Source organism: Dactylosporangium maewongense, from assembly GCF_039531485.1.
GTDB lineage: Bacteria > Actinomycetota > Actinomycetes > Mycobacteriales > Micromonosporaceae > Dactylosporangium > Dactylosporangium maewongense.
In genome coordinates this window covers 380,660-437,099 of sequence record NZ_BAAAQD010000004.1, presented here as the reverse complement: position 1 = coordinate 437,099, position 56,440 = coordinate 380,660, and the positions used below count along the sequence as shown (strand labels likewise).

At 72.8% G+C, this 56,440-nt stretch carries 52 protein-coding genes and 1 pseudogene (1 of these 53 only partly in view); 39 read left to right on the top strand and 14 right to left on the bottom strand.

Going from position 1 to position 56,440, the window contains the following annotated elements:
* Window positions 1–36: 36 nt before the first annotated feature.
* The 5 genes from lysX to ABD332_RS14025 all read left to right on the top strand — a co-directional run bounded on the left by lysX (window position 37) and on the right by ABD332_RS14025 (window position 6,583).
* The gene (gene lysX, locus ABD332_RS14045) at window positions 37–3,291 is read left to right on the top strand and encodes a bifunctional lysylphosphatidylglycerol synthetase/lysine--tRNA ligase LysX (RefSeq protein ID WP_344502282.1); all 3,255 of its coding nucleotides are present in this window, start codon (window positions 37–39) and stop codon (window positions 3,289–3,291) included.
* Window positions 3,292–3,353: 62 nt separating this feature from the next.
* The gene (locus ABD332_RS14040; RefSeq protein ID WP_344502281.1) at window positions 3,354–4,049 is read left to right on the top strand and encodes an IclR family transcriptional regulator; all 696 of its coding nucleotides are present in this window, start codon (window positions 3,354–3,356) and stop codon (window positions 4,047–4,049) included.
* A 34-nt stretch (window positions 4,050–4,083) separates the two neighbouring features.
* Window positions 4,084–4,566, top strand: coding sequence for a cation:proton antiporter regulatory subunit (locus ABD332_RS14035; RefSeq protein WP_344502280.1), 483 nt, complete (start codon window positions 4,084–4,086; stop codon window positions 4,564–4,566).
* A 9-nt stretch (window positions 4,567–4,575) separates the two neighbouring features.
* A complete protein-coding gene (locus ABD332_RS14030) occupies window positions 4,576–5,751 on the top strand; it encodes a cation:proton antiporter (RefSeq protein ID WP_344502279.1) in 1,176 nt (391 codons plus the stop codon).
* A 127-nt stretch (window positions 5,752–5,878) separates the two neighbouring features.
* Entirely contained in the window at window positions 5,879–6,583 is a 705-nt protein-coding gene (locus ABD332_RS14025; protein WP_344502277.1) for a hypothetical protein, read from the top strand.
* Window positions 6,584–6,640: 57 nt separating this feature from the next.
* On the opposite strand, the gene ABD332_RS14020 is transcribed toward ABD332_RS14025, so the two are convergent.
* Window positions 6,641–7,120 carry a hypothetical protein gene (locus ABD332_RS14020; RefSeq protein WP_344502276.1) on the bottom strand — a complete coding sequence of 160 codons (480 nt, stop codon included), beginning with the start codon at window positions 7,118–7,120 and terminating at the stop codon, window positions 6,641–6,643.
* Between the two features lie 470 nt (window positions 7,121–7,590).
* Between ABD332_RS14020 and ABD332_RS14015 the strand changes: the two genes are divergently transcribed.
* The 4 genes from ABD332_RS14015 to ABD332_RS14000 all read left to right on the top strand — a co-directional run bounded on the left by ABD332_RS14015 (window position 7,591) and on the right by ABD332_RS14000 (window position 11,793).
* Complete coding sequence (locus tag ABD332_RS14015) at window positions 7,591–9,090, top strand: DUF1593 domain-containing protein (RefSeq protein ID WP_344502275.1); 1,500 nt, start codon at window positions 7,591–7,593, stop codon at window positions 9,088–9,090.
* Window positions 9,091–9,217: 127 nt separating this feature from the next.
* Window positions 9,218–9,607, top strand: coding sequence for a VOC family protein (locus tag ABD332_RS14010; protein WP_344502274.1), 390 nt, complete (start codon window positions 9,218–9,220; stop codon window positions 9,605–9,607).
* Between the two features lie 63 nt (window positions 9,608–9,670).
* Window positions 9,671–10,084, top strand: coding sequence for a MarR family winged helix-turn-helix transcriptional regulator (locus ABD332_RS14005; RefSeq protein WP_344502273.1), 414 nt, complete (start codon window positions 9,671–9,673; stop codon window positions 10,082–10,084).
* Complete coding sequence (locus ABD332_RS14000; RefSeq protein ID WP_344502272.1) at window positions 10,081–11,793, top strand: MFS transporter; 1,713 nt, start codon at window positions 10,081–10,083, stop codon at window positions 11,791–11,793. The genes ABD332_RS14005 and ABD332_RS14000 overlap by 4 nt, the downstream gene beginning before the upstream one ends.
* Window positions 11,794–11,883: 90 nt before the next feature.
* Here ABD332_RS14000 and ABD332_RS13995 read toward each other — a convergent pair whose 3' ends face one another.
* Complete coding sequence (locus ABD332_RS13995; RefSeq protein ID WP_344502271.1) at window positions 11,884–12,621, bottom strand: TetR/AcrR family transcriptional regulator; 738 nt, start codon at window positions 12,619–12,621, stop codon at window positions 11,884–11,886.
* A gap of 30 nt (window positions 12,622–12,651) precedes the next feature.
* Here ABD332_RS13995 and ABD332_RS13990 point away from each other — a divergent pair, with 30 nt between their 5' ends.
* Entirely contained in the window at window positions 12,652–13,812 is a 1,161-nt protein-coding gene (locus ABD332_RS13990; RefSeq protein ID WP_344502270.1) for an FAD-dependent oxidoreductase, read from the top strand.
* A 13-nt stretch (window positions 13,813–13,825) separates the two neighbouring features.
* Here ABD332_RS13990 and ABD332_RS13985 read toward each other — a convergent pair whose 3' ends face one another.
* From ABD332_RS13985 to ABD332_RS13975, 3 genes are all read right to left on the bottom strand, one after another.
* Complete coding sequence (locus ABD332_RS13985) at window positions 13,826–15,007, bottom strand: RNA polymerase sigma factor (protein WP_344502346.1); 1,182 nt, start codon at window positions 15,005–15,007, stop codon at window positions 13,826–13,828.
* Window positions 15,008–15,079: 72 nt separating this feature from the next.
* On the bottom strand, window positions 15,080–15,412 hold the full coding sequence (locus ABD332_RS13980) for a YciI family protein (RefSeq protein ID WP_344502269.1): 333 nt from the start codon (window positions 15,410–15,412) through the stop codon (window positions 15,080–15,082).
* A 31-nt stretch (window positions 15,413–15,443) separates the two neighbouring features.
* Complete coding sequence (locus tag ABD332_RS13975) at window positions 15,444–16,700, bottom strand: APC family permease (protein ID WP_344502268.1); 1,257 nt, start codon at window positions 16,698–16,700, stop codon at window positions 15,444–15,446.
* Between the two features lie 71 nt (window positions 16,701–16,771).
* Here ABD332_RS13975 and ABD332_RS13970 point away from each other — a divergent pair, with 71 nt between their 5' ends.
* Together ABD332_RS13970 and ABD332_RS13965 are read left to right on the top strand one after the other, a co-directional pair.
* The gene (locus ABD332_RS13970) at window positions 16,772–17,722 is read left to right on the top strand and encodes a GlxA family transcriptional regulator (protein ID WP_344502267.1); all 951 of its coding nucleotides are present in this window, start codon (window positions 16,772–16,774) and stop codon (window positions 17,720–17,722) included.
* Window positions 17,723–17,735: 13 nt separating this feature from the next.
* Window positions 17,736–18,338, top strand: coding sequence for a hypothetical protein (locus tag ABD332_RS13965; protein ID WP_344502266.1), 603 nt, complete (start codon window positions 17,736–17,738; stop codon window positions 18,336–18,338).
* On the opposite strand, the gene ABD332_RS13960 is transcribed toward ABD332_RS13965, so the two are convergent.
* The 3 genes from ABD332_RS13960 to ABD332_RS13950 all read right to left on the bottom strand — a co-directional run bounded on the left by ABD332_RS13960 (window position 18,277) and on the right by ABD332_RS13950 (window position 19,571).
* Window positions 18,277–18,861, bottom strand: coding sequence for a hypothetical protein (locus ABD332_RS13960; RefSeq protein WP_344502265.1), 585 nt, complete (start codon window positions 18,859–18,861; stop codon window positions 18,277–18,279). The two genes, ABD332_RS13965 and ABD332_RS13960, sit on opposite strands and share 62 nt — an antisense overlap.
* Window positions 18,862–18,939: 78 nt before the next feature.
* Entirely contained in the window at window positions 18,940–19,131 is a 192-nt protein-coding gene (locus ABD332_RS13955) for a hypothetical protein (RefSeq protein WP_344502264.1), read from the bottom strand.
* A 95-nt stretch (window positions 19,132–19,226) separates the two neighbouring features.
* Complete coding sequence (locus ABD332_RS13950; protein WP_344502263.1) at window positions 19,227–19,571, bottom strand: nuclear transport factor 2 family protein; 345 nt, start codon at window positions 19,569–19,571, stop codon at window positions 19,227–19,229.
* 137 nt (window positions 19,572–19,708) lie between these two features.
* On the opposite strand from ABD332_RS13950, the gene ABD332_RS13945 reads away from it, so the two are divergent.
* The 6 genes from ABD332_RS13945 (at window position 19,709) to ABD332_RS13920 (ending at window position 26,438) form a co-directional block, all read left to right on the top strand.
* Window positions 19,709–20,920: an ROK family protein gene (locus ABD332_RS13945; protein WP_344502262.1), complete on the top strand. Its 1,212-nt coding sequence runs from the start codon at window positions 19,709–19,711 to the stop codon at window positions 20,918–20,920.
* A gap of 169 nt (window positions 20,921–21,089) precedes the next feature.
* Window positions 21,090–22,178, top strand: coding sequence for a sugar ABC transporter substrate-binding protein (locus ABD332_RS13940; protein ID WP_344502261.1), 1,089 nt, complete (start codon window positions 21,090–21,092; stop codon window positions 22,176–22,178).
* Entirely contained in the window at window positions 22,175–23,608 is a 1,434-nt protein-coding gene (locus ABD332_RS13935) for a sugar ABC transporter ATP-binding protein (protein WP_344502260.1), read from the top strand. Before ABD332_RS13940 ends, ABD332_RS13935 begins: the two co-directional genes overlap by 4 nt.
* Window positions 23,601–24,614, top strand: coding sequence for an ABC transporter permease (locus ABD332_RS13930; protein WP_344502259.1), 1,014 nt, complete (start codon window positions 23,601–23,603; stop codon window positions 24,612–24,614). The genes ABD332_RS13935 and ABD332_RS13930 overlap by 8 nt, the downstream gene beginning before the upstream one ends.
* A complete protein-coding gene (locus ABD332_RS13925; protein ID WP_344502257.1) occupies window positions 24,611–25,579 on the top strand; it encodes an ABC transporter permease in 969 nt (322 codons plus the stop codon). Before ABD332_RS13930 ends, ABD332_RS13925 begins: the two co-directional genes overlap by 4 nt.
* Complete coding sequence (locus tag ABD332_RS13920; RefSeq protein ID WP_344502256.1) at window positions 25,572–26,438, top strand: SMP-30/gluconolactonase/LRE family protein; 867 nt, start codon at window positions 25,572–25,574, stop codon at window positions 26,436–26,438. The genes ABD332_RS13925 and ABD332_RS13920 overlap by 8 nt, the downstream gene beginning before the upstream one ends.
* Window positions 26,439–26,537: 99 nt before the next feature.
* Here ABD332_RS13920 and ABD332_RS13915 read toward each other — a convergent pair whose 3' ends face one another.
* Both ABD332_RS13915 and ABD332_RS13910 read right to left on the bottom strand, forming a co-directional pair.
* On the bottom strand, window positions 26,538–27,401 hold the full coding sequence (locus ABD332_RS13915; RefSeq protein ID WP_344502255.1) for a SigB/SigF/SigG family RNA polymerase sigma factor: 864 nt from the start codon (window positions 27,399–27,401) through the stop codon (window positions 26,538–26,540).
* Between the two features lie 325 nt (window positions 27,402–27,726).
* Window positions 27,727–28,908, bottom strand: coding sequence for a hypothetical protein (locus ABD332_RS13910; RefSeq protein WP_344502254.1), 1,182 nt, complete (start codon window positions 28,906–28,908; stop codon window positions 27,727–27,729).
* Window positions 28,909–28,940: 32 nt separating this feature from the next.
* Here ABD332_RS13910 and ABD332_RS13905 point away from each other — a divergent pair, with 32 nt between their 5' ends.
* The 5 genes from ABD332_RS13905 (at window position 28,941) to ABD332_RS13885 (ending at window position 35,810) form a co-directional block, all read left to right on the top strand.
* The gene (locus ABD332_RS13905; RefSeq protein ID WP_344502253.1) at window positions 28,941–29,714 is read left to right on the top strand and encodes an SAM-dependent methyltransferase; all 774 of its coding nucleotides are present in this window, start codon (window positions 28,941–28,943) and stop codon (window positions 29,712–29,714) included.
* A gap of 190 nt (window positions 29,715–29,904) precedes the next feature.
* Window positions 29,905–31,515, top strand: coding sequence for a DUF4331 domain-containing protein (locus ABD332_RS13900; protein ID WP_344502252.1), 1,611 nt, complete (start codon window positions 29,905–29,907; stop codon window positions 31,513–31,515).
* Window positions 31,516–31,580: 65 nt separating this feature from the next.
* On the top strand, window positions 31,581–32,864 hold the full coding sequence (locus ABD332_RS13895; protein WP_344502251.1) for a tetratricopeptide repeat protein: 1,284 nt from the start codon (window positions 31,581–31,583) through the stop codon (window positions 32,862–32,864).
* Window positions 32,864–34,336 (top strand): HoxN/HupN/NixA family nickel/cobalt transporter, encoded by a 1,473-nt coding sequence (locus tag ABD332_RS13890; protein ID WP_344502250.1) that lies wholly within the window; start codon window positions 32,864–32,866, stop codon window positions 34,334–34,336. The genes ABD332_RS13895 and ABD332_RS13890 overlap by 1 nt, the downstream gene beginning before the upstream one ends.
* 241 nt (window positions 34,337–34,577) lie before the next feature.
* A complete protein-coding gene (locus ABD332_RS13885) occupies window positions 34,578–35,810 on the top strand; it encodes a hypothetical protein (protein WP_344502249.1) in 1,233 nt (410 codons plus the stop codon).
* Window positions 35,811–35,880: 70 nt separating this feature from the next.
* Here ABD332_RS13885 and ABD332_RS13880 read toward each other — a convergent pair whose 3' ends face one another.
* The 3 genes and pseudogenes from ABD332_RS13880 to ABD332_RS60450 all read right to left on the bottom strand — a co-directional run.
* Entirely contained in the window at window positions 35,881–36,438 is a 558-nt protein-coding gene (locus ABD332_RS13880) for a carboxymuconolactone decarboxylase family protein (protein WP_344502248.1), read from the bottom strand.
* 127 nt (window positions 36,439–36,565) lie between these two features.
* On the bottom strand, window positions 36,566–37,018 hold the full coding sequence (locus ABD332_RS13875) for a tetratricopeptide repeat protein (RefSeq protein WP_486303841.1): 453 nt from the start codon (window positions 37,016–37,018) through the stop codon (window positions 36,566–36,568).
* A 39-nt stretch (window positions 37,019–37,057) separates the two neighbouring features.
* A pseudogene (locus ABD332_RS60450) lies at window positions 37,058–37,210 on the bottom strand (tetratricopeptide repeat protein); the annotation flags it as partial.
* Window positions 37,211–37,323: 113 nt separating this feature from the next.
* Here ABD332_RS60450 and ABD332_RS13870 point away from each other — a divergent pair.
* The 11 genes from ABD332_RS13870 to ABD332_RS13820 all read left to right on the top strand — a co-directional run bounded on the left by ABD332_RS13870 (window position 37,324) and on the right by ABD332_RS13820 (window position 46,621).
* A complete protein-coding gene (locus tag ABD332_RS13870) occupies window positions 37,324–37,941 on the top strand; it encodes a hypothetical protein (RefSeq protein WP_344502247.1) in 618 nt (205 codons plus the stop codon).
* A gap of 254 nt (window positions 37,942–38,195) precedes the next feature.
* Entirely contained in the window at window positions 38,196–40,484 is a 2,289-nt protein-coding gene (locus ABD332_RS13865; RefSeq protein ID WP_344502245.1) for an ATP-dependent Clp protease ATP-binding subunit, read from the top strand.
* A 42-nt stretch (window positions 40,485–40,526) separates the two neighbouring features.
* Entirely contained in the window at window positions 40,527–41,153 is a 627-nt protein-coding gene (locus tag ABD332_RS13860; RefSeq protein ID WP_344502244.1) for a TetR family transcriptional regulator, read from the top strand.
* The gene (locus ABD332_RS13855) at window positions 41,150–41,512 is read left to right on the top strand and encodes a DoxX-like family protein (RefSeq protein WP_344502243.1); all 363 of its coding nucleotides are present in this window, start codon (window positions 41,150–41,152) and stop codon (window positions 41,510–41,512) included. The genes ABD332_RS13860 and ABD332_RS13855 overlap by 4 nt, the downstream gene beginning before the upstream one ends.
* A 58-nt stretch (window positions 41,513–41,570) precedes the next feature.
* Window positions 41,571–42,401: a methyltransferase domain-containing protein gene (locus tag ABD332_RS13850; protein ID WP_344502242.1), complete on the top strand. Its 831-nt coding sequence runs from the start codon at window positions 41,571–41,573 to the stop codon at window positions 42,399–42,401.
* Window positions 42,398–43,186, top strand: coding sequence for a DUF2071 domain-containing protein (locus ABD332_RS13845; RefSeq protein ID WP_344502241.1), 789 nt, complete (start codon window positions 42,398–42,400; stop codon window positions 43,184–43,186). The genes ABD332_RS13850 and ABD332_RS13845 overlap by 4 nt, the downstream gene beginning before the upstream one ends.
* A 5-nt stretch (window positions 43,187–43,191) precedes the next feature.
* Window positions 43,192–43,875 carry a class I SAM-dependent methyltransferase gene (locus ABD332_RS13840; protein WP_344502344.1) on the top strand — a complete coding sequence of 228 codons (684 nt, stop codon included), beginning with the start codon at window positions 43,192–43,194 and terminating at the stop codon, window positions 43,873–43,875.
* A complete protein-coding gene (locus tag ABD332_RS13835; protein WP_344502240.1) occupies window positions 43,872–44,330 on the top strand; it encodes a hypothetical protein in 459 nt (152 codons plus the stop codon). Before ABD332_RS13840 ends, ABD332_RS13835 begins: the two co-directional genes overlap by 4 nt.
* Window positions 44,331–44,377: 47 nt before the next feature.
* Window positions 44,378–45,142, top strand: a complete 765-nt coding sequence (gene pcaD / locus ABD332_RS13830) for a 3-oxoadipate enol-lactonase (RefSeq protein WP_344502239.1) — start codon at window positions 44,378–44,380, stop codon at window positions 45,140–45,142.
* The gene (locus ABD332_RS13825) at window positions 45,135–45,689 is read left to right on the top strand and encodes a hypothetical protein (protein ID WP_344502238.1); all 555 of its coding nucleotides are present in this window, start codon (window positions 45,135–45,137) and stop codon (window positions 45,687–45,689) included. Before pcaD ends, ABD332_RS13825 begins: the two co-directional genes overlap by 8 nt.
* On the top strand, window positions 45,677–46,621 hold the full coding sequence (locus ABD332_RS13820; protein WP_344502237.1) for a nucleotidyl transferase AbiEii/AbiGii toxin family protein: 945 nt from the start codon (window positions 45,677–45,679) through the stop codon (window positions 46,619–46,621). Before ABD332_RS13825 ends, ABD332_RS13820 begins: the two co-directional genes overlap by 13 nt.
* On the opposite strand, the gene glgA is transcribed toward ABD332_RS13820, so the two are convergent.
* Entirely contained in the window at window positions 46,603–47,787 is a 1,185-nt protein-coding gene (gene glgA, locus ABD332_RS13815; protein WP_344502236.1) for a glycogen synthase, read from the bottom strand. The two genes, ABD332_RS13820 and glgA, sit on opposite strands and share 19 nt — an antisense overlap.
* 61 nt (window positions 47,788–47,848) lie before the next feature.
* Here glgA and glgC point away from each other — a divergent pair, with 61 nt between their 5' ends.
* The 5 genes in view from glgC to glgB are tightly spaced (at most 52 nt apart) and all read left to right on the top strand, a layout consistent with a single transcriptional unit that may run on beyond the window.
* Window positions 47,849–49,084: a glucose-1-phosphate adenylyltransferase gene (glgC, locus tag ABD332_RS13810; protein ID WP_344502235.1), complete on the top strand. Its 1,236-nt coding sequence runs from the start codon at window positions 47,849–47,851 to the stop codon at window positions 49,082–49,084.
* Between the two features lie 52 nt (window positions 49,085–49,136).
* Window positions 49,137–51,239 carry an alpha-1,4-glucan--maltose-1-phosphate maltosyltransferase gene (locus ABD332_RS13805; RefSeq protein ID WP_344502234.1) on the top strand — a complete coding sequence of 701 codons (2,103 nt, stop codon included), beginning with the start codon at window positions 49,137–49,139 and terminating at the stop codon, window positions 51,237–51,239.
* A gap of 21 nt (window positions 51,240–51,260) precedes the next feature.
* Complete coding sequence (gene treS, locus ABD332_RS13800) at window positions 51,261–52,994, top strand: maltose alpha-D-glucosyltransferase (RefSeq protein ID WP_344502233.1); 1,734 nt, start codon at window positions 51,261–51,263, stop codon at window positions 52,992–52,994.
* 15 nt (window positions 52,995–53,009) lie between these two features.
* Window positions 53,010–54,347: a maltokinase N-terminal cap-like domain-containing protein gene (locus ABD332_RS13795; protein WP_344502232.1), complete on the top strand. Its 1,338-nt coding sequence runs from the start codon at window positions 53,010–53,012 to the stop codon at window positions 54,345–54,347.
* An 8-nt stretch (window positions 54,348–54,355) separates the two neighbouring features.
* Window positions 54,356–56,440 carry the 5' portion of a 1,4-alpha-glucan branching protein GlgB gene (glgB, locus tag ABD332_RS13790; RefSeq protein WP_344502343.1) on the top strand. 48 nt of this gene lie beyond the right edge of the window, so 2,085 of the gene's 2,133 nt are visible here — the first part of the coding sequence; its start codon is at window positions 54,356–54,358; its stop codon lies beyond the right edge, outside the window.

Below are 56,440 nucleotides of genomic sequence, written 5' to 3'. Positions count from 1 at the left end.
GGCGATATCCGAAACGTGCTCCGCCATGATGTCCCGATGAACACGCTGCGCGCGAGACTTCCCGACTGGTTCGCCGGCGGGCTGCTGGCCGTGGCCGTCCTGTGCGCCGTCGCCGCGGTCTCCGCGGCGCTCGGGTCGCGGGTCCACCCCGTGCGGGTCACCGTCGACGCGCTGCTGCTGCCGGCGCCCGCGAACCTCGGCTACGCCGCGATCCTGGCGACCCTCGCCGCCGCCGTGCACAACCGCAAGCGCGTCATCTACTGGATCCTGGCGCTGTTCCTCGGCGCGCAGCTGCTGTTCGACGTGTTCGTGCTGCTCGGCGGCGCCGAGCGCGGCGAGGAGGCCCGGGAGCTGCGGCTGCCGTGGCACGGCGCGGCAGCCGGCCTGGCCAACGCCGTCATCACCTCCGTGCTGCTGGCGCTGCTGTGGCTGGCCCGCGGCGGGTTCTCCGCCCGCGTCCAGCGGGCCAGCCTGCCGAAGGCCCTCGCCACCCTCGGCGTGCTGATCAGCGCGTTCACGCTGCTCGGCTGGGGGCTGGTCGAGCTGTTCCCGGGCTCGCTCGGGCCGGGGGCGGGGCGCCTCGCGTACAGCGGCAAGACCGTCCTCGGTGGAGCGTTCGGCTTCGACGTGGGGCTGCACGGCCGGGCCCCCGGCTGGGTCAACCTGATCCTCGGCGCGTTCGGCGCGATCGCCCTGTTCGCCGCCCTGTTCGCGCTGCTGCGCTCGCAGCGGGCCACCGCGTCGCTGGACGCCGACGAGGAGCGGCGCGTCCGGCAGCTGCTCGCCGCGCACGGCCGCCGCGACTCGCTCGGCTACTTCGCGACCCGCCGGGACAAGGAGGTCGTGTTCTCCCCCACCGGGCGCGCCGCCGTCACGTACCGGGTGGTCTTCGGCGTCTCCCTCGCCAGCGGCGACCCGCTCGGCGAGCCCGACGCGTGGCCACCGGCGATCGAGGCGTGGCTGCGGGAGGCCCGCGACTACGCGTGGACCCCGGCGGTGATGGGCGCGAGCGAGGAGGGCGCGACCGCGTACGCCCGCGCCGGGCTGCGCGTCATCCAGCTCGGCGACGAGGCGGTCCTGCACGTCCGAGACTTCGACCTCGAGGCGCCGCGGCTGCGGCAGGTCCGCCAGGCGGTGCACCGGGTCGAGCGGGCCGGTTACACGGTGCGGATCCGCCGGCACGCCGACATCGGCGCGCAGGAGATGGCGCGGATCATCGAGCTCGCCGCCCGCTGGCGCGACACGGAGACCGAGCGCGGCTTCTCGATGGCGCTCGGCCGGCTCGGCGACCCCAACGACGGCCAGTGCGTGCTCGTCGAGGCGCACAACCGCGACGGCCGGGAGGTGGCGCTGCTGTCGTTCACGCCGTGGGGCGCCGACGGCCTGTCCCTCGATCTCATGCGCCGCGACCGGGCCAGCGACAACGGCCTGGTCGAGCACATGGTGGCGACGCTGATGCGGGAAGCGCCGCGCCTCGGTGTCGAGCGGGTGTCGCTGAACTTCGCCGTGTTCCGGGCCGTGTTCGAGGAGGGGGCGCGGATCGGCGCGGGGCCGGTGCTGCGGCTGTGGCGGACGCTGCTGCTGTTCGCGTCCCGCTGGTTCCAGCTGGAGTCGTTGTACCGCTCCAACGTGAAGTACAACCCGCAGTGGCTGCCGCGGTTCCTGTGCTTCGAGGACGTCCGGGACCTCGCGAAGGTCGGCCTCGCGTCGGCGGCGGCCGAGGGGTTCCTGGTCGTGCCCAACCTGCGCACCCTGCTGCGGCGGGGCACGCCGGTCTCCAGCGAGGCGCCGCGGGCGCTGATCGAGGTCGAGCCCGCCCCCGCCGTCCAGGACCGGCGGCCGGAGCAGGTCAGGGTCCGGCTCGCCAAGCTCGAGGCGCTGCGCCGGGACGGCATCGACCCGTATCCGCCGGGGTTCGCCCGCACCCACGAGATCGCCGCGATCCGGGCGGCGCACCCAGGCCTCGCGCCCGACGTCAGCACCGGTGAGCGGGTCAGCGTCGCCGGGCGGGTGGTGCGGCTGCGCGACCAAGGCGCCCTGTGCTTCGCCACCCTGCGCGACTGGTCCGGCGACCTCCAGGTCATGATCAGCGGCGACCCGTCGTTCGCGGCCACGGTCGACCTCGGCGACCACGTCGGTGTCGGCGGCGTCGTCGGCACGACGAAACGCGGCGAGCTGTCGGTCATGGCGGACGGTTGGTGCCTGACGGCCAAGTGCCTGCGCCCCCTGCCGGACAAGCACCGCGGGCTCGCGGACCCAGAGGCGCTGGTCCGGCAGCGGCACGTCGATCTGATCGTCAACTCGACGCCCCGTGACATGGTGCGGCTGCGCTCCGCGGCCGGCTTCGCGCTGCGCGCCGCCCTGCACGCCCGCGACTTCGTCGAGGTGGAGACGCCGGTGCTGCAACGGGTGCACGGCGGCGCCAACGCCCGGCCGTTCGTGACCCACTCCAACGCCTACGACATGCCGCTCTTCCTGCGGATCGCGCCCGAGCTGTACCTCAAGCGCCTCGCCGTCGGCGGGGTCGAGCGGGTCTTCGAGATCGGCCGCAACTTCCGCAACGAGGGTGTCGACGCCACCCACAACCCCGAGTTCACGATGCTGGAGGCCTACGAGGCGTACGGCGACTACACCACGATGCGCGACCTGGCCCGCTCGCTGATCCTCGCCGCCGCCGAGGCGGGCCCCGGGTGCGTGCTCACCCGCGGCGACGAGGTCGTCGACCTGCGCGACGAGTGGCCGGTGGTGCCGGTGTACGAGGCGGTCTCCCGGGCGGCGGGCGCGACGGTCACGCCGGACGCCTCCGTCGACGATCTTCGGGCGGTCGCGGACCGGCACGGTGTCGGGTGGCAGGAGGGGTGGACCCACGGCCAGATCGTCCTCGAGCTCTACGAGCATCTGGTCGAGGGCGCCACGGTCCGGCCCACGTTCTACACGGACTTCCCCGTCGACGTGTCGCCGCTGACCCGCCAGCACCGCGACGACCCGCGGCTCGCCGAGCGCTGGGACCTGGTCGCGTTCGGGATGGAGCTCGGCACGGCGTACACCGAGCTCGTCGACCCCGTCGAGCTGCGCGCCCGGCTCACGGCCCAGTCGCTGCGGGCGGCGGCCGGCGACCCGGAGGCGATGTCGCTGGACGAGGACTTCCTGGACGCGTTCGAGTTCGCGATGCCGCCGAGCGGCGGGCTGGGCCTCGGCGTCGACCGGCTCGTCATGATGCTGACCGGCCGGACGATCCGCGAGACCTTGCCGTTCCCACTCGTGAAGAAAAGTTCAGGCCGGAATGTTTAAGTCTCGCTGCATGGGGAAATGCGGTTCTAATGCGCGTCACTGACGATAGCCCAACCCTCGACGTGCTCGAGCGTCTGTCCGCCGCCACCGACCGGGTGACCTTCGAGTCGCTCCTGCGCCAGCTCGGGCTGCCCGAGGGCGTGCTCCGGGGCCGGCTCCGCAAGCTCGTGGACCGCGGCTGGGTCGTCGCCGAGCCCGACGACAGCTACGCCATCGGCGTGGTGGCGCTGCGACCGGGCAGCGCCTATCTGCTGGCCGACCGCACCGTCCGGCTCGCGGCGCCGCTGCTGACGCAGCTGCGGGACCGGCTCGACGAGGCGGTGCGCCTGGTGCGTCTCGACCCGCCCGGCATCGTCTGCATCGCGAGCCGGGAGCCGGCGCAGGACACGGCCGGCTCCGCCGTCGGCCGGCGGATGCCCGCATACGCCTCCGCCAGCGGCAAGGCGATCCTCGCCGAGCTGCCCCGGGAGCGGGTCGTCGCGCTGCTGGATCTCGGGTTCGAGGCCCACACCAGCGAGTCCGTCGCCGACCGGGCGACGCTGTTCGAGGAGCTGGCCGAGACCAGGGCCCGCGGATGGGCCTACGAACGCGGCCAGTTCCAGCCGGGGGTCGGCTGCGTCGCGGCGGCCGTGCCCGGCACCACCGACGCGATCAGCGTGGGCGTGCCGCTCGCCCGGCTCACCGACGACCACGCCGTCGAGATCGCCGCCAATCTGGTCCGCACCACCGAAGAGCTCGGCGAGGCATTGCGTCGCTGACGCTCGCATAGATCCAATTCCGATACCATGGGGTATGAACGTCGAGCGCACCGACCTCCCCGGCATCGGCACGAGCCACGTGGTGACCACCGCCCGTGGCCGCCGGATCGGCATCGTCTCCCACCGCAGCGGGCGGCGTGACCTCGTCATCTACGACAAGGAAGACCCCGATACCAGCGTGGTCTCCGTGGCCCTGTCCGCGGAGGAGTCCAACACGGTCGCCGAGTACCTCGGCACCGCGCGGATCGTGGAGCACCTCGCCGAGCTGCAGCGGCAGGTGACCGGCCTCGTCACCGAGCAGCTGGTGCTGGCGCCGGGCTCGCCGTACGACGGCCGCACCCTCGGCGACACGCAGGCCCGCACCCGCACCGGCGCCTCGATCGTCGCCGTGCTGCGCGGCGGGACCGTGCACACGAGCCCGCGACCCGACTTCGGCCTGGTCGCCGGCGACACGATCGTCGTGGTGGGCACCGCCGCCGGCACCGAGGGCGTCGCGACGCTCCTCACGGACGGATAGGGGCCGCCCGTGCACCACGACACGATCCTCATCGAGCTCGGTGCGGTCATCCTCGCGCTGGGCCTGCTCGGCGCCCTGTCCCTGCGGTTCTCGATCTCCCCCATCCCGCTGTACCTGCTGGCCGGTCTCGCGTTCGGCGCCGGCGGCGTGCTGCCGCTGACCACCAGCACCGAGTTCATCTCCGCCGGCGCGGAGATCGGCGTCATCCTGCTGCTGTTCACGCTCGGCCTGGAGTACACCGCGCCGGAGCTCGTCGGCACCCTGCGCTCCTCCGCACCCGCCGGGCTCATCGACCTCGTGCTCAACGCCGCGCCGGGCGTCGCGGCCGCGCTCATCCTCGGCTGGGGTCCGGTCGCCGCGGTCGCGATGGGCGGCATCACGTACGTGACGTCCTCCGGCATCACCGCGAAGATCCTGTCCGACCTCGGCTGGCTCGGCAACCGCGAGACCCCGGTCGTGCTGTCGCTGCTGGTCTTCGAGGACCTGATGATGGCGCTGTACCTGCCGATCCTGACCGCGCTGCTGGCCGGCGTCGGCCTGCTCGGCGGCACCGCGACCCTCGCCATCGCCGCCGCCACGATCAGCGCCATCCTCCTCGTCGCGCTGCGCTTCGGGCACATCGTGGAGCGGTTCGTCGCCTCCGACAGCGACGAGGTGCTGCTGCTCAAGGTGCTCGGCCTGACCGTGCTCGTCGCGGGCGTGGCCGAGCTGCTGCAGGTGTCCGCGGCCGTCGGGGCGTTCCTCGTCGGCATCGCGCTGTCCGGGCCCCTGGCGCACACCGCGCGGGAGCTGCTGACGCCGCTGCGGGACCTGTTCGCGGCCGTGTTCTTCGTCTTCTTCGGCCTGCAGACCGACCCGCGGGCGCTGCCGCCGGTGCTCGGCGTCGCGGCGCTGCTCGCGCTCGCCGGGATCGTGTCGAAGATGGCGACCGGGTGGATCGCGGCCCGGCGGGCCGGGGTGGCGATCACCGGCCGGATCCGGGCCGGCGCCGCGCTGCTGCCGCACGGCGAGTTCAACATCGTCATCGCGGGGCTCGCGGTCGCGGCCGGCACCAACGCGAAGCTCGGGCCGCTCGCCGCCGCGTACGTGCTCATCCTGGCGATCCTGGGGCCGCTCGCGGCCCGCGCGGCGGAGCCCCTCGCACGGCTCTACCTGCGCAAGCGCAAGCGGCCGGCGACCACGTAACGGCTCGACAAGTCTGCCCGAAATACGGAATTTCCCTTAACTGTCCGCCTTTGCCCAGGTCAGCGTGTTTGGCTCTGCGGCGGAGGTTGCCACGGCAACGCGGCCGTGGCGGACAGGGGGAATCACCATGCTCAAGCACACCAAGCTGCTGCCCGCGGTCGGCGCCGCCGCACTGCTCGCGACGCTCGTCGGCGCGCCGCCGGCGTCGGCCGCGGGCGCCGGCGGCCCCGGCGGGTTCGGCAACGCCACCACCACGTCGAAGAAGGCGCCGTCGGCCGCCTGCAAGGAGCTGACGACCGACGGCGGCTTCGAGGCGCCGAAGGTCAAGGGCGCGGACTGGATGCTGTTCGACGAGGACGACGTGCCGGGCTGGCGCACCGACGACCCGCAGGGCCAGATCGAGATCTGGAAGAGCGGCATGGACGGCGTGCCGGCCCGCTTCGGCAGCCAGTTCGCCGAGCTCAACGCGACCGGCTCCGGCAACTCGATCTACCAGGACATCAAGACCAAGCCCAACTCGAAGATCTACTGGTCCTTCTGGATCCGGGCCCGGGACACCTCCGACGCCAAGGACGTCGACGCCACCCAGATCCACTTCGGCCGCACGCCGAAGAGCGACAACGGCAACGTCAACGGGGTCGGCTCGACCTTCGCGTACATGAACACCGCGACCGACGTCTCGTGGCGGCGGCTGTCCGGCTGGTACCAGACGGGCTCCAACCAGACGATGACCCGGGTGACGCTCACGGCCGTCGAGAGTGCCTCGACCGACGAGGGCTACGGCAACCTGGTCGACGGTCTCACCATCGTCGACAACAAGAAGTGCATCTAGTCCGGCCGAACGGTCGTGGATCGCTGCTCCGGCCGGCGGTCCACGACCCGGCGCGGGTCAGCTGCGCGCCTCCCACGTGATCTTCACGACCGCGACGGCGCCCATGGCCGAGTTCGGGGTGTCGGTGGCCATCCGGTAGTTGAACCGGAAGACCGTCGTGCCGGCGACGTTCGCCGCCGGGGTCCAGCCGGAGGACACGCTCGTGGTGCCGGCCGCGCTGTAGGTGCTCTTCGCGGTGAAGTCCGACAGCATGCGCCCGGCGGTGACCACGGTGTCGGCCGTGTTGCCGAAGATCGTCGTGCCGGTCAGGCCGGTGCAGGACGCGCCCGAGCCGAAGATGCCGGTGCCGGCCGCCTTCTCGACGCTCCAGTTGATGTACGGCATCGTGCCGCCACCACCACCGCCCGGCGTGTCGGTGGCGTCCCCGCTCGCGACGTAGAGCTGCACCGGCGCCGACGGGGTCACGGTGCCGGTCCACGACACGGTGATGCACGCGGATCCGCCGGCCCCGGGGACCAGGCCGGAGACGTTGAACATCGCGGCGTTGCTGTCGGCGCCGACCCGCCGGACCCGGCCGTCCAGGCGGCGTTGACGCTGGGCGTGCCGCCCGCGCAGGCCGTGGCGAGCGTCAGTGCCGTCGGCGCCGCGAGCGAGCCGACCGCCAGGCGGTTGCCGGGGTTGGCGGCGGCGCCGCTGAACGCCGCGTCGGCCACGCTCCACGTGCCCAGCGGGGCGGCGGCCAGCACGGCGGCGGCCGCGGCGCAGCCCGCCGACCGCCGACGCCCCCGAGCCACCATGTACCCAACGTCGGCAGCCGCGGGCCCGGCATGAGGCGCCCGGCCGCGAGCGGGCCCGAGGTCTTGACTCTCAAGTTACGGCGCAGTTACGGTGCTGTTCGATATAAATGCGAGTCTGAATATATATTCAGGCGAGATCGCTCCCCTACTGGCAGCCCCCAGCACGACGGGGGCCGATGGCGGCTGCCCGACTCCGGAAGGAACGTGCCAATGCGAGCGCGAACGCTCCGCAGGTGCCTGGTCGCCGCGGCCCTGGCAGTGACCCTGCCGCTCACGGCCGCGACCGCCGCCCTGGCCGCCGACGAGGACGGCGACTCCCAGGGCCAGCAGTCCCAGGGCGCATCGGTCACCAAGCCGCGCATCATCGTCTCGCAGGACGGCGAGGTGGACGACATGGACTCGTTCATCCGCTTCCTGTACTACTCGAACGAGTTCGACATCCAGGGCATCGTCTACTCGAGCTCGCAGTACCACTACGCCGGCGACGGCGCGGGCGTGCAGCCGTTCCGCTGGACCGGCACCGAGTGGCTCAACCACTACATCGACCTGTACGAGCAGATCTACCCGAACCTGCGCAAGCACGCGGACGGCTACCCGAGCCCCGCGAAGCTCCGCTCGCTGTACAAGATCGGAAACATCGACAACGTCAGCGAGATGGACAAGGTCACCGAGGGTTCCGAGTTGATCCGGAAGGTGATCCTCGACGACCAGCCCGGCCCGCTGTACATCCAGTCGTGGGGCGGCCTGAACACCACCGCGCGGGCGCTGAAGTCCATCCAGGAGCAGTACCAGAACGACCGCCGGTGGCCGGAGATCCAGCGCAGGATCAGCCAGAAGGTCGTGATCTACAACATCCTGAACCAGGACTCGACCCTCAACGGCTACATCAAGCCCAACTGGCCCGACATGAAGATCGTCGACAACCAGAGCCAGTTCTGGAGCTTCGCCTACCTCTGGACGCGCCAGGTGCCGGCCGCCAACCAGTACGCGCTCAGGGCGCCGTACATGGAGCAGAACTTCCTGACCGGGCACGGCGCGCTGCTGGAGCAGTACCGCACCTACCGCGACGGCAAGCCGACCCCCGGCGACGACCAGAACAACCGCTGGCGGCCGGAGCAGAACCTCACCTACGGCGTGCACGACTTCATCTCCGAGGGCGACTCCCCGTCGTTCATGTACCTGCTCGACTTCAACGGGCTGCGCTCGTCGGAGAACCCGACCTACGGCGGCTGGGGCGGCCGGTTCGCCACGAACGCCACCGGCTGGATCGACACCACCGACGTCAACCCGAACACCGGCGCGAACGACCGGGCGTACCCGCAGACCCGGTGGGTCGCCGACCTGCAGAACGACTTCGCGGCGCGGGCCGACTGGGGCGTCACCGCGAAGTACGGCGACGCGAACCACAACCCGGCGGCCTCCGTCCGCGAAGGCCTGGACCTGCGGGCGAAGGCCGGCAAGACGCTGACCCTGCACGGCCGCGGCTCGGACCCGGACGGCGACAGCCTGACCTACCGCTGGTGGGAGTACACCGACGCCGACACCTACGCCGGCACGGTCGCGCTCTCCGGCGCGGACACGGCGACCACGTCGTTCACCGTCCCCGCCGACGCCAAGCCGGGTGACACCATCCACCTCGTCCTCGAGGTCACCGACAACGGCGCCCCCGCGCTCAAGCACTACCAGCGGGTCATCGTCACGGTGAAGTAGGCGGAACAGGTTTCAGGTTCAGGGCCTTTCAGGGCCGGCCCAGTCGCTGGGTCGGCCCTGTCGGCTTTGCGGGGGAACATTGGGGTAACAGTCGGAAGACATCACGCTGGAATCGGGAGGCGTCACAATGTCCGTCCAGCTCAATCACACGATTGTCGCGGCCCGCGACAAGGAGACATCGGCCGGTTTCCTGGCGGCGATGCTGGGGGTGCCGGTGGGCCGGCGCTTCGGCCCGTTCGTCCCGGTCGAGGTGAGCAACGGCGTCACCCTGGACTTCGCCGACACCGGCGACCGGCCGGTCACCGCTCAGCACTACGCGTTCCTCGTGTCGGAGCCCGAGTTCGACGCCATCTTCGGCCGCATCAAGCAGGCCGGGGTGGCCTACTACGCCGATCCGCACCACGATCAGCCGCAGGAGATCAACCACCGCGACGGCGGGCGGGGCGTGTACTTCGACGATCCCAGCGGACACAACATGGAGATCCTCACGCGCCCGTACGGCAGCGGATCCGCCTGATGCTCCATTTCCTGTGACCTGATACATAACGTGCTTTTATAAGTGCGTGATACAAATTGGAGCATGGTCCTTGTTGACTCCGCGCGGCTGACGACTGCCGTCGAGCGGCTCTTCAGCCTGCTCCGGCAGGGCAACCCGCCCAACGACATCAGCCTGACCGCCGCGTCCACGCTGCGCCGGCTGGAGCGGGAGGGGCCGCGCCGGCTCACCGAGCTCGCCGCCGCGGAGGGCGTCACGCAGCCCGCGATGACGCAGCTCGCCCAGCGCCTCGAGCGTGACGGCCTCGCCGAGCGCACGCCCGACCCCACCGACGGCCGGGTCGTGCTCGTGCGGGTCACCCTGGCCGGCCGCGACCTGCTCGCCCGCCGCCGGGAGGTGCGCGCCGCGCACCTGCAGGACCTGCTGTCCTCGCTGTCCGCAGACGACCAGGCGCTGCTCGCGGCCGCGCTGCCGGCGCTGGAAAGGCTCGCACCGTGACCTCGACGCTTCCCGGCCTCCGCGGCGCCCTGGTCGGCGGGACCGACCACCCGCACTACAAGTGGGTCGCGCTGTCCAACACCACCCTCGGCATGCTGATCGCCACGATCAACTCCTCGATCGTGCTCATCTCGCTGCCCGCCATCTTCAACGGCATCCACCTCGACCCGCTCAGCCCCGGCAACGTCAGCTACCTGCTGTGGATGCTCATGGGCTACATGCTCGTCAGCGCCGTCCTCGTGGTGACCCTCGGCCGCCTCGGCGACATGTACGGCCGCGTCCGCATCTACAACGCCGGCTTCGCACTGTTCACGATCACCTCGATCGCGCTGTCCCTCGACCCGTTCGACGGCGGCGGCGGCGCCCTGTGGCTGATCGGCTGGCGCGTCCTGCAGGCCGTCGGCGGCTCGATGCTCATGGCCAACTCCGCCGCGATCCTCACCGACGCCTTCCCGGCCGCCCAGCGCGGCATGGCCCTCGGCGTCAACATCGTCGCCGGCATCGCCGGCTCCTTCATCGGCCTGGTCCTCGGCGGCCTCCTCGCCGAGTGGAACTGGCGCGCCATCTTCTGGGTCAACGTCCCCATCGGCGTGATCGGCACCATCTGGGCGTACCGCTCGCTGCACGACACCGGCCTGCGCCGGCCCGGCCGCATCGACTGGTGGGGCAACCTCACCTTCGCCGTCGGCCTCACCGCCCTGCTCGCCGGCATCACGTACGGCATCCAGCCCTACGGCGGCCACAGTCAGGGCTGGACCAACCCGTGGGTGCTCGCCGGTCTCATCGGCGGCGTCGCCGTGCTCGGCCTCTTCGCCTGGATCGAGACCCGCGTCGACTCGCCGATGTTCCCCCTCGGCCTGTTCCGCAACCGGGCGTTCGCCTCCGGCAACATCGCCGGCCTGCTCGCCTCCATCGCCCGCGGCGGCCTGCAGTTCATGCTGATCATCTGGCTGCAGGGCATCTGGCTGCCCCTGCACGGCTACCGCTACGAGGAGACCCCGCTCTGGGCCGGCATCTACCTGCTGCCGCTCACCGTCGGTTTCCTCGCCGCCGGCCCCATCGCCGGCCACCTCTCCGACAAGTACGGCCCGCGCCTCTTCGCCGCCTGCGGCCTGCTCGTCATGGCCCTCTCGTTCGGCGGCCTGCTCATCCTGCCGACCGACTTCAGCTACTGGGCCTTCGCCTTCCTCGTCTTCCTCAACGGCCTCGGCGGCGGCCTCTTCGCCGCCCCCAACACCAGCCTCGTCATGTCCAGCGTCCCCGCCCACCTCCGCGGCGCCGCGTCAGGCATGCGGGCCACGTTCCAGAACGCCGGCATGGTCCTGTCCATCGGCGTCTTCTTCTCCCTGATGGTCGCCGGCCTCTCCAGCTCCCTCCCCTCGACCCTCGACACCGGCCTCACCGCCCAGGGCGTGCCGGCCTCCGCCGCGCACACCATCGCCAACCTCCCGCCGGTCGGCACCCTCTTCGCCGCCTTCCTGGGCTACAACCCGATCGCCGCCCTGCTCGGCCCGCAGCTGCTGGCCCAGCTCCCGGCCGCGAACGCCACCACCCTCACCGGCCGCGAGTTCTTCCCCCACCTGGTCTCCGGCCCCTTCCACGACGGCCTGGTCGTCGTCTTCTGGCTGGCCATCGCCATGTCGGTCGTCGGCGCCCTCGCCTCACTCATCAAGGCCCCCCGGTGGCCGGAGAACGCGGTCGCTGAGTAACGCCACGGACCCAGCGGCCCCAGGAAACGGGCCGGTGCCTCTGTGGGGAGGCGCCGGCCCGTCTGGCTGTGGCGACTGAGGTGTGACAGGTCAGGTGCGGGGGTGGCCGGTGATGCCGTCGAGGATGGTGGTCAGGGTGTGGTGGAAGGTCTCGCCGGCGTCGAGGTGGGCGCCGTCGTGGACGAGGCGGGCGACGGTGGGGTAGCGGCCCGTTTCGAGCATGCGGGTCAGGTAGGGGCCGAGGGCGGCCTGCCAGGCGGACACGTCGGTCCCGGTGGAGCGGGCGGTGCGGCGCTCGGTGATCTCGCGGCGGAGCGATCCGACGACGAAGGCGTTGAGGGCGCCCAGGGCCCGCTGGAGGTCGTCGACGCCGTGCAGGCCGGGGGCCTGGCTGAGCGCCGCCGCGGTCGACTCGCCCACGGCGAGCGCGTGCGGGCCCAGGTGTGGCCGCGCGCCGAGCAGGTCGGCGAACCACTCGTGCTCCAGGGCAGCGGCGCGGGTCCGGTGGACGATGGCCAGCACCGTGGCCCGCCACCCTGACTCCTGAGCGGAGTCCTGGCCGGGCTCGGCGATCCGGGCGTAGACGGCGTCGACCATCAGGTCGAGCAGCTCGGATCGGTTGATCACGTAGTCGTACAGCCGCATCGGGCCGACGCCGAGCTCTTTGGCGATCTTGCGCACCGACAGCCCCTCGAGGCCGTCCGCGTCGGCGAGCCGGATCGCCGTGGCGGCGATCTTCGCGCGGCTCAGCGGCACCGGCGCCGCCCGCGGCTGGGGCTCGGGCCGTTCCCAGACTGGCAGCGGTGCGCTACCGTACGGCGTATCCATAATGTACAGCGTACGGTAAGGGAGACGACGATGCGAATCGCGATCGCCGGTGGTGGCCTCGGCGGGCTGACGCTGGCCCGGATCCTGCACCGGCACGGCATCGGCGCGGTGGTGTACGAGCGCGAGGCGGGCAGGTCCGCGCGGTCCCAGGGCGGGTCGCTCGACCTGCACCCGGAGTCCGGGCAGCGGGCCCTGGCCGACGCGGGCCTCGCCGGCAGGTTCCGGTCCACGGCGCGGCCGGAGGGCGAGGAGCACCGCATCCTCGACCCGGCAGGACGCGTGCTCGTGCACCACACGCCACGGCCCGGCTCGTTCGACGGACGCCCGGAGATCGACCGCGCCGCGCTGCGCGACCTGCTGCTCGACTCGGTCCCCGGCGACGCGGTGGCCTGGCGGCACCGGCTCGTCGCCGCGACACCCAGACCCGGCGGAGGGTTCGAGCTGGCGTTCGACGGCGGCGACCGCGCCGGCTGCGACCTCCTCGTCGGCGCGGACGGCGCGCGCTCGGCCGTCCGGTCGCTGCTGACCGACGCGCCCCTGTCCTGCGTGGCCGTCCTGGTCGAGCTGAGCATCCGCGACGCCGACCGGCGCCACCCCGACCTCGCCGAGCTGGTCGGCCCCGGAAACCTCTGGTGCATCGGCGTCAGCCAGATCCTGGCGGCGCAGCGCCTCGGCGACGGCAGCATCCGGGTCGGGATCTCCCTACCCGCCGACGATCTGCCCGCTGAGGATCTGCCCGCTGAGGATCTGGGCGCGGACGATCGCCTGCACACCTACCGCGGCAAGCCCGCCCTGCTGGAGCTGTTCGACGGCTGGGACCCCGCCCTCACCGCACTCATCGAGGCCGGCGACGGCCCGACGATGCGCAGGATCGAGGCGATGCCCACCGGCACCCGCTGGGCCCACCGGCCGGGCGTCACCCTGATCGGCGACGCCGCGCACCTCATGCCGCCGGTCGGTGAGGGCGCCAACCAGGCGATGCTCGACGCGGCCGACCTCGCCGCCGCGCTCGCCGCCGGTCCCGCCGATCCCGACGCGGCGATCCGGACGTACGAGGAGGCGATGTTCACCCGGATCCACCCGATCGCCGAGATGTCCGCACGGGTCCAGGCGATGATGCTGTCCCCCACCGCGGCCGACGACATCGTCCGCTTCTTCACGCGGCCCGCCGAGCCCGCCGCCGCGGGCTGACGAACACCCGGCGTCACTCGGGGAGGGAGGCGAGCCGGGATTCGAGGAAGGCGCGCTCGACCTCGTTGTCGCACAGGGCGATGGCGGCGCGGTAGGCGTCCGCGGCGTCCGGCAGGCGGTGCAGGCGGCGCAGCAGGTCGGCGCGGGTCGACGGCAGGTAGTGGTACGACGCCAGGCGCGGGTCCGCGGCCAGCTCGTCGACCAGGGCCAGGGCGGCCGAGGGGCCGTCGGACATGGCGACGACGACCGCGCGGTTCAGGGCGACGACAGGGGACGGCCAGGCGCGCAGGAGCAGGTCGTACAGGCCGCGCAGCTGCCGCCAGTCGGTGGCGGCGTAGGTGGGGGCCTCGGTGTGGACGGCGGCGATGGCGGCCTGCAGGGCGAAGCGGCCCGGGCGGCCGCCGCGCAGCGCGGCGCGGACGAGGTCGAGGCCGGCGGTGATCTGGGGGCGGTCCCAGCGGGCGCGGTCCTGCTCCTCCAGCAGCAGCAGGCGGCCGTCGGGGGCGGTCCGGGTGGCGCGGCGGGCGTCGTGCAGGAGCATGAGGGCGAGCAGGGCGCGGGCCTCGCGCTCGTCGGGCATGAGGGCGCACAGGGTGCGGGCCAGGTCGAGGGCGCGGTCGACGAGATCGGCGCGGACCAGCCCGGGGCCGGTCGGGGCGGCGTGGCCGGTGGTGAAGACCAGGTGCACGACGGTCAGGACGGCGTCGAGCCGGTCCGGGAGCTGTTCGAGGGGCGGCACGCGGTACGGGATGGCCGCCGCGGCGATCTTCTTCTTGGCGCGGGTGACCCGGGCCGCCATGGTCGGCTCGCTGACGAGGAATGCGTGGGCGATCTCGTCGGTGGTCAGGCCGCAGACGAGGCGGAGCGTGAGGGCGAGCTGGGCCTCCCGGGCCAGCGCCGGGTGGCAGCACGTGAACACCAGGCGCAGGCGGTCGTCGGGGATCTCCTCCCCGGCGTCGTCCCCGGGGTCGTCCCCGGCGTCGGGGACCACCAGGAGCGGCAGCTTCGAGCGCAGCGTCGCGGCACGCTTGTGGGCGTTGAGGGCGCGGCGCTGCGCGGCGACGGTCAGCCAGGCGCCGGGGTTGGCCGGCACGCCCTGGCGCAGCCAGGCGTCCATGGCGGACACGTACGCGTCCTGGACGCACTCCTCGGCGAGGTCGAGGTCGCGCGCGACGCGCACCGTCGCGGCGAGCACCCTGGCCCACTCGCGACGGTGCGCGTCGGCGACCGCCTGCCTGACAGCGGCGGACTCCACGAACGGCGCGGCCTACTCGAAGACCATCACCGGGCGGACCTCGACGCCGCCGAAGCGGGCCGGGCACAGCTTGGCGATCTCCAGCGCCTCGTCGAGGTCCTTCGCCTCGATCACGTAGTAGCCGCCGAGGACCTCCTTGGTCTCGACGAACGGGCCGTCGGTGACGACGTCGCCGCGGATCGAGGTGGCCGTCGCGACCGCCTGGAGGGCGTTGCCGCCGACCAGCCGCTCGCCGACCTGCTCCGAGAAGCGGTTGTGGGCGTCCATGACCACCTGGTACACGGACTTGTCGGCGCTCTCGTAGTCCGCCTCGTTCTCGTAGATGAGGATCAGGTACTGGGCCATCGTGGCTGCTCCTTCAAGGGAATGCGTCCTCTTACACTCCTACGTCAATCGGCACCGGACCCGAATCGACAGGCCGGGCGAAAAATTTGTACGCGAGTGCGCAGCCGGCCACGGCGAGGGTGCCCAGGACGTACCAGCCGCTGAGTGCGAGCAGTCCGAACGACGCGGCGCAGGAGACCGCCGCGCACCACCACACGGGCGTGCGGCGCGGCAGGAGGCGCAGCGCGGCAGCGGTGCCCAGCACGTACACGAGGACGAACGCACCGCTGGTGAGCAGGACCAGCGGGCGGGTGCCGGTGCCGGTCGCCGTCACGAGCAGCAGCGACGCGCCGCCCAGCGCCGCGACGACGGCGAGGCTGCGCCGGGGCACCTCGCCGGCGCCGCTGCCCCGCCCGAACCACGCGGGCAGCGCCCGGTCGCGGCCGAGCGCGGCACCGAGCTTCGCCGCGCCGGCGTAGTAGGCGTTCATCGTGCCGAGCGTCAGCAGCACCGCGGCGCCGGCGGTGAGCGCCTTGACCTGCCCGCCGACGCCGCGGGCGAGCAGCTCGGCGAGGGGTGCGTCGCCGGGCGCGGGGCCCAGCACCAGGATGCTGGCGGCAGCGATGCCGAAGTACAGCACGCCGACGACGACCAGGGCGATCGCCGTGGCCCGGGGCAGGTCGCGGGCGGGGCGCCGGAAGTCGCCGGCGAGGGACGTGACCGCCTCCCACCCGGCGAACCCCCAGACCAGCAGGGCCGCCGCCGACCCGACCGCCCACCAGCCGTGCGGGGCGAACGGCCGCAGGTTGCCGGGGTCGGCGTGCGGCAGCGCGGTCACGGTCGCCGTCAGCAGCAGCGTGACGAGCAGCAGCGCCAGCCCGAGCTGCAGCCGGCCGGACACCCGCACGCCCCCGAGGTTGCCGGCCGTCACCACGAGCATGAGCGCGGCGGCCGTCAGCAGCTCCGTGCGGGTGCCGCCGCCGAGCGCCGCGGCCACGTACGCCCCGGCGAACAGCGCCGCGGCCGGCGCGCCGACCGGCACGGCGAGGTAGAAGCACCAGCCGACGACCGCCGCGGCGCGGTCGCCGAACGCCTTGCCCGCATACGTGGCGACGCCGCCCGAGTCGGGGAACCTCGCACCGAGCGCCGCGAACGTCGCCGCGAGGGGCACCGACAGGGCGATCAGGGCGGCCCACGCGACGAGCGACGCCGGTCCGGCGGTCTGCGCGGCGAGGGCGGGCAGCGCGATGACCCCGGTGCCGAGGACCGCGCCGATGGACAGGGCCGCCCCTTGGGGCACGTTCAACATGCCTGCTATTCGACATCCCCCGCGGATCAAGAGCGAGTGGCAGGAATGCCATGTTGGGTAAGATTCCAGCCATGCGTCATCTCGTCGGCGTCGCGGTCACCGAGGACATGCCGGTCTTCGAGCTGGCCGTGCCGTGCGAGGTGTTCGGCATCGACCGGTCCGACCTGGCGGACCCCTGGTATGAGCTGCGCTTCGCCGCCGCCGCGCCGGGCGTCGTCCAGGCCCGTTCCGGGCTGTCCGTGACCGCGCCCTACGACCTCGGCACGCTGGCCGACGTGGACACGCTGATCATCCCGGCGTTCGCCCGGGCCAGGCAGGTGGAGCCCCCGCCGGCGCTGGTCGAGGTGGTGCGGGAGGCGCACCGGCGCGGGAGGCGGATCGTCGCGATCTGCACCGGCGCGTATGTGCTCGCCGCCGCCGGCCTCCTCGACGGCCGCCGCGCCACGACCCACTGGATGAACGCCTTCGACTTCGCCCAGCGCCACCCCGCCGTCACGTTCGACCCCGACGTTCTCTACACGTCCGACGGCACGATCTTCACCTCGGCCGGCACCGGCGCCGCGATCGACCTCTGCCTGCACCTGGTCCGCCTCGACCACGGCGCCGCGGTCGCCAACGAGGTCGCCCGCCGCATGGTCGTCCCGCCGCACCGCGACGGCGGGCAGTCGCAGTTCGCCCACCCGCCGCCGCGCCCCCGCACCCCCGACGCGCTCGGCGTCGCCCTCGACTGGGCCAGGGCCCGCCTCGACCAGCCCCTGACCGTCGCCGACCTGGCCCGCGAGGCCCGCCTGAGCCCCCGCACGTTCGCCCGCCGCTTCCGCGAGTCGGTCGGCACCAGCCCGCTGCAGTGGCTGCTGCGTCAGCGGGTACGACTGGCGCAGGAGCTCCTGGAGACCACCGACGACTCGATCGAGCGCATCGCCCACCGGACGGGCCTCGGCACCCCCGCCAACCTGCGCGCCCACTTCGCCCGCCAGACCAGCGTCACCCCCACCACCTACCGTCAGGTCTTCCACCGCTGATCCGGAGTGTTCCGTGACCGTCGACGAGTTCATCCGCGTCTTCGCCGCACAGCGCCCGAATCTGGACTGGGTCCAGGCGGTGCAGCAGTTGCTGCCGGCGCTGGACCGGGAGCAGGTGACCGCGTTGCTGGCGGCGCTCCCCCGGGCCGGTCGCCGGACCCACGTGGAGCTGGTGCGCCTCCTGGCGCCGCACCTGGACCGCGCGCAGGTCGCCGAGGTGGCCACGATCATCGCGACGACCAAGGGCGCCGGGTCGCGGCTGGCGGCCCTCGGCTGCGTCGCCGACCGGCTGCCCGACGCGCAGCGCGACGACGCCGTGGCCGGCGATCGCGCTCGCCGGCCTGGCGGCGGCCGTGCCGCCGCCGGCGAGGGACCACGTGTCGCGCCTGGCGTTGACGACCGCTCAGGCGGTGGGCGACCGGAGCCGCCGGCTCCGCGCCCTGACGGCGGTGGGCGCCGCGATCACCGGGATCCGGCTGGACCCACCGACCATCCGGCCCGTGTCACCGAGCTGGACCCTGGCGTCGACGAGCTGACCCGGCGGGAACGCGCCGTCAGGCCGGGCGGAGGGCGGCGAAGACGTCGGGCCAGTTCGCCGGCAGGTTGTCCCAGATGAAGCGCTGGTAGCGGGTCATGAGGCCGGCTGCGGCGGCGCGCACCTCCGCGTCGTCGGAGCGGGTCGCCGCCACGCACCGGTCGAGGCAGTCCCATTCCTCCCGGTCGCGCTCCGGTACGCCGATCGTGGCCAGCGCCGCCTGGACGGCATCGTCCTCGAAGAAGCCGTCGTCCCACGCGGTCGCCGCGCCCAGCAGGTACATCAGCTGCGTGCTGGGCGTCAGCCGCTGCGCCGCGAGCGTCCCGCTGTCATAGGTGCGGTCCCCGTCCTCGCCCACGATGCCGGACTCCCCGACGGACAGGTCGACCAGGTCCCGCCAGTAGGCGACGTCGTGCGCCCCGTCCCGCTGCAGCATGTGCCGGCTCGCGAACTCCGCCATCAGCGCCGGGTCGTCGACCAGCGGCGAGACCGCGGTGTCCATGCTGTAGTCGAACCCGAAGAACCACCGGCGGCCGTCGACCACCATCGACTCGATGCCGCCGACCTGCCCTTCGCGGTCCGCGATCGGCGTGATGTCTCCCATGACGGGCGAGCGTAGTACGGCGGGCGGGCCCGACCGGCAGGCCGGAAGGTCCTGCCGGTCAGCGTCCGGGCCGAAGGGTCAGCAGGGGATCAGCTCGCCGCGGCGGGCCCGGACCCGGGTGCCGTCCACCAGCGTGATCTCGACCCGGCCGTTGGCGTCGGTGTCACCGAACGCGTAGATCTCCTTGCCGTCGTGCGGGGCCAGCTCGGCGTGGTGCACGCCGTTCCGGTCCGGCCGCAGGACCCACTTCAATTCCGGCGATTTACCCATTTCGCCCACCCCCTTCGTCCGAGGCTAACGGGCGAGACGGGCGCCCGGTGCGGACCGGCCGGGCGTGGTACCCGTGCGAGTGAGCCGGGGCGCGTTCATCGCAGACCGCCGGGCCAGGCGAGGTATTCGCGGAAGCCCGTCACGCGCCCGTCGTGCAGTTCGAAGATCAGGCACAGGCGCTGGGCAAAGGGTTCGCCGCGCATGGTGCCGGCGACGCGGACCTCGAAGGCGACGCCGGACTCCCCCGCCAGGACCGCCTGGACGACCAGATCCGCGCGGACCGAGGCGGCCAGCCAGTCGAAGAAGCGGACGGCGTCCTCGGCGCCGTGCCGCACACCGGCGAAACCCTCGACCGGGACGTGGAACGTCACGGCGGGATCGAGCATGCCGATGAGCCGGGACCAGTCCCCGGTCGCGGCGCCGGTGATCCAGTGATTCATCGCCGTCATTGCGGGGTGCATTTCCATCGCCACTCCAGGAAAATCAATTCTGCGTGATTCAGGCAGAATGAAGGTCGGGGAAGCGCTCTACCGTCTGCTCTATTGACTGGACCATGGTGAATGCGAATACTCAAGTCATGTCGCCGCTCGACTCGGGATCCGCACAACGCAGCGCGAACCGCAGCCGCGTGATCCACGCGCTGCGGCAGCACGGTGCGATGAGCCGGGCCGCCCTCGCCGAGATAGGGCTGTCCCGGTCGACGGTCGCCAGCGTCGTCGGGGAGCTCATCGAGGCCGGCGCGGTGGTCGAGGTCGGCGGCGCCAACGGCCCCCATCCGAACGGCAACGGCAACGGCAGCAGGAGCAAGGCGGGCCGGCCGCCCACCCTGATCGGGCTCAAGGGCGGCCTCGGCGTCGCGGTGGGCGTCGAGATCGGCAACGGGATCGTGCGGATCGCGATCTGTGACGTGGCACAGGCGATGCTGCGGCACAAGACGGTCCAGGTCGACGAGCAGACCTCGCCGCAGGACACCCTGCTGCTGGTCGACCGGCTGATCGACGAGCTGCTGGAGCAGACCGGGTTCCGGCGCGACGAGGTGATCGGCGTCGGCATCGCCATGCCTGGGCCGATCCAGCGGCGGACCGGGCTGACCGGCCGCGCGTGCACGCTCAAGCCGTGGGTGGGCCTCGACCCGCGGCTGCTCGCCGAGCACGTGCTCGGGCTGCCGGTGCACGCGGGCAACGACGCCAACCTCGCCGCCCTGGCCGAGATGACCTGGGGCGCCGCGCGGGGGCTGCGGGACTACGCGTACATCTACACCGCCACCGGCATCGGCGCGGGGTTCGTCATGGACGGACGCCTCTACGTCGGCGCCAACGGCACGGCCGGGGAGATCGGCCACACCACCATCAACGAGGACGGCCTGGTGTGCGCGTGCGGCGGCCGGGGGTGCCTGAACACCCTGGCCAACCCGGACGCCATCACCGACCAGCTGTGGCAGAGCCACGGCCGGCGGCCGTCGATCGGCGAGGTGATCAGCCTCGCGCACCAGGGTGACGCCGGGTGCCGCCGCGTCCTCGCCGACGCGGGCCGGCACATCGGGGTCGCGATGGCCAACATGTACAACCTGCTCGACCCCGAGCTGATCGTCCTCGGGGGCAGCCTCGCGCCGGCCGGTGACATCCTCATCGAGCCGCTGCGCCAGTCGATGATGCGCCGCGCGATCCACGCCGGGGAGGCCGTCCCCGACGTCGTCGCGGGTGAGATCGGGATCGACGTGGTCGTCGTCGTGGGTGCGGCCGCCGCCGTGCTCCGCGACGCCAACAGGTTCCCGCTGCCAGTCCGCTGACCAGCCGGCCGGCCTTCCCAACCCGTCGGCCGGCCGGCGCGCCAAGCACCGGAATAGAAGAAACGGCCAGAGCGAAACAGCTCTGGCCGCCCTCGCCGCACGCCAATGCAGCAAACAACAACCGGCCGCGGATTGCCGTCCAGAGCCGATCGTCGAAGGTGGAGCAACCATGATTCTACCGCGTTCCGTTACGGCCCTTTTAGCGCTCACACTGCTGTTTCCGGTCGCCGCCGCCTGCAGTACCGGCGAGAACAGCCCCAAGGAGAGCAAGGGGAAAATCAAGATCGCGCTGTCGAACTCGTTCATCGGCAACGGCTGGCGCGTCGAGATGGAGAACGTGTTCAAGGCGGCCTGCGCGATGCCGCCGTACAAGGACCAGGTCGACTGCAGCGTGTTCAACGCCGGCAACGACGTCGCCACGCAGACCCGCCAGATCTCGAACCTGATCGCCCAGGGCGTGGACGGCATCGTCATCAACGCGGCGTCGACCAGCGGCCTCAACGGGGTCGTCCAGCAGGCCTGTGACCGCGGCATCGTCGTCGTGTCGTTCGACAACACCGTCGACGCCAAGTGCGGCCTGACGGTCAACACCGACCAGGTCAAGTTCGGCGAGCAGCTCGCCCAGTTCGTCGTGGACCAGCTCAAGGGCCAGGGCAACGTCGTCATGGTCACCGGCGTGGCCGGCACCGGCGCCGACAACGACCGCAACGCCGGCGCCAAGAAGGTCTTCGACGCCAACCCGGGCATCAAGGTCGTCGCCACGTACAGCGGGATGTGGGACTCCGCGACGGCCCAGCGGCAGACCGCGGCGCAGCTGCCGAGCCTGCCGAAGGTCGACGGCGTGTGGGTGTCCGGCGGCACCGACGGGGTGATCAAGGCGTTCATCGAGGCGAACCGGCCCGTGCCGGTGACCGGCGGCGAGGCGGAGAACGGCTTCCGCAAGTACCTGGCCGGGGTGTCGACGCCGAAGGTGAACGGCATGTCCATCGGGCAGCCGCCGTTCCTGTCGGTGATCTCGCTCGAGCTGGCCCGCGCCGTGATCAAGGGCGAGCACCCGAAGACCAGCGTGACGATCCCGTTCCCGATGGTGACGTCGGAGACGGTGAAGGTCGGCGAGACCGTGTTCCCGGACCTGCCGGACAGCTTCTTCGCCGACTTCACCGACTCGGGGCCGGACGCGACCGTGGTGCTGTGCCAGGAGGCCGCGACCGACGGCACGCCGTGCCCGGGCAAGACGCTCGCGGTGAAGCTCGGATGACGGACCAGACCGCCGTGCACGCCGAAGGGGTCGACCGCTCCTTCGGCGGGGTACGGGCCCTGCGGGACGCGTCCTTCTCGGCGCGCCCCGGCGAGATCCACGCCCTGGCCGGCGAGAACGGCGCCGGCAAGAGCACGATGATCAAGGTGCTCTGCGGCCTGGTGCGGCCCGACAAGGGGACCGTGCGCGTCACCGGGCGGCTCGCGACCGCCTTCCAGGAGCTCTCGCTGCTGCCGGACCTCACCGTCGCGGAGAACCTCCTGCTGCACGACCCGCCCCGCGGAAGGTTCGGGCTGGTCGCGCGGCGCCGGCTGGTGCCGGTGGCGGGACGGATCCTGAGCGACCACGGCATCCACGACCTCGACCCCGCGGCCGTGACCCGCGACTTGTCGGTGGCGCACCGGCAGGTGGTGGAGCTGGTGCGGGTCCTCGCGACCCGCCCCGAGGTGCTGGTCCTCGACGAGCCGACCGCGGCACTGCAGGAGCAGCAGGTGGCGTGGCTGGCGGCGCACATGCGGCGGCTGCGGGAGGAGGGCTGCTGCGTGGTCTTCACCTCGCACCGGTGGCGCGAGATCGAGGCCCTGGCGGACCGGGTCACCGTGTTCCGCAACGGCACCCACGTCACCACCCGGTCGCGGCTGACCGAGTCCGAGGCGGTGACGCTGATGAGCGGCCGCACCCTGGAGGCCACCTACCCGCCGCTGGCCCCGCCGCAGGACACCGTCGCGCTCGAGGCGCGGGTCGGCGAGGTCGACATCACGGTGCGGCGCGGCGAGATCGTCGGCATCGGCGGCCTGGCCGGGCAGGGGCAGCGCGAGCTGTTCCTGCGGCTCTTCGGCATCGGGCGGCAGCAGGTCACCGTCGGCGGCGTCCGGACCACGATCAGGAGGCCGAAGGACGCGATCCGGGCCGGCATCGGCATCGCGTACGTGCCGGAGGACCGCAAGGCGGAGGGCCTGCTGCTGCCCATGTCGGTGCGGGACAACCTGGCCCTCGCCACCCTCGAGCGGCGGTCGGTGGCCGGGTTCGTGCGCCGGGCCGCCGAGCGCGCGGCGGTGCAGGGCGTCGTCGACCGGCTGGCGGTGCGGGCCGCCTCGACGGCGCACCCCGTCGGCACCCTCTCCGGTGGCAACCAGCAGAAGGTCCTGATGGGCCGCTGGCTGCTCAGCGGGGCCGAGGTGCTGCTGCTGTTCGACGTGACGCGGGGCGTGGACGCCGCGACCAAACACGACTTCTACGTCCTCGTCGCCGGTCTCGCCGCGCAGGGGCGGGCGGTCCTGCTGTACAGCAGCGAGACCGAGGAGATCGCGCACCTGTGCCACCGGGTCCTGGTGATGCGGGAGGGGCGGGTCGCCGCCACCCTCGACGGGCCGGTCGGCGACGCCGAGCGCATCGTCGCGGCCGCCATGAAGGAGCATCAGCATGTCTGAGCTGCGGGCCGCGACGCTCGGCTACGCGGTGCTCGCGGCCACCGCCGCGGCCTACCTCGCCGTCTACACCACGAGCCTCGGGCACCTGCCGACGCCGTTCGACTACCTGTCGCTGCTCAACACGTCGCTGCCCCTCGTCTTCGTGGCGATCGGGCAGAGCCTGGTCGTGCTGACCGGCGGCATCGACCTGTCCGTCGGCGGTATGGTCGGCCTCGGCGTCGCGATCGTCGCGGCCGGGTCGACCGGCAGCGCGGCCGTCACCGCGGGCTGGATGCTCGCGGCGGTCGCCGCCGGGGCCGCCTGCGGCGCCGTCAACGGGGTCGTCGTCGCCAGGGGGCGCATCGCGCCGATCCTCACCACCCTCGCCACCCTGTCCGTCTACAGTGGACTCGCGCTCAAGGTGCTGCCGGTGCCGGGCGGCGAGATCTCCCCGGCGGTCCGCTCGGTGCTCACCGACCCGGACCTGCCGACGGGGCTGATCTGGCTCGGCGCCGCGGTCGCCGGGTGGCTGGTGCTGCGCCGCACCCGCTTCGGCATGCGGGTCTACGCCGTCGGCAGCGACGAGGCGGCCGCCCGCGCCTCCGGCGTGCCGACGGTCCGGGTGAAGGTGGGGGTGTACAGCCTGTCGGGGCTGTGCAGCGGCCTCGCCGCGGTGTTCTACGTGTCGACGACGACGTCGGGCGACCCGAACGCCGGCGACCCGTTCATCCTCACGTCGATCGCCGCGGTCGTCGTGGGCGGGATCGCGTTCGCCGGCGGGCGCGGCTCCGCCCTGGGCGCGGTCGCCGGGGCGTTCGCGCTGACCCTCGTCATCGACGTGCTGTTCTTCGCCGGCATCGATCCGCTGTACCAGTCGCTGTTCCAGGGCCTGTTCCTGGTCGTCGCGGTGCTGCTCGGCAGCCTGCTGCGCTGGCGGCGGTCCGGCAGCCCGCCGCGCTTGCGGCGGTCCGGCGGCCTGCTGCGCTTGCGACGGTCCGGCGGCCCGCTGCGCTGGAGGCGGTCATGAACCTGGAAGCCGTGCTGCGCAAGGCCGCCCCGCAGCGGCGGATCTGGTACGCGTTCGCGGCCGCCGCCACGATCCTCGTCGCCGGGGCGGTCATCCACCCCGGATTCGGGTCGTGGCCGAGCCTGCGCACGATGCTGGTCCTCGCCAGCTTCATCGGGTTCGTCGGCGCCGGGCAGATGCTCGTCGTCCTCGTCGGCGGGATCGACCTGTCGATGCCGTGGGTGCTCAACGGCGCCGCGATCGTCCTCACCACGAGCAGCCTCGGCCAGTCCGGCCGGCTGCCGCTCGCGGTCCTCCTCGCGCTCGGCACCGGCGCCGCCGTCGGGCTGTGCAACGGGCTCGGCGTCGCGTGGCTCGGCGTGCCCGCGGTCGTCATGACCCTCGGCATGAACGGCGTCCTGCAGGGGCTGTCCCTCGGCCTGTCGAAGGGGCTCACCTGCGCCTCGTGCGCGTCGTACGCCCCGGAGCCGCTGCGCCGGCTCGTGGTCGGGCGGGTGTGGGGCGTGCCGTCGCAGCTGCTGCTGTGGGCCGGGGTGGCGCTGCTCGTGACGGTGCTGCTGACCTTCACCACGTTCGGCCGCCGGGTCTACGCGGTCGGCAACAACCCGCGCGCCGCCTTCCTCGCCGGGGTCGGCGTCCGGCCGGTCACGGTCGCGCTGTATGTGCTCAGCGGCGTGTTCGCGGCCCTGGCGGGGGTCACGCTCGTCGCCTACGGCGGGCAGCCGTCGCTCGGGCTCGGCGACCCGTACCTGTTCGAGTCGATCGCGGCGGTCGTCGTCGGCGGCGTCTCGATCCTCGGCGGGCGCGGCCACTACGCCGGCGTCGTCGCCGGCTCGGTCACCCTGGTCGCCATCGTGACGCTGCTCCAGGCGGAGCGGGTCCCGGAGTACGGTCGGAACGTCATCTACGGTCTGGTGATCCTCGCCATCCTCTTCACCTACGGCAGGGAGCGCGCCGATGACTGAGACCCCGGCTGACACACTCTGCGACATCCCCTGCGAGCTGGGTGAGAGCACGCTGTGGGACGACGCCACGGGCCGGCTGCACTGGGTCGACATCGACCGGGCGCTGCTGTTCACCCTCGACTGGACCACCCGCCGGGTGGCGACCCTCCGCCTGCCGTCCACGGTCGGCAGCGTCGGGCTGCGGTCCGGCGGCGGCCTGGTCGCGGCGCTGCGGCACGCCCTGGCCTTCGTCGCCGACGACGGCACCGTCGAGGTCGTCGCCGAGGTGGAGTCCGATGTACCGGGCAACCGCTGCAACGACGGCGCCGTCGATCCCGGGGGCCGCTTCTGGTTCGGCACGATGGACGAGACGGAGGCGACGGCGAGCGGCGCGTTCTACTGCCTGCGCGAGGACCTGAGCGTCACGAAGGCGTTCGGCGGCGTCGTCGTCTCCAACGGCCCGGCATGGAGCCCCGACGGGCGCACCCTGTACCACGTCGACTCCGCCCGCAGCCGGATCACCGCCTACGAGTTCGACCCCGCGACGGGCACCGTGGGGGGCGGGCGGCTCTTCGCCTCCGACGAGGACGAGGCGTGGTTCCCGGACGGGGTGACGGTCGACGCGGACGGCTTCGTGTGGAACTGCAAGTGGGACGGCGGGCGGATCGTCCGCTACTCCCCCGACGGCCGGATCGACCGGGTGGTGGAGCTGCCGGTGCCCCGCCCGACGCGGTGCGCGTTCGTCGGCCCGGAGCTGCAGCTCATGGCGGTGACGAGCGCCCGCCGCGGGCGCGGCGCCGCGGCGCCCCGGTCGGGGCACCTGCTGCTGCTCGACCCGGACGCGACCGGCCTGCCGGCCGCCCGGTTCACGGGACGGTGAAAGGCGGCGGGCCGAGGCCCGCCGCCTTCGCGTTGCCGGCGACCGTGGTCAGTCCTGACGTCGCCGGCGACCGTGGTCAGCCGGCTTCGCCGACTGTGGTCAGTCCTGGGTGAGCGACGTGCGCAGGGTGCGCAGGGCGCCGGCCAGGAGGCGGGACACGTGCATCTGGGAGATGCCGAGCTCCGCGGCGATCTGCGACTGCGTCAGGTTGCCGTGGAACCGCATCGCGATGATCTTCTGCTCGCGGGCCGGGAGCTTCGCCAGCAGCGGGCGCAGCGCCTCGCGGTTCTCCACGTTGGCCATGTCGGGGTCGTCGCCGCCGAGCAGGTCGCCGAGGCCCGTGACGCCGCCGTCGCCGGCCTCGCCGACGGGCGCGTCCAGCGACAGCGCGCGGTACGCCTGCCCGCAGTCCAGGCCCTCGATGACGTCCTCCTCGCTCGCCCCGAGCTTCGCCGCGAGGTCCGCGACCGTCGGGGAGCGGCCCAGGTCCTGGGCGAGGTCGCCGGAGACCTTCGAGATCTCCAGGCGCAGCTCCTGCAGGCGGCGGGGCACGCGGACGTCCCAGCCCTTGTCACGGAAGTGGCGCTTGAGCTCGCCGACGATCATCGGGATGGCGTAGCTGGTGAACGCGGCGCCGCGCTCCGGGTCGAACCCGTCGACCGACTTGATCAGCCCGAGGTTGGCGACCTGGGCGAGGTCGTCGAACTGCTCGCCGCGGTTGCGGAAGCGCCGGGCGAGGTACTCGGCGAGGGGGATGTACAGCTCGATGAGGCGAGCCCGGACGCGGTCGCGGTCGGCGCCGGCGGGCAGGTCGCCCAGCAGCGACAGCAACGCCTTGGCCTGGGCGTCGGTCTCCCTGGTCCGGTGCGAACCGGCGCCCGTGGCCGTGCCGGCGGCCGGGACGGAGTCGACGTCGTGGAGCTCGGCGGTGCGAGTGGCGTCAGTGTGCAGGTCAGTGCTCACGGCAGGGTCAGCCTTTCGGTGCAATGACCGGTCCGTCCTGTAGGACGTCGTTTAAGGCAACGCCGAGCAGGGCATCCCCAGCTTGAGGGCGCACAAGGCTCGAGACCGGTCAGAAAATCGCTCACAGCGCCCGTGTCTTGAGCGCCGGCGGTGAGACCGAGAACCATCACGGCACCGGGTGGACCGCCGCTGTCTGGACGGGCCCGGTCGGTGACCCGCCGCGCACGCTGCTTGCGCAACATGTGGCAGGCCGCCGGAGGTGACGACTCACCCACCGTACAACAGATTGCCGCATGACAACAGTCGCACCCCTCCGACCGGCGTGTCAGCCCTCTAGCAGGTCGTTCATCGCCGCAGGGTCGCCGGGCAGGCCAAACGACCGCAGCAGCCCCGACACGTCGCCGGACTTCCGCCCGCCGATCTGCCACGCGGCGGGCGCCTCCGCCAGCGCCCGCACCAGTCTCTGCCGCGGGCCGGCCACGCCGGACCCGGGACCGTCCGGGAACACGAGCCGCAGCGCGGTGCCGAGCACCGGCAGGGTCTCCACGCCGGTGACCGTCCCGAGCCGGGCCAGCAGTGCGTCCAGGGCGGCGTCACCGGCGGCGAGCGCGGGCAGGGACAGCGCCGCGTAGCCGGCCAGGTCACCGCCGAGGAACGGGATGCCGGCCCGGGCGGTGCTCGCGCCCCCGGCCCAGCGCAGCAGCTCCCGCGTGGCCTCGTCGCCGGCCCCGGCGCCCCGGACCCGGGCGAGGGCGACCGCCGCCGCCCAGCGGATCTCCCCCCTGGTGTCGCGCAGCGCCGCCGGCACGACCGTGCCGAGCAGCCCGAGCGACACGACCGCGGTGGCGGCGACGGACCGGGACGGGTCGGCGACCGCCGCGGTGAGCACCGCGACGCTCGCGGCGTCGTCCTCGGGGAACCAGCCGAGCGTGAACGCCGCGGCCGCCCGCAACGCGGCGTCACCGTGCGCGTCGCCGCCGATGACGAGTTCCCGCAGCACGGGCAGGCCGGCGCGCACGGCGTCGTAGGCGGCCAGCTCCACGTGCGCCGCCATGGCCGACCGCTGGTCGTCGCCGAGAGCCTCCCAGTAGTCCAGGCGGCTCTCCCCCTCGAAGTCCTCGTCCTCGTCGTCCTCGGCCGGCGGTGGCGCGGCACGCAGCAGCTCGGCGCCGCCCACGGCCGCGGCCCGCAGCTCGGCGACCGGGAACCCGTCCGGCAGCCACGCCCCGTGGTGCCCGACGGCGATCGACGCGACCAGCTCCACGACCGCGGCCCGGTCCGGGGTCGCCGGGTCCGCCAGGAGCTCCAGCAGGAACGGCACCGCCGGGGCGCTCGCCTCATACCGGGTCCCCTGGTGGCAGATCCCGCCATAGAGCCCTGTCAGCGCCCCGCGCCGGTCCCCCGCGGCGCCGGAGCGCAGCGCCCGCAGGTGACCGGGCACGTCGGCGGCCGGGCCGTACGCGTGCTCCAGCGAGGCCCAGTCGATGTCGTCGAGTCCGTCCAGCACGGTCGCAGAACCTACCCCATTAGGGTGGGTGGATGACCGGTCTCGGCGACGTCGACGCCAGCGTTCCCAACGTGGCCCGCATGTACGACTACTACCTCGGCGGGTATCACAACTTCGCCGCCGACCGCGAGGCCGCGGAGCAGATCCTCGCGATCTTCCCGGACACGCCCGCGGCGGCCAGGACCAACCGGCGGTTCCTGCAGCGGGCGGTGCAGCACCTGGACCGGGCCGGCGTGCGGCAGTTCCTCGACATCGGCACGGGGCTGCCGACGCAGGGCAACGTGCACGAGATGACCGACGGCCGGGTCGTCTACGTCGACAACGACCCCGTGGCCGTCGCCCAGGCACGGTCCCTTGTGGACGGTCTGGACCGCGTGTCGGTGGCGTGCCGGGACCTGCGGGACCCGGAGGCGCTGCTCGCCGACCCCGACGTCGCCGGGCACCTCGACTTCGGCGAGCCGGTCGCGATCCTGATGGTGTCGATCCTGCACTTCGTGCCCGACGAGGCCGACCCGGGCGGCATCATCGCCCGGCTGCGCGACGCCACGGTCCCCGGCAGCCACCTCGTCGTCTCCCACCTCACCCTGGACGGGGTCCCCGCCGCGCCCGCCGCCGCCGGCCAGCAGGTGTACCGGCGGTCCAGCGCGCCGATCGTCCCCCGTACCAGGGCGGAGATCGCTGCCCTGTTCGACGGCTACGACCTGCTCGACCCGGGGCTGGTGTGGCTCGGCGACTGGCGCCCCGACGACGGCGAGGAGCAGGTCTCCCACGGGTACGGCGCCGTGGGCGTTCGGCCGGGCCGCTGACAGCAAGGCGTGGGCGTGCGGCCGGCTCGCTGACGGCAAGGCGGGGGCGGGCGGCCGATTCGGAGCTGACGGGGGCGCGGATGGGTCGCTGACAGCAAGCCGACACCGACCCATCCATCGACCCGGGTGAAGGCGAAGTCCTCTCGTACGGCGGTCACCGGACCGCTCCAGACGCGAGGGGACCACGCAGATGACCACTCCAACCCGGGCAGGCCGCCGGTGGCGCGCCACCGCGGCCGCGCTCGTGGCGGCCGGTGTGGCGTTCGCCGGCCTCGGGCCCGGCACGTCGTCGGCCTCGAGCCACCGGGAGGCGCCGCTCGTCGCCGCCGACCCTGCCGTCGACAACACCGACCTGTACGCGTTCGTCAGCCCCGAACGGGCCGGGTACGTCACCTTCATCGCCAACTGGCAGCCGTTCTCGGCACCGGACGGCGGCCCGAACTTCTTCCCCTTCGCCACCGACGCCGTCTACAACATCAACGTCGACAGCGACGGCGACGCGAAGGCCGACGCGGTGTTCCGCTGGACGTTCCAGAACATCGACCGCCGCGGCGGCGACACGTTCCTCTACGCCAACGGTCCCGTCACCTCGATCGACGACGAGAATCTGCTCTTCCGCCAGACGTACACGCTGGAGTCCTCGTTCCACGGCGAGCCCTTCAAGACGCGGGTCACCGGCGCGCCGGTCGCGCCGTCCCGGGTCGGCAAGGCCACGATGCCCGACTACGCGAAGCTGCGCGGCGAGGCCGACAAGCGGCTCCCCGGCGGCTGGAACGTCTACGCCGGCCAGGCCGACGACCCGTTCTTCCTCGACCTGCGGGTGTTCGACCTGCTGTACGGCGGCGACCTGAGCGAGGTCGGGCAGGACACCCTCGCCGGCTACAACGTCAACACGATCGCGCTGCAGGTGCCGTTCTCCGACGTGGCGCTCAAGGGCGACGTGAAGCGCAACCCGGTCATCGGGATCTGGACGACCACCGAGCGGGCCAAGACCCGCGTCACCGGGCAGTCCGGCCCTGTCACCGGCGAGAAGGTGCAGGTGTCCCGGCTGGGCAACCCGCTGGTCAACGAGGTGGTCGTGCCGGCGTCGCTGAAGGACGCGTTCAACTCGATCAGCCCCGACCAGGACGCCGGCATCCCCGCCGTCGTCGCCCGGGTCACCGACCCCGAGCTGCCGAAGCTCATCGAGGGCATCTACAAGGTGCCGGCGCCCGCCGCACCCCGCAACGACCTCGTCGAGATCTTCCTGACCGGCATCACGACCAAGGCCGGCGGGCCGATCAAGGCCGACCTCAACTCGCAGCTCAACAACGCCGACGTCGTCGCGGCCGACTTCCGGCCGTCGGAGATGCTGCGGCTCAACCTCGGCGTGCCGGTCGCCGCGCAGCCCAACCGGCTCGGCGTGCTCGCCGGCGACCTGCAGGGCTTCCCGAACGGCCGGCGGCTCACCGACGACGTCGTTGACATCGCCGTGCAGGCGGTCGAGGGCGCGGCGCTGACCGGCAAGCTCGTCGACGCCCTGGCCACCGGCGACAAGGTGGACGCGAACGACAACGCGTTCGGTGCGCAGTTCCCGTACGTGGCGCTGCCCAACGGCTCGGCGCCGTCCCCGGTGCGGCCGTCCGCCGCCACGTCCGCGTCCGCGTCCGTCGCGGCGCAGCCGGCCACCACGCCGTCGGCGTTCGAGTCGGGCACCGGCATGACGGCCGTCGCGGTCAGCACGTCGGCGATCGCGGCCGGCCTCGGCACCCTGCTCTTCGTCGGCTGGTGGCGGCGGCGCCGCGGGTCCGTCCAGCCCTGACCCGTTCCCCGGGGGCGCGCTTCGTGCGCGTGGCGCGCCCCCTTCATCTCCCGGGAGGAGGAGTCATGCGGGTTCGCATGGTGTTGGGTGTCGTACTGGCTGCGACGCTGCTGTTGGGCCTCGGCGCGCTGATCGGGCGGCGCCCGTCGCCGGCCTTCGTCGAGCCCGACCGTCCACAGTCGACAGGCCGGCTCGCCGCGGCGATCGCGGCGCACCAGGAGCGGCTGCGCGAGGTGCCGGGCGACTGGACCGCGTGGGCCGCGCTCGGCGAGGCGTACCTGGAGCAGGCCCGGGTCAGCGCCGACCCCGCCTACTACCCGAAGGCCGAGGGCGCGCTGCGCAGGTCCCTCGAGGTCCGCCCCGACGGCAACGCGGACGCGCTCACCGGGCTCGGCGCGCTCGCCAACGCCCGCCACGACTTCGCCGGCGCGCGCGAGCTCGCCAACCGGGCCCTCGCCGTCAACGCGTGGTCCGACACCGCCTACGGCGTCCTCGCCGACGCCGAGACCCAGCTCGGGCACCCCGACGCCGCGACCGCCGCCGTCCAGCGGATGCTCGACCTGCGGCCGGGGCTCGGCTCGTACACCCGCGGGTCGTACGACCTCGAACAGCACGGCAAGCGGACCGAGGCGGTCGCGCTCATGCGGCTCGCCCTCGCCGCCGCCACCGAGCCGGCCGACGTGGCGTTCTGCCACCAGCACCTCGCCGGCCTGGCGTGGGCGGCGGGCGACCTGGCCACCGCCGCCCGGCACGTGTCGCTGGGCCTCGCCGCCGACGCCGGTGCCGTCGGACTCTGGCAGCTCAAGGCCAAGCTCGACGCGGCCGCCGGCGACCTGACCGCGGCGCTGGACGACCTCGCCAAGGTGGTCGCGCGCACGCCGACCGTCGACGCGCTGCTCGACCAGGCGCGCATGCTGCGGGCCGCCGGGCGCGACCCCGGGCCGTCGCTCGCCCTCGCCCGGGCCGCGCACTCGCTCTTCACCGCCAACGGCGGCACCGACGACCTCGGCGCGGCGTCGCTCGCCCTCGCCACCGGCGACGCCGTGACCGCCGCCAGGCTCGCGGTCGCCGAGTGGGACCGCCGCCAGTTCGGCGAGGTCGCCGACATGGTCGCGTGGACGCTCATGGCCGCCGGCGACCCGGCCGCCGCGCTGCCGTTCGCCCGGCGTGCCAACGCGCTCGGCCAGGTCGACGCGACCCTCGCCTACCACTACGGCATGGTCGCCTCCGCCGCCGGCGACAGGGAGACCGCCCGGGTGCAACTGCGGCTGGCGCTCGCGCTCAACCCGCACTTCTCCCCCGTCGACGCGCCGATCGCGGTGCGGACCCTCGCCACCCTGGAGTCCTGATGGTGCTTCGTCGCGCACTGGTCCTGCTGTGCCTGGCCGTGGGCGGGCCGCTGCTGTGGCCCGGCACCGCGCAGGCGCACCCGCTGGGCAACTTCTCCGTCAACCAGCTGGGCGCGCTGACCTTCCACCCCGACCGCGTCACGGTCGACTACGTGGCCGACCTGGCCGAGCTCCCCACGTTGCAGTCAGTCCCCTCGTGTACGACGGTGGCGCCGCTCTTCCGGGTCGCCGTCGACGGACGCCCGGTCGGCTGGACGGTCGACCGGTCCTCCTTCACCTACTCCGACGGTGCGGCCGGGCTGCGTACCAGCCGCCTGGAATGCACGTTCTCGGGGGCCTTCACGGTCTCCGGCCCGTCCACTGTGGACGTCGTCAACGACTTCGCCGCCGACCGCGTCGGGTGGCGCGAGCTGACCGCCGTCGCGGCCGGGGTGCACATCGTCGGCTCGCCGCTGCCGACGGTCTCGGCTTCCGCGAGGCTGCGGTCCTACCCTGCCGACCTGCTCAGCTCTCCGCCGGCGGTACACCGGGCGACACTGCGACTCGAACCCGGGGGCAGCACGGGCCCGGCCGCTCAGGCTCCCCCTGGACCGTTGTCGTCGCCGGTCCTGCCCGGCTGGGCCGGGACCGCGGAGCTGAAGCTGCGCGGATGGGTGGCCTCGCGGTCGCTGACGCCGTGGGTCGGGGTGCTGGCGGTGCTGCTCGCGCTGGCCCTCGGCGCCGCGCACGCCGCCCTGCCGGGGCACGGGAAGACGGTGATGGCCGCGTACCTCGCGGGCCGCGCGGGCCGCCCGCGGGACGCGCTCACCGTCGGCGCCACGGTCACCCTGACCCACACCGGCGGCGTCCTGCTGCTGGGCCTGCTCCTGACCACCGCGGCGGGGCTGGCCGGGGAGACGGTGCTGGGCTGGCTCGGCGTGACGAGCGGCGTGCTGGTCGCCACGATCGGCCTGACCATGCTCCTGTCCCGCCACGCCTCCTCCCATGACCACTCCCACTCTCACTCCCACGCCGCCCACTCCCACAGCCACGGGCCCGCCGCCCACTCCCACGGCGCTGATTCCCACACCCACTCCCACGGCTCGGGCTCGCACACCCACGACCATGACCATGACCATGACCATGACCATGACCATGACCATGCGCACGACCACGGTCACCCGCACAGGTTGGCGCTGGTCGGCATGGGCATCGCCGGCGGCCTGGTGCCGAGCCCTTCCGCCCTCGTCGTCCTCCTCGGCGCCGTCGCCCTCGGCAGGACGTGGTTCGGTGTGCTGCTCGTGCTCGCGTACGGCTTCGGCATGGCCGCCACCCTCACCGCCGCCGGCCTGCTGCTCATCAAGATCCGCGACCGCTGGCCCGCCCGCCTGCGGATCAGCGACCGCCTGACCCGGCTCGCCCCCACCGGCACCGCGGCCCTGGTCCTGCTCGTCGGCTCCGCCCTGGCGGTCCGCTCCCTCGTCACGCTCTGACCACGCGGGCCGGACCCGCCGCCCGGCAGTCCGCTGTCGGCGAACAGGTTTGGGGTGCGCTCGGGGGGCGGTGCGGCGGTATGGTCGTGGTGGGTAGAGCGCCTGCCTGAGCCCGACACGGTTGCCCACGCCTGCCGTGACCCGAGGCCAAGAGTCTCAGACTCAGCGCGGTGGTGCAGGCTGCCCGGCGGAGGTCCCGCCGTCCGATCGGTGCGAGCGTGGGTCGACGCCGGAGGTCGCCATGCCAGACGAAGAGGACCAGCACCAGCCAGCCCCTGACCCCGCCCAGGACGGCGGCCATCCCAGCGGCGGGCAGCGGGACGGCGGGCAACAGCGCAGCGGCGGAGAGCAGGACCGGCAGCAGCAGGACGGGACCGGGCGGGCGCGGCGGGATCGGAAGCGGCGGCGGGCGATCAGGGCGCATGCGGCCCAGACGGGTGTCGCATATTCGGTGGCCGCGCGGCAGCTCGCGGGGTTCGGCGTCGGCCCGGGCGAGACCCTGGCCAGCCTCGGCAGGACGGTGTATCCGGTCGGCCTGCCCGGCAGGTGGACCGTCATCGCCCGGGAGCTACGCCCCGCCGCCGTGAAGCTCCACGACACGCGGCGGGCGGCACGCCTCGCGGGTGGGCGGGCGGTGCACCTGGTGGAGCGGTTCCCACCCGGCGAGAGCCACGCGGGCCCCTGTTACGCCGGCGACGGCCTCGAAGACCTGCTCGCCATGCTCTACCTGGTGGTGGTGCGGGAGGCCCCGGGGCTCGTGCCCGCCGCCCTGGACCTGGCATGGACCGCCGAGCTCGGCGAGGAGACCGCCGTCGACATGGAGTGCGCCGAGGTGGACCGCGCCGCCCGCCTCGTCCTCGACGACGGGATCGCCGGCCTGTGGGCCAGGGTCGAGGACGCCCTCCGGTCAGGCCAGGCCAACCCCAGCCCCGCCATCCGCCACGACGCCGACCGGCTGTCACTGGTGTGCCGCATGTTCACGATGCCGGTCGAGGGCCCGGACGGCGAGCCGTATGTCCTCCGCGCCCCCTGGACCGGCGCCGCCCAGATCCTCGACGCCCTCCTCGTCATCGCCGACGACGGCCACGCCCCCGGCACCAGGGTCCGCCTCACCCACCCAGCGACCCCGGGTCCCGCCGCGGGCACGACCACCCCCGCCCCACCGGCACCAGGCACGACCACCCAGGCCCGGTCACAACCACGTGAGGTCACCCAGGTTCGACAGCCAGCAGGGAAGGCCGACCAAGGCCGGCCGGAAGCACGTGAGGCCGCCCAGGATCCGCCGGCCGCAGGCGCGCCGCTCCCGGGCCCGCCGGCATCGGGCACGATCATCGGAGCACGCTGGGCCGCCGCAGGACCACCACGCGGCTACGAGATCCGCCTCGACGGCGACCCCGCCACCCACACGATGCGCCCCGAGGACCTGATCGTCCTGCCACGCCAGGAGTCCACCGCCACCGCCCTCCAGGTCTGACCGCCCCAGCACAGGAGGTCCACCCCGGCACGACGCCCAGACACCAGCAGCCAGCACAGCTCCACCACGACTAGCGGATGGTCTCCTGCTGCAGCACACCGAGGTAGCCGTGGGTGACGATGCGCTTCGCACGATCGGTGTAGAAGTCGGGGTCGTCCGGCAGAACGGTGGCCAACCCGTCGACGTACCGGTTGAACATGCAGAACGCGGCCGCGATCAGCACCGTGTCGTGGACTTCGACATCGGTGGCACCCTCGGCCCGGGCGGCGGCCACCAGGTCCTCGGTGACCTCCTTGCCGCCACGTTGGACCGCGCCGGCGACGTCGAGCAACGCACGCATCTTGCTCGACACCGGTGCGCCGTCGGCATCGTCACGTACCTGCTCGACCAGGGCCATGCCATCGGGAAGCTGCGCCGCCGCGTACGCCGCGTGAGCGCAGTAGCAGTACTGGCATTCGTTGAGGCCGGACACATAGGCCGCGATAAGTTCGCGTTCGCCACGGGTCAACGTACCGGGGCCACACAGCAGTGCCTCGACCAGGCCGTTGAGCGGCAGCGCCGTCTCCGGCCTGAACCGGAACAGACCGCGAATCCCGGGTTCGCTGGTGTTGAGCGTGATGTGTGGCATACGCACTCCTTCGCTCCCCCGGTCGACAACCGGGCCTCGTGAGACGGGCTGCCGTCCAGATTGAGTCACGTCCGTCGATATCGTCAACGCCTGGCGTGCGTTGGCCGCCTGCCGCACCACAGCGGATTCACGTTGGCCCTTCTCGCACTGCCATCGACTTCGACTGTTCGGCGGAAGTTGCTGCCGGCGTGGATCCAGCGGCCGGCCGGTCGAGCCGATCCCGCACCCGCTGGGCTTCGGGGGCGTCGAGGTCGCCGTACGCGGCGAGCGCCTGCCGCCAGTGATGAGCGGCCGTGGCCGGGTCGGCGGTGGCTTCGTGGGCGTCGCCGAGACCGGTGTGGGCGCGGGCCTGGCTGAAGGGGCTGCCGATCTCGACCGCCAGCGCGAGCGCGTCGCGGTGGCGGTCGGCCGCTTCGGTGGGGCGGCCCAGCCGGAGGGCGGCCACACCCAGGGCGTTGAGCGCGGACGCTTCGGCGGCACGGTCCCCGGTCTCGCGCAGGATGGTGACTGCGGCGCCCGCGTCGCGGTACGCCGGTTCGTCGTCGCCGGCCTCCTGATGGGCCCGGGCGATGTTGACCAACGCGATCGCCTCGCCGGTGCGGTTGCCGAGCTCGCGGTGGATCGCCAGTGCCTCGCGGAGATGGGCGAGGGCCGCCGCCGGGCTACCGGTCTCGACGCACGCGACGCCGATGTTGCCCAGGACGCGGGCCTGCGTGGCCCGGCTGCCGGTGGCCCGGGCGGCGGCGAGCGCCTCGGCCAGCAGGGCGAGCAGCTCCTCGTAGCGGCAACAACTACCGGCACCTGCTCTTCGCCGCGCCGACCGGCGGCGGCACGGACTTCTCGGAGGTCAACTGCCACGCCGGCGGGGCGATGTGGTACGGCGACATGCTCTACGTGGCCTGCACCGACCGCATCAAGCTGTTCAGCTTCAAGCACATCTTCAGCGCCGACACCTCGGCCGACTGCGCCGCCAGGATCGGCAAGTACGGCGCGAAGTACTGCGCCAGCGGCTACGCGTACATCATGTTGCAGGTCGGTCAGATCGTCGCCAGCGGCCCGGCGATGACGTTCTCCACCATCTCCCTCGACCGGGAGGCGACGCCCGACAAACTGGTCATCGGCGAGTACTCGACCTCGCCGGGCGCCGGGCTGTGGCGGTTCAACCTCGACTCGAGCACCCGCCTGCCGTCGAGCTACTACTACGACGCCTGGAGCATGCCGTTCAGCTCGGTGCAGGGCGTCACGACCCGGGACACGAAGTTCTGGTTCCACAGCAGCGGCGGCGTCATCACGTCCGGTGAGACGATCCAGGACAACTACGGCAAGCTGCGCTTCTGGAACGGCCAGGCGACCTCTGCGGTCAAGGTCTGGACCGGGGCCTACGGCGCCGAGTCCCTCAGCTACTTCGGCGACGACAGCAGCTCACCGGACACCCTCTTCACGCTCAGCGAACACCCGGGCTACCGCGGAGTGATCGCGATCCAGGCGGCCGACTTCGACTGACCGCCGCCGGTCAGGACGGGCCGGTCCTGATGACCGACCCGTCCTGGTCCGGGCCGTTCGCAGCGTGCGGGGTCGGTGGGGCGACGGGGTGCCGGCGGTCGGTTATGGTGGAGGGGGCAGCGCGCCTGCCCGTGCCGCGGATCGACGGAGCCCACGCCTCCGGCGGCGGTCAAGAGGCCCTGACTCAGCGCATCCGAAGGGATGCGGCTGCGTGGGCCCGCCGAACGCCGTGAAGGCGAAGGGCGTGATCGTCGATGTTCGAGCGGTTCACCGACCGGGCCAAACGTGCCGTGGTGTTGGCGCAGGAGGAAGCCCGGGTTCTCAATCACCATGCCATCGGGACCGAGCATCTGCTGCTCGGGCTCATCCAGGAGGGCGACGGCGTCGCGGCGCGGAGCGTCGAGGCGCTCGGGGTGTCGCTCGAGGACGTGCGGCGGCAGGTCGAGGACATGATCGGCCTGGGTGGGCAGGCGCCGGGCGGGCACGTGCCGTTCACGCCGCGGGCGAAGAAGGTCCTGGAGCTGGCGTTGCGGGAGGCGCTCCAGCTCGGGCACAACTTCATCGGGCCCGAGCACCTGCTGCTGGGTCTGGTCCGGGAGGGTGAGGGCGTCGCGGCCCAGGTGCTCGTCCGGCTGGGTGCCGACCTCAACCGGCTGCGGGCGCAGGTCATCCAGCTGCTGGCCGGGCACCCGTCCAGCACGAAGGCGCCGGAGAGCGCGCCGCCGGTGACGGTGCTCGACCAGTTCGGCGTCAACCTGACCGCCGCGGCCCGCGACGGGCAGCTCGACCCGGTCATCGGGCGGGATGCCGAGGTGGAGCGGGTCATCCGGGTCCTGTCGCGGCGCCGGAAGAACAGCCCGGTGCTGACCGGGCCGCCCGGCGTCGGCAAGACCGCCGTCGTCGAGGGGCTGGCCCAGCGGATCGTCGCCGGTGACGTGCCGGCCTCGCTCAAGGACCGGCAGCTGTACACGCTCGACCTGGGGGCGCTGGTCGCCGGCTCCCGATACCGCGGCGACTTCGAGGAACGGCTGAAGAAGGTCACCAGGGAGGTCCGCACCAGAGGCGACATCATCCTGTTCATCGACGAGATCCACAACCTGGTCGGCGCGGGCGCGGCCGAGGGTGCCATCGACGCCGCGTCGCTGCTCAAGCCGTTGCTGGCGCGCGGGGAGCTGCGGACGATCGGGGCGACCACCGACGAGGAGTACCGGAGGTTCATCGCCAAGGACGGCGCGCTGGACCGGCGGTTCCACCCGGTGGCGGTGCCGGAGCCGACCGCCGAGGACACCGTGCTGATCCTGCGCGGCCTGCGCGACCGGTACGCGGAGCACCACGGCGTCACGTACACCGACGCGGCGCTGCGGGCGGCGGCGCTGCTCGCCGACCGGTACATCACCGACCGCCGCCTCCCGGACAAGGCGATCGACCTGATCGACGAGGCCGGGGCCGCGAACAAGACCGGGGCCGGAGCCGCGAACAAGACCGGGGCAGGGGCCGCGAACAAGGCCGGAACGCCGCAACTGCAGCAGGTCGACGCGGACGAGATCGCGGCCGTGGTGGCGGCGTGGACCGGCATCCCGGTGCAGCGGCTCACCGAGCAGGAGAGCGCCAGGCTGCTGCGGATGGAGCAGACGCTGCACGAGGAGCTCGTCGGCCAGGAGGCGGCGGTCGCCGCCGTGTCGCGGGCGATCCGCCGGACCAGGGCCGGCCTGCAGGACCCGCGCCGGCCCGCCGGGTCGTTCATCTTCGCCGGCCCGTCCGGCGTCGGGAAGTCGTCGCTGGCCAAGGCCCTCGCGGGGTTCCTGTTCGGCGCCCGGGACGCGCTGATCCAGCTGGACATGTCGGAGTTCCACGACCGGGCGACGGTGGCGCGGCTGGTCGGCGCGCCGCCCGGCTACGTCGGCTACGACGACGGCGGGCAGCTCACCGAGCAGGTCCGGCGGCGGCCGTTCTCGGTCGTGCTGTTCGACGAGGTGGAGAAGGCGCACCCGGACGTGTTCCACACGCTGCTGCAGATCCTGGAGGACGGCCGGCTCACCGACGGCCAGGGTCGCGTCGTCGACTTCAAGCACACGGTGCTCATCCTCACGACCAACCTGGGCACCCGCGACCTGACCCGGCCGGCCGGCTTCCACGACGGGCCGCTGCCCATGTACGACAGGGTCGGCGACGAGCTGCGCAAGCACTTCCGGCCGGAGTTCCTGAACCGCATCGACGAGACCGTCGTCTTCCATCCGCTGGGTCCCGCGGAGGTCGAAGGCATCGTCGACCTGCTCGTGCTGGACGTGGCGGCGCGGCTCGCCCTCCAGGACATCGGGCTGGCGGTGACGCCGCGGGCCCGCGCGCACCTGGCGGCGCGCGGCCACGACCCGGTGCTCGGCGCCCGGCCGCTGCGGCGCACCGTGCAGCGGGCGGTCGAGGACCCTCTGTCGGAGCGGATCCTGCTCGGCGCGCTGCGCCCCGGCGACACGGTCACGATCGACCACGGTGAGGACGGTCTCACGTTCGTCACTTCCCGGGAGCTTGAGCGAATGCTTAAATAGCCCCGACGGCTTGAGCGAGTGCTCAACTGAATGGGGTGCGTGGTGGCGGACACGAAGGAGCGCCTGGTCGACGGGGCGATCAAGGTCCTCGGCAGCGACGGCCTCGCGGGCGCGTCGGCGCGGACGATCGCCGCGGCGGCCGGCGTCAACCAGGCGCTCGTCTTCTACCACTTCGGGACCGTCGACCAGCTGCTCTCGGTCGCCTGCCGGCAGGCGACCGAGAGCCGGGTCGCGCTCTACCGGGAGCGGTTCGCGGCCGTGTCGAGCATCGGCGAGCTCCTCGACGTCGGCCGGCAGCTGCAGCAGATCGAGCGGGCCGAGGGCAACGTCGCGATCCTCGCGCAGATGCTCGCCGGCGCCCAGACCGACGAGCGCCTCGCACCGGCCGTCGCTGCCTGCCTGAAGCTGTGGATCGCCGAGATCGAGCCGGTGCTGCACCGGGTCACCGCCGCCTCCCCCGTCGCCGACCTCGTCGACGTGCCGGGGCTGGCCAGGGTGGTCGCGTCGACGTTCATCGGCCTGGAGCTCCTCACCGGCGTCGACCCGGACGGGGCGGCCGCCGCCGTCGCCGCGCTGGAGCGCCTGGGCGTCCTCGTCGAGGTCGTCGACGGCCTCGGCCCCGTCGCCCGCCGCGCCCTGCAGGCGAAGCTCCGCAAGGCCGCCCGGTGAAGGCGAAGCACGCCGCGCGGGCCGCGGTGGCGGCGGTGTGGCTGTATGAGGGCCTGTGGTGCAAGCTCCTGCACGGCGATCCCGACCAGGAGAAGATCGTCGCGGCGGCGCCGCTGCTCGGGCCCGCCGCCCTGACGGGGATCGGCCTCGCGGAGGTCGCCCTCGCGGCCTGGGTCCTCACCGGACGGTGGCCGCGGGCCGCGGCGGTGACGCAGACGGTGCTGCTGGTCGCGTTCAACGCCGGCGGCCTGCTCTTCGCCCGGGACCACATCACCGACGCCGGCCGGATGCTCACCGCGAACGCCGCGCTCCTCGCCCTCGCCTGGCTCCTCGCGGCACCGGCGACCGCAGATGCGTAACCCGTGGCAGCGGGGCCGGCTCACCGTCGGCAGGCGCCCCCAGGTGATGTTCGGCCGCATGTACGAAGACCCCGCCGCCGAGCTGAGCGTGTTCCCACCGGCGGGGCGGGTCCTCGCCATCGCCTCCGCCGGCGACACCGCGGCCGCCCTCGCCCGGGCCGGGCACCGGGTCACGGCCGTCGACATCAGCGCCACCCAGCTGGCCTACGCGCGGACCAGGCTCGCCGGCGGCCCCACGGTCACCGGCACCGCCGAACGCCTCCAGGCCGTCGCCCGCCGCGCCGCGGGCCTGGTCGTCCCCGGCTGGCGCCCCGCCGCGATGACGGAGTTCCTGCGCCTGGCCGACCTCGAGGCGCAGCGCGCGCACTGGCGGGAGCGACTGGACCGGCCCGCACTCAGGGCGCTGATGCGGCTCGCGTTCGCCTCCGCGGGACTCGTCCGGCGGGACCTGTGGCGCGCCCTGCCACCCCGGATGGACCGGGTCCTGCGCCGCCGCCTCGAGCAGGGCCTGACCGGCCACCCGAACGCCACCAACCCGTGGGCCTGGCGCCTCCTCCTGGGCCGCGAGTGCCCCGCCACACCACCCGGACCGGCGGCCGGCGACATCGAGGGCGGCATCGAGTGGGTGCACGCCGACGTCGTCGAGCACCTCCGGTCGGTGCCGCCCAGCTGGTACGACGCCGCCACCCTCTCCAACGTCCTCGACGGCCGGCCGCCCGCGTTCGCCGCCGAGCTCGCCGCGGCGCTGCGGCACGGGGTCCGGCCCGGCGGCCCGGTCGTGCTGCGGACGTTCCGCGACACGCCCCCGCTGCCCGGCGACCCGCTGCCCGACCGGTCCCTGCTCTGGGGCGCCGTCGTCCGCCTCCACCCCCTCACCGCCGGAGCATGACCATGCTGCAGGCCCTGCGACGGCACCCCCTGCCGATGCGCACCCGCTTCGGGCACTCGCTCGTCCTCACGTACGCGCTGCCGGCCCCGGTCCTGGCGCCGCTGCTGCCGCCCGGCCTGACCCTCGACACGTACGAGGGCCCGCACGGCAGCCACGGCTTCGTCGCGATCGGCATCGTGTCCACGCAGGGGCTGCGGCCAGCGCCGTTGCCCGCGGCGCTCGGCATCGACGCCGTGCTCACCGGCTACCGGATCTTCACCAGGTTCCCGACGCCGGCCGGGAGGACCATGCGCGGCCTGTACATCCTGCGCAGCGACACGGGCCGGCCCGCCCTCGCCCGCGCCGGGAACCTGCTCACCCGGTACCGCTACCACGTCGGCACGGTCGGGCTCACCGTCGACGGCGACCTGCTCACCGCCACGGTCGACAGCCGGGACGGCGGCGCCGACCTCACCGTCACCGCCGACCTCGCACCGGCACGGGACGGCACGCCCGCGCCGCTGCCGGCGGGCTCCCCGTTCGCCGACGCGACCGCCGCCCGCAGGTTCGCCGGGCCGCTGCCGTACACCTTCGACGCCGAGGACGGCGGGATCGTCGTGGTGAAGGCGCACCGCAGCACCTGGACGCCGGTGCCGGTCGCGGTCCGCGTCACCCGGTGCACGTTCCTGGAGCGCGGCCCGTTCGAAGGGACGGCGCCGGTCCTGGCGCAGGCGTTCCACGTCGCCGGGCTCGACTACGGCTGGCACCGCGGGGTCCGCCGCGCCCTCGACGGGAGCGTCCGGTGATCCACATGGTCCGCTTCAACTGGCCGAAGTACCTGGTCGCGGCGGTGCTGCTGGTCGCCGCCGCGGCGCTGCCGTGGCCGTGGCGGCTCCTGGCGGTGCCGGGCGCGGCCGGGGTCGCGGTGAGCCTCGCCGCCACCTGGTGGGTGTATGACCGCAGCCGCCTGTACGAGTGGCGCTGGGCGCTGGACCTGGTGCCGCCGCCGCGCCGGTACGCGGTGATCAGCACCGGCCTCGACGAGATCAGCCCCGCGCTGCGCGGCCTGCTGCCGGACGCCGAGCCGACGGTGCTCGACTGCTTCGACCCGGTGATCATGACCGAGGGCTCGGTCCGGCGGGCCAGGCGGCTGCACCCGCCGCCGGCCGGCGCGGTCCCGGCCGGGGTGACCGCGCTGCCGGTGGCCGACGGCGGACAGGACGCCGTGTTCCTCGCGTTCGCGGCGCACGAGCTGCGGGTCCCGGCGCAGCGGGCGGCGCTGTTCGCCGAGGTCGCCCGCGCCCTGCGCCCCGGCGGGCACCTGGTGCTCGTCGAGCACTGCCGCGGCGCGGCGACCGTCGCCGCGTACGGGCCGGGCGCCTGGCACTTCTACCCCCGCCGGGAGTGGCTCGGGCTGGCCCGCGGCGCCCGGCTCACCCTCGCGGGCGAGACGACGATGACGCCCCTGGTGCGGGCGCTGGTGTTCCGGCGGTGACCACCATCGACATGACGGCGGTGGCCGCCCTCGACGCGACGGCGGTGAGCCCCGTCGAGGTGCAGCTGCGGCTGGTCGGGGCGGTCCTCGTCGCCCTCGGCGTCGCGCACGTGGCGCTGCCCCGTGTCCTGGCGTGGCGGCCGCAGTTCGCGGCGCTGCACCCGCTGACCCGGCACGTGCTGTACACCCACACCTTCTTCATCGGGGTGATGTGCGTGCTGCTCGGTCTCGCCCCGCTGCTGCTCGCCGCCGACCTCCTGCGGCCCGGGCGGGTCCCGGCGGCCGTGCTCGGCGCCGAGTGCGTGTTCTGGGGGCTGCGGTGGGCGGCGCAGTTCGTCGCGTTCCCGCCCGGGACCTGGCGCGGGTCGCGGCTGCACCGGGCCGGGTACGCCGGGTTCACCGTACTTTGGACGTGGATCGTGGCCGTGTTCGCAGCGGCATTGTTCACACGCTAGGACCTCGGCGCGGGGCCGCCGGGTGGGTGGCGTGGTACAACGACGCGGTGACGGCAACGACGCTGTTCCAGCGCACCAGTGGACCCCCCGGCGCGCCGGTCCTGCTGCTCGGCGGCTCGCTCGGCAGCAACCTCGACATGTGGCGCCCCCAGCTGCCCGCCCTCACGGACCTGCGGGTGGTGCGCTTCGACCATCGCGGGCACGGCGCCTCGCCCGCCCCGCCGGGGCCGTACCGGATCGAGGACCTGGGCCGTGACGTCCTGGCCCTGCTCGACCGGCTCGGCATCGCCAGGGCGTCCTACTGCGGGCTCTCGCTGGGCGGGATGGTCGGCATGTGGCTCGCCGCCAACGCGCCCGAGCGGATCGAGCGGCTCGTGCTGATCTGCACGGCCGCGCACCTGCCGCCCGCGGACGGCTGGGCGGTGCGCGCGGAGCAGGTCCGCACCGTGGGCATGGGCAGCATCGCCGACGCGGTCCTCGGCCGCTGGTTCACGCCCAGGTTCCGGGCGGCGCTGCCGGCGAAGGTCGCGCCCTACCGGGCGATGATCGCGGCGTGCCCGGCGGAGGGGTACGCCGGCTGCTGCGAGGCGATCGGCGCCATGGACCTGCGCGACGACCTGCCGCGGATCACCGCGCCGACGCTGGTCATCGCCGGCGCCGACGACCCGGCGACCCCGCCGGAGCACGGCGAGCGCATCCACGCCGGGATCGCCGGCAGCCGCCTGGTGGTCCTGCCGGGCGCGGCCCACCTGGCCAACGTGGAGCAGGCCGACGCGATCGCCCAGCTCGTCAGGGACCACGTGGGTGGGTGACTACGAGACCCACGTGACCGTCGACTTCGACCCGCGCCTCGCGGCGTGGGCGTCGGCCGCCGGCCTCAAGTACACGAGGATCCGGCTCGACCGGGGCGGCCACGCCGACCAGCCGATGCTGACCGGCCGTGGCCGCGGCGACCTGGCGGGGCAGCGCGCGGCGGCCGGCGCCCTGGTGGAGCGGCTGCGCGGGGACGGGTTCACGGTGCGCCGGGTCAAGATCGAGGCCCCGCCCTGGCACCCGGTGGTGCCGGCGGGCTACTTCGAGCACCACGTGAAGCTGGTCCTGACCGCCGCGGACATCGACGCGGCACGGTCGGTGGCCGTGCGGCACGGCGCCCACCTGTCCCGCAACGCGCGCCGGACCCGCGACGACGGCCGCCACGAGCGGTTCGTGACCCAGCGCTGCCACGACGTGGACCGCGCCGGGGCCCGGCGGCGCCTCGACGCGCTGCTGGCCGAGCTGCCGTTCGTGCCGGTGGAGGTCGAGGAGGAGTACGTGCTGGTCGACGACAACCCGGGGCTGGACGCCGGATGGATCCAGTGACCGCGCACCGGGACGTGCTCGACCACGTCCTCGCCGTCGTCGCCGCCGACCCCGCCGGCGAGTCGCTGGTCCTGCGGGGCAGCATGACGATGCCGGCCTGGGTCGGCGCCCGGGCCCGCCCGCCCGGCGACCTCGACTGGGTCGTCCGCCCCGTGCTGGTCACGGGCCTGGACAGCCGCCACCCGCACCCGTGGGTGGACCGGGTCGACCCGGTGCAGTACTGGCCCGAGGCGACGCAGGGCGCCGGCCGGGCGCAGCCGTCGGCGTTCCTGGACGAGGACACCGGCGGGGTGCGGGCGCTGCTGCCGCCGGACGGCCTGCGCTGGATGCACGCGGAGGAGATCGACCCCGACGACCAGCCACACCTGAAGGTGATGGAGGCGCTCGAGCGGCACCCACGGACGCCGGGCGGCGCGGTCCTGGACATCGCGAACGCCGCACCCGACCGGGACTGGGACTACGCCGGCTACCGCCTCGACTACGGCGGCTCGGCCGGCGCCCGCGTCCACGTCCCGTGGCGGTCCGGCGACGAGGAAGGCACCGTCCAGCTGGACTTCGCCTACGACGAGGCGCTGCCGGAGCCGCCCGTGCTGACCGTCGTGCCCTGCGGCGCGGGCCGGCCGCCGACGGCGGTGTGGACGGCGAGCCGGGCGCTGTCGCTGCTGTGGAAGCTGCAGTGGCTCGCCGAGGACCTGACCCGGGAGGGCGCCGCCCACGGCAAGGACGTCTACGACGCCGTCCTGCTCGGCGAGCTCGACGGCGTCACCCTCTCGCCGCGCCTGCACCGCCTCCTGCCGGCCCTGGACCCGGACGCCGTCCGCGTCATGCGGGTCGACTGGACCAGCTGGCCCGTCCACGACCCGGAGAGCTGGCTGGACCGCCTCGCGTGGGCGGTCCAGCACCACGTGGCGGGCTACGACACGGACCGGTAGACGTCCAGGGTCTGTTGGGCGATCGCCGACCAGGAGAAGTGGTCCAGGGCCCGCTGCCGTCCGGCACGGCCGAACTCGGCGGCCCGGGCCGGCTCCTCCAGCAGCTCGTTCATCGCGTCGGCGAGGTCCGCGACGAAGCGGTCCTCGTCCAGCGGCGTGCCGGACCCGTCGGTGACCTGCTCGATCGGCACGAGCAGGCCGGTCTCGCGGTCCGCGACGACCTCGGGGATGCCGCCGGTGGCGGTCGCGACGACCGCGGTCTGGCAGGCCATCGCCTCGAGGTTGACGATACCCATCGGCTCGTAGATCGACGGGCAGACGAACAGGGTGGCGTGGGTGAGGACCTGGATGACCTCCCGCTTCGGCAGCATCTCCTGCACCCAGACGACGCCGGAGCGGGTGGCACGCAGCTCATCGGCGAGCGCGGTCACCTCCGCCGCGATCTCCGGCGTGTCGGGGGCGCCGGCGAGCAGCACCAGCTGCACGTCGGCGGGGAGCCGCCGGGCCGCCCGCAGCAGGTAGGGCAGGCCCTTCTGCCGGGTGATCCGGCCGACGTACACGACGCTGGGCCGCTGCGGGTCGATGCCGAGCCGGGTGACGACGTCCAGGCCGGGGTCCGGCGCGTACTGCTCGGTGTCGATGCCGTTGTAGATGACGTGGACCCGGTCGGGGTCGACCCTCGGATAGGCCCGGAGCACGTCGGCCTTCATCCCGGCGGACACCGCGATCACGGCGTCGGCGGCCTCGACCGCGGTGCGCTCACACCAGGATGAGAGCGCGTAGCCGCCGCCGAGCTGGTCGGCCTTCCACGGGCGCAGCGGCTCGAGGCTGTGGCTGGTGATGACGTGCGGGACGCCGTGCAGCAGCTTGGCGGTGTGCCCGGCGAAGTTGGCGTACCAGGTGTGGCTGTGCACCAGGTCGGTGCCTGCCGCGCCGGCGGCCATCTCCAGGTCCACCCCCATGGTCCGCAGGGCGGCGTTCGCCCCCTGCAGCCCTGGCGGGTCCGGGTAGCCGACCACGCCCGCTTCCGAGCGGGGCGCGCCGAAGCAGTGCACCCGCACGTCCAGTGGCAGCCGGCGCAGTTCCCGCGCCAGGTACTCCAGATGAACGCCGGCACCACCGTAAACGTCCGGGGGGTACTCTCGAGTCAGTAGGTCTACGCGCACGTTGGAAAGACTAATTGGGTTCGTCTGGCGCAACACGCCGGACACGTTTAGCGTCTCGACCATGGCCGCCAAAAAAGTCCTCGCGATCGTCCTCGCCGGCGGCGAGGGCAAGCGATTGATGCCCTTGACCGCTGATCGGGCGAAGCCGGCGGTGCCGTTCGGCGGCATCTACCGGTTGATCGACTTCGTCCTGTCGAACCTGGCCAACGGCGGCTATCTGAAGATGGTCGTGCTGACCCAGTACAAGTCGCACTCGCTGGACCGCCACGTGACGAAGACCTGGCGCATGTCGACCCTGCTCGGCAACTACGTGACGCCGGTGCCTGCGCAGCAGCGGCTCGGGCCGCGCTGGTTCGCCGGGTCCGCGGACGCGATCTACCAGAGCCTGAACCTCATCAACGACGAGCGTCCCGACTACGTCATCGTGTTCGGCGCGGACCACATCTACCGGATGGACCCGGAGCAGATGATGCGCCAGCACATCGAGTCGGGCGCGGCGGTGACGGTCGCCGGGATCCGGCAGCCGCTGTCCACCGCCGACCAGTTCGGCGTGATCGAGGTCGCCGACGACGGGCGGCGGATCTCCGCCTTCCGGGAGAAGCCCCGCGACGCCCGGGGCCTGCCGGACGCGCCGGACGAGATCTTCGCGTCGATGGGCAACTACATCTTCACCACCGGGGCGCTGATCGACGCGGTCACCCGCGACGCGCAGGACCCGTCCAGCAAGCACGACATGGGCGGCAACATCATCCCGTACTTCGTCGACAAGCATGAGGCGGCCGTCTACGACTTCAGCAACAACGTCGTGCCGGGCAGCTCGGACCGCGACCGCGGCTACTGGCGCGACGTCGGGACCCTGGACTCGTTCTACGAGGCCAACATGGACCTCATCGCCGTGCAGCCGGTGTTCAACCTGTACAACTTCGAGTGGCCGATCTACACCGGCAACAGCCCGTGGCCGCCGGCGAAGTTCGTGCACGGCTGGGGTGAGCGGGTCGGCCGGGCGGTCGGGTCGATGATCTCCCCCGGCGCGGTGATCTCCGGCGCCCTGGTGGAGAACTCGGTGGTGTCGCCCAACGTGAAGGTCCACTCGTGGGCGCACGTGGAGGGCTCGGTGCTGATGGAGGGCGTCGACATCGGCCGGCACTCCGTGATCCGCAACGCCATCATCGACAAGAACGTCATCGTGCCGGAGGGCACCGAGATCGGTGTCGACCTGGAGAAGGACCGGACCCGCTACACCGTCTCCGAGGGCGGGATCGTGGTCATCGGCAAGGGTCAACGCATCATGCCGTAGGAAGACGACGCTAACGCTGCCAACCCCGCGCGGATTCGATACGGTGAGGATCATGGGTACCCCGACACCCGAAGCACCTGCCATCGCCCGGACCGACACCGAGACCGCGCTCGCCTCCGAGGATCCCGTGGTGGTGCCAGACGCGCCCGCGGGAACATGGCAGGCCGCCACCGGTCCGAGTGTCGTGACCGCGGACCGGTTCCCCATCGAGCAGGTCACCCCACAGGTCGAGGGCGGCCGGTTCCCGGCGAAGGCCGTCGTCGGCGAGCTCGTCCCGGTGACGGCCGTCTCCTACCGTGAGGGCCACTCGATGATGGGCTGCAACGTGGTCCTCATCGGCCCCGACGGCAAGGAGGGCCCGTTCACCCGCATGGGTCCGGGCCCGGTCGGCACCGACACGTGGCTCGGCACGGTGCGCCCCGACGCGGTCGGCGCGTGGACGTTCGCGGTCGAGGCCTTCTCCGACCCGTACCTGACCTGGCACGACGCCGTCACGAAGAAGATCGGTGCCGGGCAGGGCCTGCAGGACCTCGGCAACGACCTGGCCGAGGGCGCGGCGCTGCTCAACCAGGCCGCGACCGGCGTCCCGGTGGCGGAGCGCTCCCGGGTCACCGGCGCCGCGCAGGCCCTCGCCGACACGACGATCCCGCTGTTCGCCAGGGTGTCCCCGGCGCTGGGCCTCACCGACGTGCTGTGGCGTCATCCGCTGCGCCAGCAGGTGACCCGCTCCAAGGAGCTGCCCCTGTGGTGCGACCGGAAGCGGGCGCTGTTCTCCGCCTGGTACGAGTTCTTCCCCCGCTCCCAGGGCGCACTCGTCGACGAGCACGGCAAGCCGATCAAGCACGGCACGTTCGCGTCCGCGACCCCGCGCCTGGCCGAGGTCGCCGAGCTCGGGTTCGACGTGGTGTACCTGCCGCCGATCCACCCGATCGGCCGGGTCAACCGTAAGGGGCCGAACAACACCCTGGTCGCCGGGCCGCAGGACGTCGGCTCGCCGTGGGCGATCGGCGCCGAGGAGGGCGGGCACGACGCGATCCACCCGGACCTCGGCACCCTGCAGGACTTCCGGGCGTTCATCGCCGCGGCCGGCGACGCCGGCGTCGAGATCGCGATGGACCTGGCGCTGCAGTGCGCGCCGGACCACCCGTGGGTCACCGAGCACCCCGAGTGGTTCACCACCCGCGCCGACGGTTCGATCGCCTACGCGGAGAACCCGCCGAAGAAGTACCAGGACATCTACCCGCTGAACTTCGACAACGACCCGCAGGGCATCCGCGACGAGATCCTGCGCATCGTGCTGCACTGGGTCGAGCAGGGCATCAAGATCTTCCGGGTCGACAACCCGCACACCAAGCCCGTCGGGTTCTGGCACTGGATCATCAACGAGGTGAAGTCGGTCGACCCCGACGTGCTGTTCCTGGCGGAGGCGTTCACGCGGCCCGCGATGATGCACGGCCTGGGCAAGATCGGGTTCACCCAGTCCTACACGTACTTCACCTGGCGCGTGCAGGCGTGGGAGCTGCGTGAATACGTACAGGAGCTGATCGCCGCCGCCGACTACATGCGGCCCAACTTCTGGCCCAACACGCCGGACATCCTGCCCGAGCACCTGCAGCACGGCGGCCCGCCGATGTTCAAGATCCGGGCGGTCCTGGCCAGCATGCTGAGCCCCTCGTGGGGGATGTACTCGGGCTACGAGCTCTACGAGCACCTGCACCGTCCGGGCTCCGAGGAGTACCTGGACAACGAGAAGTTCCAGCTGCGCCCCAGGGACTGGGCCGCCGCCGAGGCCGTCGGGGAGTCCCTGGCGCCGTACCTGCGCCGGCTCAACCTCGTGCGCCGGGACAACCCCGCACTGCACTGGCTGCGCAACACCGTCTTCCACGGCATTGACAACGAACAATTGCTGTGCTTCTCAAAACGGGACCCTGACAGCGAAAACGCCGTGCTCGTCGTGGTCTCGCTGGATTCGCACATCGTCCAGTGGGGTAACACCACCCTGGACATGCCCGCGCTCGGTCTCGACTGGCACGAGCGGTTCACGGTGCGCGACGAGCTCAGCGGTGCGACCTTCGACTGGGGACAACACAACGCGGTCCGACTCGACCCCCTGTACGAGCCGGCACACGTGTTCACGGTGCATCGTCACCGGTGACAGCACAAGGTAGGTGGCAGCATGACGGATCCGGTCGAGGGCACCCACGTCGTCGCGGACGGCACGGTCGAACACCCCTCAGCCAGTGACTTCGGCAACGCGAGAATCCTGCCGGCGGACGAGACCTGGTATCAGCGCGCGGTGTTCTACGAAGTGCTCGTCCGCGCGTTCGCCGACTCGAACGCCGACGGGTCCGGGGACATCCAGGGACTGATCGGCCAGCTCGACTATCTGCAGTGGCTCGGCGTCGACTGTCTCTGGCTCCCGCCGTTCTACGACTCGCCGCTGCGCGACGGCGGCTACGACATCCGCGACTTCTACAAGGTGCTGCCGGACTTCGGCACGGTCGAGGACTTCGTCGAGCTGCTCGACGCGGCCCACAAGCGCGGCATCCGGGTCATCACCGACCTGGTCATGAACCACACCTCGGACTCGCACCTGTGGTTCCAGGAGTCGCGGCGCGACCCGACCGGGCCCTACGGCGACTACTACGTCTGGAGCGACGACAACACCGCCTACTCCGACGCGCGGATCATCTTCGTGGACACCGAGGAGTCCAACTGGACGTTCGACCCGGTGCGGCGGCAGTTCTACTGGCACCGGTTCTTCCACCACCAGCCGGACCTCAACTACGAGAACCCCGAGGTCCAGCGGGAGATGCTCGACGTGCTGCGGTTCTGGCTCGGGCTGGGCATCGACGGCTTCCGCCTCGACGCGGTGCCCTACCTGTTCGAGGACGAGGGCACCAACTGCGAGAACCTGCCGGCGACGCACGAGTTCCTCCGCCGCTGCCGCAAGGTCATCGACGACGAGTTCCCCGGCCGGGTCCTGCTCGCCGAGGCCAACCAGTGGCCGGCCGACGTCGTGCAGTACTTCGGCGACGGCGACGAGTGCCACATGGCGTTCCACTTCCCGTTGATGCCGCGCATCTTCATGGCGGTCCGGCGCGAGTCGCGCTTCCCCATCTCGGAGATCCTCGCGCACACCCCGCCGATCCCGGCGAACTGCCAGTGGGGCATCTTCCTGCGCAACCACGACGAGCTGACCCTGGAGATGGTCACCGACGAGGAGCGCGACTACATGTACGCGGAGTACGCCAAGGACCCGCGGATGCGCGCCAACGTCGGGATCCGGCGGCGCCTCGCGCCGCTGCTGGAGAACGACCGCAACCAGATCGAGCTGTTCACCGCGCTGCTGCTGTCGCTGCCCGGGTCGCCGGTCCTGTACTACGGCGACGAGATCGGCATGGGCGACAACATCTGGCTCGGCGACCGCGACGGCGTGCGCACCCCGATGCAGTGGACCCCGGACCGCAACGCCGGCTTCTCGCAGGCGAACCCGGGCCGGCTGTACCTGCCGGCGATCCAGGACCACGTGTACGGCTACCAGTCGATCAACGTCGAGGCCCAGAAGGAGAGCTCGACGTCGGTGCTGAACTGGACCCGCACCATGCTGCAGGTCCGACGGCGGCACGAGGCCTTCGCGGTCGGTGTGTTCCGGGAGCTCGGCGGGTCCAACCCCTCGATCCTCGCGTTCGTGCGCGTGCACGAGGAGGACGTGGTCCTGTGCGTCAACAACCTGTCGCGCTTCCCCCAGCCGATCGAGCTCAACCTGCAACAGTGGGCCGGGTACACCCCGATCGAGCTCACCGGACACGTCCAGTTCCCGAACATCGGCCAACTGCCGTACCTGCTGACGTTGCCGGGCCATGGCTTCTACTGGTTCCAGCTCGTCGCGCCGGCCGAGCAGAGCTGAGGAGAGACCCATCTCATGACGACGCTGCCGTTCACCGAGTGGCTGCCGCACCAGCGGTGGTACGCGGGCCGCAACCGCACCCTGACCGATGTCCGCCCGGCGTCCGTCACGGCGCTGCCCGACCAGGTCGACCACGTGCTGCTCGACGCGCACTACGAGGACGGCGGCACCGAGCGCTACCAGGTGTTCGTCGGCTGGGACCTCAACGTCGTGCCGGAGCTGCACGCGGCGGCGCTGATCGGCGCCGAGCACGACCGTGCCGGCTTCGACGCGCTCTACGACGAGCAGTCCGCGCAGCGCCTGCTCGGCCTGATCGACACCGGCGCCACCGTCGAAGGGGTCCGGTTCGTGCCGGAGCCCGGCGTGGCGCTGCCGGTGCAGGCGCCGGCCCGGGTCGTGGACGCCGAACAGAGCAACACCAGCGTCGTGTACGACAGCGCCGCGATCCTCAAGGTGTTCCGCCGGGTGAGCCCCGGCATCAACCCGGACCTGGAGCTCAACCGGGTCCTCGCCCGCGCCGGCTGCCCCAACGTGGCACGGCTGCTCGGCGCGGTGGAGAGCACCGACGCCGACGGCGCGCCGGTCACCCTCGCGATGGTCACCGAGTACGCGCAGAACTCCGCGGAGGGCTGGGCGATGGCCGCGACCAGCGCCCGCGACCTGTTCGCGGAGCACGACCTCAACCCTGACGAGGTCGGCGGCGACTTCGCCGCCGAGTCGTGGCGGCTCGGGGAGGCGGTCGCGCACGTGCACCGCACCCTGGCCGTGGAGCTCGGCACGCAGACCGCCCCGGCGCCGGCGGAGGCGATGCTGGCCCGGCTCGACGCCGCGGTCCAGGCGGTGCCGCAGCTCGCCGAGTTCGTGCCGGGCGTCCAGGCGATGTTCCGCGACGCCGGCGACGACCCGATCACCGTGCAGCGCATCCACGGCGACCTGCACCTTGGTCAGGTGCTGCGGACCCCCGAGTCGTGGCTGCTGATCGACTTCGAGGGTGAGCCGGGTGTACCGGTGGAGGTCCGCCGCCGGCCCGACTCGCCGCTGCGGGACGTGGCCGGGATGCTGCGCTCCTACGAGTACGCCGCCTACCAGCTGCTCGTCGGCGAGGAGGGTGACGCGGCCCTCGCCGCGCGGGCGAAGCAGTGGGTGGACCGTAACCGCGCCGCATTCTGCGACGGCTACGCTGCGGCTGCCGGCTACGACCCCCGCGAGGATCAGGCGTTGCTGTGCGCCTACGAGCTGGACAAGGCGGTCTACGAGACCGCCTACGAGTCGCGGCACCGGCCGACCTGGCTGCGGATCCCCCTGCAGTCCATCGAGCGGCTGGTCAACGGCTCTCTGACGGAACCCAGGTGACGGAGCTTATGAATCTCGACGACCTCATCGCCGGCCGCTCGCACGACCCGCACGGCGTCCTCGGCGCCCACCCCGTCGGTGGCGCTGGTGCCGGCTCCGGGGCCGAGACGACCGTCGTCCGGGCCATGCGCCGCGGCGCCGGCACCGTGTCGGTCGTCGTCGACGACGAGCGCCACCCGATGCGGCAGGTGCACGACGAGGGCGTCTTCGAGATCGAGCTGCCCGGCGTCATCACCGACTACCGCATCGACGCCGACGGGGTGCTGACCGACGACCCGTACCGGCACCTGCCGACCGTCGGCGAGCTCGACCTGCACCTCATCCAGGAGGGCCGGCACGAGCGGCTGTGGACGGTCCTCGGCGCGCAGACCCGCCCCGGCGGCGTCGCGTTCGCGGTGTGGGCGCCCAACGCCCGCGGCGTCCGGGTCGTCGGCGACTTCACCGGCTGGGGCCCGCACGACGGCTGGCCGATGCGGTCGCTGGGCGGCAGCGGCGTCTGGGAGCTGTTCGTGCCGGGCGCGCAGGCCGGCAACCGGTACAAGTTCCGGCTGCTGACCCCCTACGAGGGCTGGGTCGAGAAGGCCGACCCCCTCGCGCAGCACACCGAGGTGCCGCCGGCGACCGCGTCGGTGGTCTACCGCTCGACGTACGACTGGAAGGACGCCGACTGGCTCGCCCAGCGCGCCGACCGCCGCAACCACGAGTCGCCCATCAGCGTCTACGAGGTGCACCTCGGCTCGTGGCGCCCCGGCCTGTCCTACACGGAGCTCGCCGACCAGCTCACCGAGTACGTCACCGACCTCGGCTTCACCCACGTCGAGTTCCTGCCGGTGATGGAGCACCCGTTCGGCGGGTCGTGGGGCTACCAGGTCACCGGCTACTACGCGCCGACCGCCCGCTTCGGCCACCCCGACGAGTTCCGTCACCTCGTGGACCGCCTGCACCAGGCCAACATCGGCGTCATCCTCGACTGGGTGCCGGCGCACTTCCCGAAGGACGCCTGGGCCCTCGCCCGCTTCGACGGCACGCCGCTGTATGAGCACGGCGACTGGCGGCGCGGCGAACACCCCGATTGGGGCACGCTCATCTTCGACTTCGGCCGCGCCGAGGTCCGCAACTTCCTCGTCGCCAACGCCCTCTACTGGTGCGAGGAGTTCCACGCCGACGCGCTGCGCGTGGACGCCGTCGCCTCCATGCTCTACCTCGACTACTCCCGCGAGCACGGCCAGTGGGCGCCGAACCAGTACGGCGGCCGGGAGAACCTCGACGCGATCTCCTTCCTCCAGGAGGCGAACGCGACCGTCTACAAGCACCACCCCGGCATCATGATGATCGCCGAGGAGTCCACGGCGTGGCTCGGCGTCACCCGCCCCACCGACTCCGGCGGCCTCGGCTTCGGCTTCAAGTGGAACATGGGCTGGATGCACGACACCCTGACCTACGTCGCCAAGGACCCCGTCTACCGGCAGTACCACCACAACCAGATGACGTTCGCCACGGTGTACGCGTGGAGCGAGAACTACATGCTGCCGATCAGCCACGACGAGGTCGTGCACGGCAAGGGCTCCCTCATCGGCAAGATGCCCGGCGACCTGTGGAAGAAGCTCGCCAACGCCCGGGCGCTGCTCGCCTACATGTGGTCCTTCCCCGGCAAGCAGCTGCTCTTCATGGGCTGCGAGCTCGGCGACGAGCAGGAGTGGAGCGAGGAGCGCGGCCTGGACTGGGGCCTGCTGCAGGACCCGCAGCGCGCCGGCCTGCAGCGCCTCGTCCGCGACCTCAACGCCGTCTACCAGCGCACCCCGGCCCTGTGGAGCCAGGACGTCACGCCCGACGGCTTCCGCTGGATCAACAACGAGGACTCCGGCGGCAACGTCTTCTCCTACCTGCGCTGGGCCGCCGACGGCTCGGCGGTCGCCGTCGTCGTCAACTTCGCCGCCCACCCGCACGAGGGCTACCGCGTCGGCCTGCCCTTCGCCGGCCGCTGGGCCGAGATCCTCAACACCGACGCCGACATCTACGGCGGCTCGGGCGTCGGCAACCTCGGCGCCGTCGAGGCCACCGCCAAGCCGTGGAACGGCCTGCCCGCCTCCGCC

Coding starts and splice junctions, on each gene's coding strand:
- ABD332_RS13975 (WP_344502268.1), bottom strand. CDS start 16,700: ATGTTGAACGTGCCCCAAGGGGCGGCCCTGTCCATCGGCGCGGTCCTC.
- ABD332_RS14035 (WP_344502280.1), top strand. CDS start 4,084: ATGAACGTCGAGCGCACCGACCTCCCCGGCATCGGCACGAGCCACGTG.
- ABD332_RS13990 (WP_344502270.1), top strand. CDS start 12,652: ATGCGAATCGCGATCGCCGGTGGTGGCCTCGGCGGGCTGACGCTGGCC.
- ABD332_RS13850 (WP_344502242.1), top strand. CDS start 41,571: ATGTACGAAGACCCCGCCGCCGAGCTGAGCGTGTTCCCACCGGCGGGG.
- ABD332_RS14025 (WP_344502277.1), top strand. CDS start 5,879: ATGCTCAAGCACACCAAGCTGCTGCCCGCGGTCGGCGCCGCCGCACTG.
- ABD332_RS13960 (WP_344502265.1), bottom strand. CDS start 18,861: ATGGGAGACATCACGCCGATCGCGGACCGCGAAGGGCAGGTCGGCGGC.
- ABD332_RS13845 (WP_344502241.1), top strand. CDS start 42,398: ATGACCATGCTGCAGGCCCTGCGACGGCACCCCCTGCCGATGCGCACC.
- ABD332_RS13880 (WP_344502248.1), bottom strand. CDS start 36,438: ATGCCACACATCACGCTCAACACCAGCGAACCCGGGATTCGCGGTCTG.
- ABD332_RS13940 (WP_344502261.1), top strand. CDS start 21,090: ATGATTCTACCGCGTTCCGTTACGGCCCTTTTAGCGCTCACACTGCTG.
- ABD332_RS14005 (WP_344502273.1), top strand. CDS start 9,671: ATGGTCCTTGTTGACTCCGCGCGGCTGACGACTGCCGTCGAGCGGCTC.
- ABD332_RS13905 (WP_344502253.1), top strand. CDS start 28,941: ATGACCGGTCTCGGCGACGTCGACGCCAGCGTTCCCAACGTGGCCCGC.
- ABD332_RS13945 (WP_344502262.1), top strand. CDS start 19,709: ATGTCGCCGCTCGACTCGGGATCCGCACAACGCAGCGCGAACCGCAGC.
- ABD332_RS13900 (WP_344502252.1), top strand. CDS start 29,905: ATGACCACTCCAACCCGGGCAGGCCGCCGGTGGCGCGCCACCGCGGCC.
- ABD332_RS14015 (WP_344502275.1), top strand. CDS start 7,591: ATGCGAGCGCGAACGCTCCGCAGGTGCCTGGTCGCCGCGGCCCTGGCA.
- ABD332_RS13870 (WP_344502247.1), top strand. CDS start 37,324: ATGCTCTACGTGGCCTGCACCGACCGCATCAAGCTGTTCAGCTTCAAG.
- ABD332_RS13885 (WP_344502249.1), top strand. CDS start 34,578: ATGCCAGACGAAGAGGACCAGCACCAGCCAGCCCCTGACCCCGCCCAG.
- ABD332_RS13920 (WP_344502256.1), top strand. CDS start 25,572: ATGACTGAGACCCCGGCTGACACACTCTGCGACATCCCCTGCGAGCTG.
- treS (WP_344502233.1), top strand. CDS start 51,261: ATGACGGATCCGGTCGAGGGCACCCACGTCGTCGCGGACGGCACGGTC.
- ABD332_RS13970 (WP_344502267.1), top strand. CDS start 16,772: ATGCGTCATCTCGTCGGCGTCGCGGTCACCGAGGACATGCCGGTCTTC.
- ABD332_RS13820 (WP_344502237.1), top strand. CDS start 45,677: ATGGATCCAGTGACCGCGCACCGGGACGTGCTCGACCACGTCCTCGCC.
- ABD332_RS13890 (WP_344502250.1), top strand. CDS start 32,864: ATGGTGCTTCGTCGCGCACTGGTCCTGCTGTGCCTGGCCGTGGGCGGG.
- ABD332_RS13865 (WP_344502245.1), top strand. CDS start 38,196: ATGTTCGAGCGGTTCACCGACCGGGCCAAACGTGCCGTGGTGTTGGCG.
- ABD332_RS13930 (WP_344502259.1), top strand. CDS start 23,601: ATGTCTGAGCTGCGGGCCGCGACGCTCGGCTACGCGGTGCTCGCGGCC.
- ABD332_RS13925 (WP_344502257.1), top strand. CDS start 24,611: ATGAACCTGGAAGCCGTGCTGCGCAAGGCCGCCCCGCAGCGGCGGATC.
- ABD332_RS13950 (WP_344502263.1), bottom strand. CDS start 19,571: ATGAATCACTGGATCACCGGCGCCGCGACCGGGGACTGGTCCCGGCTC.
- glgC (WP_344502235.1), top strand. CDS start 47,849: ATGGCCGCCAAAAAAGTCCTCGCGATCGTCCTCGCCGGCGGCGAGGGC.
- ABD332_RS14020 (WP_344502276.1), bottom strand. CDS start 7,120: ATGTTCAACGTCTCCGGCCTGGTCCCCGGGGCCGGCGGATCCGCGTGC.
- ABD332_RS13935 (WP_344502260.1), top strand. CDS start 22,175: ATGACGGACCAGACCGCCGTGCACGCCGAAGGGGTCGACCGCTCCTTC.
- ABD332_RS13840 (WP_344502344.1), top strand. CDS start 43,192: ATGGTCCGCTTCAACTGGCCGAAGTACCTGGTCGCGGCGGTGCTGCTG.
- ABD332_RS13955 (WP_344502264.1), bottom strand. CDS start 19,131: ATGGGTAAATCGCCGGAATTGAAGTGGGTCCTGCGGCCGGACCGGAAC.
- lysX (WP_344502282.1), top strand. CDS start 37: ATGAACACGCTGCGCGCGAGACTTCCCGACTGGTTCGCCGGCGGGCTG.
- ABD332_RS13980 (WP_344502269.1), bottom strand. CDS start 15,412: ATGGCCCAGTACCTGATCCTCATCTACGAGAACGAGGCGGACTACGAG.
- ABD332_RS14010 (WP_344502274.1), top strand. CDS start 9,218: ATGTCCGTCCAGCTCAATCACACGATTGTCGCGGCCCGCGACAAGGAG.
- ABD332_RS13895 (WP_344502251.1), top strand. CDS start 31,581: ATGCGGGTTCGCATGGTGTTGGGTGTCGTACTGGCTGCGACGCTGCTG.
- ABD332_RS13795 (WP_344502232.1), top strand. CDS start 53,010: ATGACGACGCTGCCGTTCACCGAGTGGCTGCCGCACCAGCGGTGGTAC.
- ABD332_RS13805 (WP_344502234.1), top strand. CDS start 49,137: ATGGGTACCCCGACACCCGAAGCACCTGCCATCGCCCGGACCGACACC.
- ABD332_RS13995 (WP_344502271.1), bottom strand. CDS start 12,621: ATGGATACGCCGTACGGTAGCGCACCGCTGCCAGTCTGGGAACGGCCC.